This window comes from Enhygromyxa salina (assembly GCF_002994635.1).
GTDB lineage: Bacteria > Myxococcota_A > Polyangia > Nannocystales > Nannocystaceae > Plesiocystis > Plesiocystis salina_B.
Window position 1 is genome coordinate 57,672 of the sequence record NZ_PVNL01000064.1, and the last position, 55,865, is coordinate 113,536.

Annotated in this window: 40 protein-coding genes (1 of these 40 only partly in view); 21 read left to right on the forward strand and 19 right to left on the reverse strand. The window is 68.2% G+C overall.

The features are described 5' to 3' along the window. Nucleotides 1-5,892: the 5' end (the start) of a type I polyketide synthase gene (locus ENSA7_RS17280; protein ID WP_106090400.1), read on the reverse strand. Its footprint begins 10,584 nt before the window's first position; the window shows 5,892 of its 16,476 coding nt (coding positions 1-5,892); the start codon lies at nucleotides 5,890-5,892; its stop codon lies beyond the left edge, outside the window. Between the two features lie 315 nt (nucleotides 5,893-6,207). On the opposite strand from ENSA7_RS17280, the gene ENSA7_RS17285 reads away from it, so the two are divergent. The 3 genes from ENSA7_RS17285 (at nucleotide 6,208) to ENSA7_RS45775 (ending at nucleotide 13,442) form a co-directional block, all read left to right on the forward strand. Next, entirely contained in the window at nucleotides 6,208-12,123 is a 5,916-nt protein-coding gene (locus ENSA7_RS17285) for an AAA family ATPase (protein WP_106090401.1), read from the forward strand. A 45-nt stretch (nucleotides 12,124-12,168) separates the two neighbouring features. Further along, nucleotides 12,169-12,633 (forward strand): hypothetical protein, encoded by a 465-nt coding sequence (locus ENSA7_RS17290; RefSeq protein WP_244923830.1) that lies wholly within the window; start codon nucleotides 12,169-12,171, stop codon nucleotides 12,631-12,633. A gap of 98 nt (nucleotides 12,634-12,731) precedes the next feature. Beyond that, nucleotides 12,732-13,442, forward strand: coding sequence for a hypothetical protein (locus tag ENSA7_RS45775; protein ID WP_181233830.1), 711 nt, complete (start codon nucleotides 12,732-12,734; stop codon nucleotides 13,440-13,442). A 61-nt stretch (nucleotides 13,443-13,503) separates the two neighbouring features. On the opposite strand, the gene ENSA7_RS17300 is transcribed toward ENSA7_RS45775, so the two are convergent. After that, the gene (locus tag ENSA7_RS17300; protein WP_244923831.1) at nucleotides 13,504-14,502 is read right to left on the reverse strand and encodes an ATP-dependent 6-phosphofructokinase; all 999 of its coding nucleotides are present in this window, start codon (nucleotides 14,500-14,502) and stop codon (nucleotides 13,504-13,506) included. 56 nt (nucleotides 14,503-14,558) lie between these two features. Between ENSA7_RS17300 and ENSA7_RS17305 the strand changes: the two genes are divergently transcribed. The 4 genes from ENSA7_RS17305 (at nucleotide 14,559) to ENSA7_RS17320 (ending at nucleotide 18,540) form a co-directional block, all read left to right on the forward strand. Beyond that, nucleotides 14,559-15,260: a CBS domain-containing protein gene (locus ENSA7_RS17305; RefSeq protein WP_106090403.1), complete on the forward strand. Its 702-nt coding sequence runs from the start codon at nucleotides 14,559-14,561 to the stop codon at nucleotides 15,258-15,260. A gap of 15 nt (nucleotides 15,261-15,275) precedes the next feature. Beyond that, on the forward strand, nucleotides 15,276-16,964 hold the full coding sequence (locus ENSA7_RS17310; protein ID WP_106090404.1) for a bifunctional aminoglycoside phosphotransferase/ATP-binding protein: 1,689 nt from the start codon (nucleotides 15,276-15,278) through the stop codon (nucleotides 16,962-16,964). A gap of 38 nt (nucleotides 16,965-17,002) precedes the next feature. Further along, nucleotides 17,003-17,470 (forward strand): AgmX/PglI C-terminal domain-containing protein, encoded by a 468-nt coding sequence (locus tag ENSA7_RS17315; protein ID WP_106090405.1) that lies wholly within the window; start codon nucleotides 17,003-17,005, stop codon nucleotides 17,468-17,470. Between the two features lie 329 nt (nucleotides 17,471-17,799). Next, nucleotides 17,800-18,540, forward strand: a complete 741-nt coding sequence (locus ENSA7_RS17320; RefSeq protein WP_146157801.1) for a hypothetical protein — start codon at nucleotides 17,800-17,802, stop codon at nucleotides 18,538-18,540. A 62-nt stretch (nucleotides 18,541-18,602) separates the two neighbouring features. Here the strand turns inward: ENSA7_RS17320 and ENSA7_RS17325 are convergent, their stop codons facing one another. Continuing rightward, nucleotides 18,603-19,412, reverse strand: a complete 810-nt coding sequence (locus tag ENSA7_RS17325; RefSeq protein ID WP_106090407.1) for an SDR family NAD(P)-dependent oxidoreductase — start codon at nucleotides 19,410-19,412, stop codon at nucleotides 18,603-18,605. 42 nt (nucleotides 19,413-19,454) lie between these two features. Here ENSA7_RS17325 and ENSA7_RS17330 point away from each other — a divergent pair, with 42 nt between their 5' ends. From ENSA7_RS17330 to ENSA7_RS17340, 3 genes are all read left to right on the forward strand, one after another. After that, on the forward strand, nucleotides 19,455-19,730 hold the full coding sequence (locus tag ENSA7_RS17330; protein WP_106090408.1) for a GIY-YIG nuclease family protein: 276 nt from the start codon (nucleotides 19,455-19,457) through the stop codon (nucleotides 19,728-19,730). Between the two features lie 113 nt (nucleotides 19,731-19,843). Further along, complete coding sequence (locus ENSA7_RS17335) at nucleotides 19,844-21,688, forward strand: ABC transporter ATP-binding protein (RefSeq protein WP_106090409.1); 1,845 nt, start codon at nucleotides 19,844-19,846, stop codon at nucleotides 21,686-21,688. A 138-nt stretch (nucleotides 21,689-21,826) separates the two neighbouring features. Then, nucleotides 21,827-23,422 carry a YfdX family protein gene (locus tag ENSA7_RS17340; protein WP_106090410.1) on the forward strand — a complete coding sequence of 532 codons (1,596 nt, stop codon included), beginning with the start codon at nucleotides 21,827-21,829 and terminating at the stop codon, nucleotides 23,420-23,422. Here the strand turns inward: ENSA7_RS17340 and ENSA7_RS17345 are convergent, their stop codons facing one another. Together ENSA7_RS17345 and ENSA7_RS17350 are read right to left on the reverse strand one after the other, a co-directional pair. Then, nucleotides 23,423-23,833, reverse strand: a complete 411-nt coding sequence (locus tag ENSA7_RS17345) for a hypothetical protein (protein ID WP_106090411.1) — start codon at nucleotides 23,831-23,833, stop codon at nucleotides 23,423-23,425. It abuts the gene before it with no gap. Between the two features lie 2 nt (nucleotides 23,834-23,835). Next, nucleotides 23,836-24,708 (reverse strand): hypothetical protein, encoded by an 873-nt coding sequence (locus ENSA7_RS17350; protein WP_106090412.1) that lies wholly within the window; start codon nucleotides 24,706-24,708, stop codon nucleotides 23,836-23,838. Nucleotides 24,709-24,839: 131 nt separating this feature from the next. Between ENSA7_RS17350 and ENSA7_RS43760 the strand changes: the two genes are divergently transcribed. Next, nucleotides 24,840-26,012, forward strand: a complete 1,173-nt coding sequence (locus ENSA7_RS43760; protein WP_181233831.1) for a hypothetical protein — start codon at nucleotides 24,840-24,842, stop codon at nucleotides 26,010-26,012. A 15-nt stretch (nucleotides 26,013-26,027) separates the two neighbouring features. Here ENSA7_RS43760 and ENSA7_RS17365 read toward each other — a convergent pair whose 3' ends face one another. The 6 genes from ENSA7_RS17365 to map form a co-directional block, all read right to left on the reverse strand. After that, nucleotides 26,028-28,511: an ATP-binding cassette domain-containing protein gene (locus tag ENSA7_RS17365; RefSeq protein WP_106090414.1), complete on the reverse strand. Its 2,484-nt coding sequence runs from the start codon at nucleotides 28,509-28,511 to the stop codon at nucleotides 26,028-26,030. Continuing rightward, nucleotides 28,508-28,948 carry an SRPBCC family protein gene (locus ENSA7_RS17370; protein WP_106090415.1) on the reverse strand — a complete coding sequence of 147 codons (441 nt, stop codon included), beginning with the start codon at nucleotides 28,946-28,948 and terminating at the stop codon, nucleotides 28,508-28,510. Before ENSA7_RS17370 ends, ENSA7_RS17365 begins: the two co-directional genes overlap by 4 nt. Next, complete coding sequence (locus tag ENSA7_RS17375; RefSeq protein ID WP_106090416.1) at nucleotides 28,945-29,274, reverse strand: ArsR/SmtB family transcription factor; 330 nt, start codon at nucleotides 29,272-29,274, stop codon at nucleotides 28,945-28,947. Before ENSA7_RS17375 ends, ENSA7_RS17370 begins: the two co-directional genes overlap by 4 nt. 128 nt (nucleotides 29,275-29,402) lie before the next feature. Further along, a complete protein-coding gene (locus ENSA7_RS17380) occupies nucleotides 29,403-30,020 on the reverse strand; it encodes a hypothetical protein (protein ID WP_106090417.1) in 618 nt (205 codons plus the stop codon). Nucleotides 30,021-30,110: 90 nt separating this feature from the next. After that, the gene (locus tag ENSA7_RS17385; protein ID WP_146157802.1) at nucleotides 30,111-31,094 is read right to left on the reverse strand and encodes a hypothetical protein; all 984 of its coding nucleotides are present in this window, start codon (nucleotides 31,092-31,094) and stop codon (nucleotides 30,111-30,113) included. A gap of 95 nt (nucleotides 31,095-31,189) precedes the next feature. Beyond that, entirely contained in the window at nucleotides 31,190-31,963 is a 774-nt protein-coding gene (map, locus tag ENSA7_RS17390; RefSeq protein WP_106090419.1) for a type I methionyl aminopeptidase, read from the reverse strand. Nucleotides 31,964-32,066: 103 nt separating this feature from the next. On the opposite strand from map, the gene ENSA7_RS17395 reads away from it, so the two are divergent. After that, nucleotides 32,067-33,035 carry an ArsA family ATPase gene (locus tag ENSA7_RS17395; protein WP_181233832.1) on the forward strand — a complete coding sequence of 323 codons (969 nt, stop codon included), beginning with the start codon at nucleotides 32,067-32,069 and terminating at the stop codon, nucleotides 33,033-33,035. A gap of 4 nt (nucleotides 33,036-33,039) precedes the next feature. Here the strand turns inward: ENSA7_RS17395 and ENSA7_RS45780 are convergent, their stop codons facing one another. After that, nucleotides 33,040-33,561: a biotin/lipoyl-containing protein gene (locus ENSA7_RS45780; RefSeq protein ID WP_280524015.1), complete on the reverse strand. Its 522-nt coding sequence runs from the start codon at nucleotides 33,559-33,561 to the stop codon at nucleotides 33,040-33,042. A 64-nt stretch (nucleotides 33,562-33,625) separates the two neighbouring features. Between ENSA7_RS45780 and ENSA7_RS17405 the strand changes: the two genes are divergently transcribed. The 3 genes from ENSA7_RS17405 to ENSA7_RS17415 are packed head-to-tail and all read left to right on the forward strand — an operon-like array spanning nucleotide 33,626 to nucleotide 37,376. Then, on the forward strand, nucleotides 33,626-34,711 hold the full coding sequence (locus ENSA7_RS17405) for an ArsA family ATPase (protein WP_106090422.1): 1,086 nt from the start codon (nucleotides 33,626-33,628) through the stop codon (nucleotides 34,709-34,711). 59 nt (nucleotides 34,712-34,770) lie between these two features. Further along, entirely contained in the window at nucleotides 34,771-36,114 is a 1,344-nt protein-coding gene (locus ENSA7_RS43765) for a hypothetical protein (RefSeq protein ID WP_106090423.1), read from the forward strand. After that, nucleotides 36,114-37,376 (forward strand): metallophosphoesterase family protein, encoded by a 1,263-nt coding sequence (locus ENSA7_RS17415; protein ID WP_181233833.1) that lies wholly within the window; start codon nucleotides 36,114-36,116, stop codon nucleotides 37,374-37,376. Before ENSA7_RS43765 ends, ENSA7_RS17415 begins: the two co-directional genes overlap by 1 nt. 371 nt (nucleotides 37,377-37,747) lie before the next feature. On the opposite strand, the gene ENSA7_RS17420 is transcribed toward ENSA7_RS17415, so the two are convergent. The 4 genes from ENSA7_RS17420 to ENSA7_RS17435 all read right to left on the reverse strand — a co-directional run bounded on the left by ENSA7_RS17420 (nucleotide 37,748) and on the right by ENSA7_RS17435 (nucleotide 42,296). Further along, nucleotides 37,748-37,990: a hypothetical protein gene (locus ENSA7_RS17420; RefSeq protein WP_106090425.1), complete on the reverse strand. Its 243-nt coding sequence runs from the start codon at nucleotides 37,988-37,990 to the stop codon at nucleotides 37,748-37,750. Between the two features lie 513 nt (nucleotides 37,991-38,503). Further along, a complete protein-coding gene (locus ENSA7_RS17425; RefSeq protein WP_106090426.1) occupies nucleotides 38,504-39,721 on the reverse strand; it encodes a patatin-like phospholipase family protein in 1,218 nt (405 codons plus the stop codon). A gap of 163 nt (nucleotides 39,722-39,884) precedes the next feature. Continuing rightward, complete coding sequence (locus ENSA7_RS17430; protein ID WP_106090427.1) at nucleotides 39,885-41,696, reverse strand: acyl-CoA dehydrogenase; 1,812 nt, start codon at nucleotides 41,694-41,696, stop codon at nucleotides 39,885-39,887. Between the two features lie 24 nt (nucleotides 41,697-41,720). Continuing rightward, nucleotides 41,721-42,296, reverse strand: a complete 576-nt coding sequence (locus ENSA7_RS17435) for a CAP domain-containing protein (protein WP_146157804.1) — start codon at nucleotides 42,294-42,296, stop codon at nucleotides 41,721-41,723. Between the two features lie 48 nt (nucleotides 42,297-42,344). Here ENSA7_RS17435 and ENSA7_RS17440 point away from each other — a divergent pair, with 48 nt between their 5' ends. Together ENSA7_RS17440 and ENSA7_RS17445 are read left to right on the forward strand one after the other, a co-directional pair. Next, the gene (locus ENSA7_RS17440) at nucleotides 42,345-44,777 is read left to right on the forward strand and encodes a spermidine synthase family protein (RefSeq protein ID WP_106090429.1); all 2,433 of its coding nucleotides are present in this window, start codon (nucleotides 42,345-42,347) and stop codon (nucleotides 44,775-44,777) included. Continuing rightward, a complete protein-coding gene (locus ENSA7_RS17445; protein ID WP_146157805.1) occupies nucleotides 44,774-46,018 on the forward strand; it encodes an ATP-grasp domain-containing protein in 1,245 nt (414 codons plus the stop codon). Before ENSA7_RS17440 ends, ENSA7_RS17445 begins: the two co-directional genes overlap by 4 nt. A gap of 140 nt (nucleotides 46,019-46,158) precedes the next feature. Here ENSA7_RS17445 and ENSA7_RS17450 read toward each other — a convergent pair whose 3' ends face one another. Continuing rightward, the gene (locus tag ENSA7_RS17450; RefSeq protein WP_146157806.1) at nucleotides 46,159-46,992 is read right to left on the reverse strand and encodes an AAA family ATPase; all 834 of its coding nucleotides are present in this window, start codon (nucleotides 46,990-46,992) and stop codon (nucleotides 46,159-46,161) included. 379 nt (nucleotides 46,993-47,371) lie between these two features. Next, on the reverse strand, nucleotides 47,372-50,581 hold the full coding sequence (locus tag ENSA7_RS17455) for a WD40 repeat domain-containing serine/threonine protein kinase (protein ID WP_181233835.1): 3,210 nt from the start codon (nucleotides 50,579-50,581) through the stop codon (nucleotides 47,372-47,374). Nucleotides 50,582-50,725: 144 nt separating this feature from the next. On the opposite strand from ENSA7_RS17455, the gene ENSA7_RS17460 reads away from it, so the two are divergent. Further along, nucleotides 50,726-51,352, forward strand: coding sequence for an RNA polymerase sigma factor (locus tag ENSA7_RS17460; protein ID WP_106090433.1), 627 nt, complete (start codon nucleotides 50,726-50,728; stop codon nucleotides 51,350-51,352). Between the two features lie 22 nt (nucleotides 51,353-51,374). On the opposite strand, the gene ENSA7_RS17465 is transcribed toward ENSA7_RS17460, so the two are convergent. Beyond that, nucleotides 51,375-53,297: a CRTAC1 family protein gene (locus ENSA7_RS17465; RefSeq protein ID WP_106090434.1), complete on the reverse strand. Its 1,923-nt coding sequence runs from the start codon at nucleotides 53,295-53,297 to the stop codon at nucleotides 51,375-51,377. Nucleotides 53,298-53,370: 73 nt separating this feature from the next. Between ENSA7_RS17465 and ENSA7_RS17470 the strand changes: the two genes are divergently transcribed. The 3 genes from ENSA7_RS17470 to ENSA7_RS43770 all read left to right on the forward strand — a co-directional run bounded on the left by ENSA7_RS17470 (nucleotide 53,371) and on the right by ENSA7_RS43770 (nucleotide 55,635). Continuing rightward, complete coding sequence (locus ENSA7_RS17470) at nucleotides 53,371-54,081, forward strand: metallophosphoesterase family protein (protein WP_106090435.1); 711 nt, start codon at nucleotides 53,371-53,373, stop codon at nucleotides 54,079-54,081. A gap of 339 nt (nucleotides 54,082-54,420) precedes the next feature. Then, nucleotides 54,421-55,098, forward strand: coding sequence for a hypothetical protein (locus ENSA7_RS17475; protein ID WP_146157807.1), 678 nt, complete (start codon nucleotides 54,421-54,423; stop codon nucleotides 55,096-55,098). Between the two features lie 57 nt (nucleotides 55,099-55,155). After that, nucleotides 55,156-55,635 carry a hypothetical protein gene (locus tag ENSA7_RS43770; protein ID WP_181233836.1) on the forward strand — a complete coding sequence of 160 codons (480 nt, stop codon included), beginning with the start codon at nucleotides 55,156-55,158 and terminating at the stop codon, nucleotides 55,633-55,635. Nucleotides 55,636-55,865 lie beyond the last annotated feature (230 nt).

The window sequence follows — 55,865 nt, forward strand, 5'->3', positions numbered from 1 at the left end:
GGCTGGCAGACCAGCGGCGTGGCGCTGCTCGGCCAGGGCGTCCAAGAACGCGTTGGCGGCCGCGTACGCGCCCTGTCCCGGGTTGCCCAGGACCGAGGCCATCGACGACAGCAGCACGAAGCGCTCGATCGTGTGGTCGCGACAAAGCTCGTGCAGCAACATCGCGCCCGTGACCTTGGGCGCCATGACCTCGGCGATCTGATCGCTCGTGAGCGTAGCAAGCGGGGCGTCTTTCAGGGCCATCGCGCCGTGGATGACCCCGGTCAGCGACGGCAGCGTCGCCAGCAGCCGCTCGAGCGACGCGCGATCGGTGACGTCGCAGCGAGCGAAGCGGATCGCCTCGCCGAGATCCTCGACCTGCTCGCGGGCGGCCAATGAAGGATCGCTGCGACTGGCCAGGATCACCTGCTCGGCCCCCGCCGTCTCGATCAGCCAGCGCGCGAGCTGGCGCCCCACGAACCCGGCTCCGCCCGTGATCAGCACCCGTCCGCCGGTCCAGCTGGCCTCGGCGGCGGGCGGCGCCGGGACCAGGCGACGGACGAGCCGGCGCCCGTCGACGATCGCAACTTGCTCCTCGTGATCGTCGACGAACAGCGCGTCGGACAGCAGCGCGATCGCGTGCTCGTCTGCGAGGTCGATCAGGCGGTGGCTGATCTCGGGGTGCTCGCGCTGGAGCACCCGCCCGAGCCCCCACAGCGCCGCCAATGCGGGCGACCCCTGGCCCCTCGCTCGCGCCTGGCCGGGGATCACCTGGGCGCCGCAGGTGACCCAGGTCGAGGTCGCGCCCGCGTCGACGACCGCGCGCAGGACCTCGACGGCGGCCCGCGTGAGCGCCACCGCGGCCTCGTCGGCCGGGCCCTCGGGGGTCGTCCACAGCGCGATCACGTGCGCGCGCTGGCCCGCGCGAAGCGTCTGCTGCAGGTCCTCGCGCAGGACCAGCTCGACCTCGGAGCCCGCGTCGTGCAGCAGGTAGCTCAGCTCCTCGCCGAGCGGCGTGATCTCGTCGACCACGATCACGCAGCGGTCCGAGGGCGTGACCATGGCGATCGGCTCCGACCTCCAGCTCAGGCGCAGCGCGCCGACCGGCTCGTCTGTGGCGAGGTCAGCCCGATCGACCGGCAACAGCGAGACGTCGCCGAGGTGACCGAGCAGGCCGCCGTCGCTGCGATCCCACAGCGTCACGTCACCGCTCAGCGGCCCCCGCGGGCGCGAGGCCACGGCCCGGACCCGCTTGGCCTGGCTCCGAACCAGCCGCAGGTCCGCCGTGAACAACGCGTTGGCCTGACCCTCGATCGGCGCGTCGACCAACAACAGCTGCAGACCCGCGTCGAGCAAGGCCGGGTGGATGCCGCGCTCCGTGCCGTGGGTATCGACGCCCTCGGGCAGCGCGAGGTCAGCGATGATCGTGTCGCCATCGCGGACCAGTCGCTCGATCCCGCGAAACGCCGGGCCATAGTCGTTGCCGGCCTCGGCCCACCTGGCGTAGGGCGCAGGCTCGGCTGCAGCCTCGTCGAGCGCGGGCATCTCGCCGACGGGAAACTCGACGCTGCGCTGCAGGCGAGCCTTGGCGTGGCGCACCCAGGTGGCTTCCGCGTGCTTGGTCGCAAACACCTCGACCGCGTAGCCCTCGCCCTCGCGCTGGGCCGAGACCTGAACGGAGCGGGCGTGACCGTCGAGGATCAGCGGAACCTCGAGCACCGAGTTCTTGACCTCCCAGCTGCCGGGCACGCTGGCGATCACCTCGCGCATCCACATGATCATCGCGATCCCGGGGACCGCGATCTCGCCGTGCACGCGGTGGTCGCCGAGCCACAGCTGGCGGTGCTGATCGAGCTCGAGCTCGAGCACCCAGCCACCCGCGGCGCTCGGCCGGGGCCCGGTCGAGCGCGCCGCCGACGGCGGGGGCGGCCAGAACCGCTCGCGGGTGAACACCGAGGTTGGCAGCGGCGCGATCTTTCCTCGCGCCAGCAGCGGCTGGGGATCGAACGCCACCCCGGCGACGAACAACCCGGCCAGCGAGTCGAGCAGCGCCTCGACCTCGTCGTGCCCGCGCCGCAGGCTACCGACCACCGCGCCCCGACCACCGAGCTGGCTGTCGACCTGGCCGTCGCCCGGTCCCACGTCGAGCTCGGCGAGCGCCCGCTCGATCACCCCGGTCAGCAGCGGGTGAGCCGAGACCTCGATGAAGATCTCGGCCCCCAAGTTGATCGCCCGACGCAGCGCCCGATCGAAGCGGACCGGACGGCGCAGGTTCTCGATCCAGTACGAGCCATCGAGATCCTCGCCCGTGAACTCGCGGTCGAACACCGTGGAGATCATCGGCACGCCCGCGGCGGCCGGCGCGAGCTGGTCGAGCTCGGCGTACAGCGCGTCGCGGAGCGCGTCGATCTGGGCGCTGTGCGAGGCGATGTCGACGTCGACCCGCCGGGCAAAAATGTTTCGCTCGCGCAGCTGCTCGACCCACGCGTCCACGGCCTCGGGATCCCCCGCGACCACGCTGCTCTCCCCATCATTGACGACCGCGAGGCTGAGCTCGTCGGGCAGCAGCTCGATCAGCGCCTCGAGCCCGAGCCCGACCGCCGCCATCGCGCCGCGACCCGCGATCCCCAGCAACAGACGGCTGCGGCGCGCGACCACCCGCGCGCCGTCGGCCAGGGACAGGCCCCCCGCGACGCAGGCCGCGGCGATCTCCCCTTGCGAGTGACCAATCACCATGTCCGGCTCGATCCCCCACGACCGCCACAGGGCGGCCAGCGAGACCATCACGGCCCACAGCGTCGGCTGAACCACGTCGATGCGCTCGAGCGGGGGTGCGCTCGGATCCGCGAGCAGGACCTCGCGCACCGACCAGCCGGTCTCGGGCCGAAGCGCCGCGTCGCAGCGATCGAGCGCCTCGGCAAACACTGGGGCGCTGGTGAGCAAGCGCTGCCCCATGCCGACCCACTGCGCGCCCTGTCCCGGGAACACGAACGCGACCCGGCCCCCCTCGCGCGCGCTGCCCCGGTGAACCACCGGCGTCGCCTCGACAGGCGCGCCTCCGGTTCCGTCGAGCTGGGCGAGGCCTCGAATCAAGCTCTCGCGGTCCCCGGCGACCAGCGCGGCCCGGTAGCGGTGGTGCGGACGATGGCGCAGCCCCGTCCACGCGAGGTCCTCGAGCGCGACCTCGGGATTGCGGACCAGGTACGCCCGCAGGTCGAACGCCGCGCGCTCGAGCCCCTTGGGCGTGGTCGCCGTCACGGGGACGATCGTCGACCGGCGCGGCTCGACCGGGTGAACGAGGCTGCGATCGTGGAGGGTCTCGAGCAGCGCGTGGAAGTCGACGTACTCGTCTTGCTCGCGGTACGTGCAGGCCAGGGCGTCGCCAGAGCCATCGCCAGGACCGTCACGGGTCGAGATCGTCGTCACCGTCTCGCGGATCGCCGAGCCCAGCACCGGGTGCGGACCGATCTCGACAAACACCGGAGCGCGCGCCCGACTCAGCTGTCGCAGCCCGTTGAGCAAGTCGAACGGCTGGCGGAGGTTCTTGGCCCAGTAGCTCGCGGTCGCTGATCCGGGCGCGGCCCAGCCGTCGAGCGTGGTCGACCACCACGGGATCACTCCGGCACCCGGAGCAATGTCCGCGAGCGCGGCCTCGAGCTCGGCGAGGATCGGCTCGACGAGCGGAGAGTGGGACGCGTAGCCGACACGGCCCCGCCCGCAGCGAACCCCCTGGGCTTCCCAGGTGCTCGCCGCCGCGTCGAGTGAGCTCGGGCTGCCGGTCACCAGCGTGCGGCCCGGAGCGATCTTGCCAGCGAGCGACAACCCAGGAGGGAGCTGCTCGAGCTGCTCGGCGGGGAGCCGAACGACCATGACTTCGCCGGTGCCAGCGAGGTGCGCCGCCGCGAGTCGGGCCCGGGCAGCGATCACCGCCGCGGCGTCCTCGAGCGAGAGATGACCCGCCACATGAGCAGCCGCGACCTCGCCGATGCTCTGGCCGATCACCTTGTCAGGGCGGACGCCGTGGGCCGCCAGGGTGCGAGCCAACCCGACTTGGATCGCAAACAGCAGCGGCTGGATGACGTCGGGCGACTCGCCAGGCTCGCGGCTGCACAGCCGCTGCAGCGTCGACCAGCCGATCAGCGGGCGCAACGCGGCGTCGCAGGCCTCGACCGCGGCCCGGAACTCGGGCTCCCGATGGAGCAGGGCTTGGCCCATCCCCAACCACTGACCGCCGTGGCCGGAGAACACGAACACCAGCTCGGGCGGCTGCGCGGGTGAGTGTGCTTGGGCTTGCTGAATCTCCACCCGCACCGACGCAGCGGCTCGCAGAGCGCCGGGCGCTGAGGCCAGCGCGACGTGGGCATTGGTCCCGCCAAACCCGAACGAGCTGACGCCGGCCAGCCGCGTTCGGTCGCGCTCGGGCCAGTCGAGCACGTGCGTGGGCACCCGCAGGCGCAGCCGATCAAAGTCGATGTGGGGGTTGGGCGTCTCGAAGTGCAGGTTGGGCGGAATGGCCCCGTGGTGGAGCGCGAGGGTCGTCTTGATCAGCCCGGCCATGCCCGCCGCGGCCTCGAGGTGGCCCAGGTTGGTCTTGACCGAGCCGATCACCAGCGGGTCCTCGCGTCCGGGACCAAACACCGCGCCGATCGCCTCGGCTTCGATCGGATCACCGAGGTAGGTCCCGGGCCCGTGGGTCTCGACGAAATCGACCTCTGCGGGGGGCAGCCCGGCGACCGCCCACGCGCGCGAGAGCACGGCCTCTTGCGCCTCGCCCGAGGGCGCCGTGAGTCCGTTCGAGTAGCCGTCGTTGTTGATCGCGCTGCCGCGGATCACCGCGTAGATCGGAGCGCCGCGCTCGAGCGCGAGCGAGAGCGGCTCGAGCAGCACCACGCCGACACCCTCGCCGCGGACATAGCCGTTGGCGCGGGCGTCAAACGCCTTGCACCGGCCGTCGGGCGCCATCGCGCCGAATTTGCTCATCGCCACCGTGCTCAGCGGCGACAGCAACAGGTTCACGGCGCCCGCCAGCGCGCGGGAACACTCGCCCCGCTGCAAACTCTGCACGGCAAGGTGAACCGCAACCAGCGATGATGAGCAGGCTGTGTTCACCGTCAAGCTCGGCCCACGAACCCCCAGGAGGTAAGACAAGCGCCCAGCGATAATTCCTGGATCGTGCCCAGTCGCGCTGTGCTGCTGGATCCGGGCCGGGTCGTCACCAACCACCCGATCCCAGTCATTCCACATCGCGCCCGCGAACACGGCCGTCGAGCTGTGGACCAGCGAGCGTGGGACCACGCCACCGCTCTCGAGCGCCTCCCAGGCGACCTCGAGGAACAGCCGCTGCTGTGGATCCATCTCGCGAGTCTCACGCGGAGAGATATTGAAGAACGCCGGATCGAAGCGATCGACATGGTCGAGAAACCCACCCCATCGCGTCGCCGCCTTGCCCGCGGCCGCCGGATCGCTGTCGTACCAACGATCCGCGTCCCAGCGGTCGAGCGGAACCTCGGTGATCGTGTCGACCCCGTCTCGCAGCAGCCGCCAGAACGCCTCGGGCGACGCCGCGCCCGGAAACCGACAGCCCAGACCCACGATCGCAACGGGCTCGTTGACCGCGGCGGTCAGCTCGGCCTGCGAGGTAGCTTGGGGACTGGCGCCCTCGAGGTAGGTCACCAGCGCGTCGATGGTCGGGTAGCGCCACGGGGTCGTCGTCGCGAGCGAGCGACCGATGTGAGCCTCGAGCTTGGTCAACAGCGCCAGCGCGAGCACGGAGTCCAGCCCCTGATCTCGCAGCCGCCGGTCGAGCAGCACCCGCCCGGGGTCGACCTCCAGCAGGCCTGCGACTTGCTCGACAATCCACTCTCGAAGTGGGCCTCGAAGTGGGCTGGGGCGGTTGACAGACGAGTCGGCCATGGAACGTTACGCGGATGTCTCACTTGCCGAGCGACGGTGGTCCTGGCAGCCTCGCCACGAGCCCAGAAGATCGTCACCCCCGAAGACCCTGCCTCACATTCAAAGCGCGGCAAACGGTGACTTGGCTCCCAGCCGCGTTTGATTGTATCCCAGCGCTATCGACGCTCAGCCGCTGTTCTCGATGTCCAATTATGTCCCAGCCGCGCGCTCGCTTTCGCAGGGGAACGGCGGTTCTCTGAGCGATCTCGCCCCTTTAGAAGGTCGCACTTCATACCCCTGGCAAATGAGGATACATTGCTGCCCACGAGCGAAGTGATGACGCATTCTGAGGCACGAAAAGGGGCCTCGCTCGGCTTCCTCGATGGGTATGACCTCCAGCGGCTGCTCCGAAAGACCCGGAGCACGGCCGTGTATCACGCGTCGCGCAATCGCGACGGCCTCGCCGTCATCGCCAAGTTTTACCTGGCCGACAAAGACGCGACCGACGGCCACTTCGAGCACGAGTATCGGCTGCTGAGCTCGCTCGGGGTCGGCGGTGCGGTCGAGGCCGTGGATCTGGTGCGCGCAGGTCAGCAGCGGGTCCTGATCCTCAAGCGCTTCCCCGGTGTCGACCTCGACAACTTCCTGGGCGGTCGGCCGCTCGACATCGAGACCTTCCTGGTGCTCGCGGTCAAGACGACAGCGATCCTCACCAAGGTCCACGCACGCCGCGTCATCCACCGTGACATCAAGCCCAGCAGCCTGCTCGTCGACCCTGAGACCCTCGAGATCTGCCTCGCCGACTTCGGCATCTCCGTGGCGCTCGAGCGCGACCACCGTGAAATCTACGACCTGGGTGTGCTCGCCGGCACACTCCCGTATCTGGCGCCCGAGCAGACCGGTCGCACGACCCGCGCGGTCGACCACCGCAGCGACCTGTACTCGCTCGGCGCAACCTTCTACCAGATGCTGGCCGGGCGTCCGCCGTTCACCGACACCGAGCCGCTGCGGCTGGTCCACGCGCACCTCGCCCGGGTGCCCCCGTCGCTCCAGCAGCTGCGCCCCGAGATCCCCAAGGTCCTCGCGGCAATTGTCGCGCGGTTGCTCGCCAAAGATCCGATCGATCGCTACCAGTCGGCGCTCGGGTTGCTGCACGATCTCGAGCGCTGCCAGCGAGACCGAAAGGGGTTCGAGATACCCACCTTCGAGCTTGGCCTGGGCGACGCCTCCGCGCGCCTCGAGCTGCCGGATCGCCTGTACGGGCGGGCGGCAGAGGTCGAGCGCCTGTCCGAGGCGTTTGAGCGAGCGTGTGCTGGCCGCGCAGAGTTCCTGTTGCTGCACGGCCCGTCGGGGATCGGCAAGACCGCGCTGATCCAGTCGTTGCAGCCGCAGCTCGCCGACCGCGAGGGCTACTTCGCCGCCGGAAAATTCGAGCAGTTCCGCAGCAACGTGCCGCTGCTGGGCGTGACCCAGGCGCTCTCGCGCCTCGTGGATCGCTTGCTGATCGAGAACGAAGACCGGCTCGACGAGTGGAAGCGACGGCTGAGCGAAGAGCTCGACTCGACCGCCTCGGTGCTCGTGCCGCTGGTCCCCGGGCTCGAGCACCTCTTGGGGGCCCAGCCCGACGCGCTCGAGCTCGGGGCCCTCGAGTCCCGCAACCGCTTGCTCGTCGCGCTGGGTCGGCTCGTGGCCACGATCGCTGCGCCCGAACACCCCGTGGTGTTGTTCCTCGACGACCTGCAGTGGAGCGATCCCATCAGCTTGCGAGTGATCGAGCAGCTGGTGACGGCCAGCGGCGCCAAGGGCCTGTTGGTGATTGGCGCCTATCGCGACGAGGAGGTCGACGACGACCACCCGCTGCGAGCGCTCGCGCATCGCGTCGAAGACACCGTCGAGATCGAGCTCGGGCCGCTGTCCGCGGCGGCCGTGACGGAGCTGATCGTCGACGCGCTCAAGGTCGACCGCGAGCGCGCGACCGAGCTCGCGGGTTCCCTGGCTGGGCGGACCGACAACAATCCGCTCCTGATTCGCCAGCTCCTGGTCTTGCTCGAGCAGGACGGCGCGCTCACCCGCGGCCCGGGGGGCTGGACCTGGAGCGCCGACGCCGTCCGCAAGTCGGGGATCCCCAGCGACGCGCTGGGCATGATCAAGGCCAAACTCGAGCGGCTCTCGCCGGCGTTGCGCGAGGTGCTCGCGGCGGCGGCCTGCGCGGGCAGCCGGTTTGACCTGTCTGGGCTGGCGGCCGCGCTCGAGCGACGGCCGGCCGACCTGCTCCCCGACGTGGTCTCGCTGGCCGACGAGGGCCTGCTGACCCTGTCGGACTCGGTCGTCTGCTTCACCCACGATCGCATCGAGGAAGGCGCCCGGCACTGGCTCGACCGCGATCGAGAGCGCCGCTACCACCAGCGGATCGGCCGGTTCCTGCGGGACACCGTGCCTGAGGCCCAGCTCCACGAGCGGGTCTACGACATCGTCGATCACCTCAACCGCACGATCGAGACCGAGACCGACCCCGAGCGCCTGTGGGAATTGGCCGAGCTCGACCTCCTCGCCGGCCAGGCTGGACTCCGGGCGTCGGCCTCGACCATGGCCGCGCGGCACCTCGAGGCCGGGCTCCGGGCGCTCGAGCGCGCCGACGCCTCGTGGAGCGGAAAGTCAGTGGCCAAGGTGATCGGGCGAAGCGACGCGCTCGCGCTCTCGCTGGGTGTCCAACATGCTCGCTGTGTCTCGCTGATGGGGGACTATGAGCGGGCGTCCGCGCTGTTCGACGAGCTCATGAACGACGCGCTCAGTCCGCTCGACTACGCCAACGTCGCGCTCATTCGTCTCGACGCGTGCACCATCGCTGGCCGCCAAAAAGATGCGATCCGCTGGGCCCTCGCGGGGCTCGACAAGCTGGGTGTCCGGCTGTCCCCGTCGCCGGGGCCCCACGTGGTCATCACTGCGCTGATCCGGATGAAGTGGGCGTTTCGGGCCAAGGTCCGACCGTCGCTCGATCAGCTGAGCTCGTGCGAAGATCCATCGGCGCGCGTGCGCATGGAGCTGCTGGCGAAGCTGGTGGGCCCCGCGTATGTGGTCGGCGGCACGCTGGTCCCCGTCATCATCAGCTTGGCGGCGCTCGAGAGCCTGCGGATCGGGCGAACCTCCAGCTTTTCCTATTACTTGGCGTTGGTGTGCATGTTGATGGCCGGCGCGCTCGGGGACCACCAAGGCGCAGCCGAGCTCGCTCACCATGCACTCGAGCTGATCCACGAGCCGGGAGCGACGCGCCGCGGCATCACGGTCTTGCTCGCGCACAGCATCGTCCTGCACTGGACGCGCCCGTACCCCGAGTGCTTTACGGGGGTCCAGTCCAGCTTCGAGCTCGCGCTCGAAGAGGGCGATCTCGAGTACGCGACCTACGCGACCCTGCACCGGGTCGGCTACCAGTCTTCCATGGGCCGCCCGCTCGACGTCGTGCGTGTCAACGCCCAGGAGGCCGCTCGGTTCGCGAACAACACGGGCATGGTCGAGTTCGCCGACGCGATCCGCGTCCGGGTCCGCATGTCCGAGGCCCTCGAGGGCACCGAGGTGCTCGACGACTTCGACCCCGACAGCTTCACGCTGCTGTACCCGCGCTGCGTGGCCGTGAACTGGGCCATGCAGCCGCTGGTGTTTCTCGGCCAACCACAGCGCGCCCTGGCCCTGTCCGAGTCCGTCGTCGACAAGGTCGGCGAGGGTCTGTTTGGGTTCTACCTTCACCCCGAGTTCGTGTTCTACCGGGGTATGGCCGCGGCCATGTCGCTCGACGACGCCCGCGAGGATCAACGCCGCGGCCGTCGTCGGATTGTTCGCGCGAGCCACCGAAAGCTGCGCAAGTGGGCCGCGGTCTACAGCGGCAACCTCGGTCCCCACGCGCTGCTGCTCGAGGCCGAGACCGCGCGCACGGACGGTCAGACCGAGCGGGCCCAAGATCTCTACGAGCAGGTCGCACACGCGGCCCACGAGCAGTTTCCCCAGATCGAAGCGCTGGCGTGGGAGCGCCTGGGACACCTCATGAACGCACGCGGCTGGGAGGGCCTGGCCCACACGCCCATGATGCGCGCGCACAGCCTGTACGAGGCCTGGGGCGCGACCGGCAAGGTCGCCCAGATCGAGCGGGACTTCCCCGATCTTCGGTTCTTGTCCACGACCACGGCGATCCCCTACAACATCAACGAGACCGTCTCCACGACGACCACGGCGATGAGCGCCTCGCTCGACGTCGCCAGCGTGCTCAAGAGCACGCTGGGGATCACGCGCGGCCAGAGTCACGACGAGGTCGTCTCGCGGGTGCTCGCGGCAGCCATCGAGAACGCTGGGGCCCAGCGCGGCGTGCTGGTCCAACAGATCGACACGGTGCTCTACGTCGTCGTCGAGAACGACAACGAAGGCTCGACCGGACGGGTCCGTGAGCCCATCGCCCTCGCCGAGGCCGACGCCATGTTGCCGACCTCGTTGGTTCGTCTGGTCGCGCGCACCCGCGAGCCACGGATCATTCACGACGCGCGCGCAGATCTCGACGTCCGCACCAACCTCGCCGAGCCGCCCAGCAAGGTGTTGTCGATCGTCTGCATGCCGATCCTGACCCAGAACCAGCTGGTCGGCGTTCTCTACCTCGAGAACCGCCTCGTCACTGGCGTGTTCACGCCGGACCGCCTCGAGATCCTCGAGCACCTCGCCGCGCAGGCGGCGATCTCCTTGCAGAGCGCGCGGTTGTTCGACGAGCTGCGTGGCCGCGAGGCCCAGTGGGCCTCGCTGGTCGAGCACGCACCCGACAACATCGCGATCGTCGATCGCCACGCGAGCATCATGTTCATCAATCGCGGCGTCGTCGATCGCGGACGCGGCCTCGTCAACGAGGGGCGCGGTCTCATCGGCACCAGCATGACCTCGCTGTTCGCCCCCGAGTACCAGGAGCGAGTCGCGGCCGCGATCACCAAGGTGTTCGACTCGGGTGAGCATGACAGCTTCGAGGCCGAGGTCCTCGGCCAGGGCGAGGACCGCCGCTGGTGGACGACCCGTCTGAGCCCGATCCTGCGCGGCGGCGAGGTCATGCGCGTCACCTTGATCAGCAGCGACGACACCGAGCACAGGCAGCTCGAGGGCCAGCTCAGGCAGTCGCAAAAAATGGAGGCCGTCGGCGCGCTCGCGGGTGGCGTCGCCCATGACTTCAACAACCTCCTGAGCGTGATCATGGGCAGCGCCGAGCTCGCCCGCGAAGGCCTTTACCCGGCCGCGGACGCGCTCGAAGAGGTCATGGACGCGGCCGAGCGAGCCACCGCGCTGACCCGTCAGCTGCTCGCGTTCAGCCGCAAGCAGTTCCTGCAGCCGCGGGTCCTCGACCTCAACGAGAGCGTCAGCGCCATGAGCAAGATGCTGCGGCGACTGATCAGCGAGGACATCGAGCTGATCCTCGAGCTGCGCGAGGGCATCGGCTGGATCCGCGTCGACCCGGGCCAGCTCGAGCAGGTCGCGCTCAACCTGGTCGTGAACGCCCGCGATGCCATGCCCGAAGGCGGCGAGATCCGGGTCCGCACCTCGCAGAGCGAGCTGAGCCCGGCCAAGATGTGGCGCCACGAGAACCGCGAGCCTGGCGTGTACGTGATGCTCGAGGTCTACGACACGGGCGCGGGCATGGACGCGGCCACCCGCGAGCGGATCTTCGAGCCCTTCTTCACGACCAAGGCGGCGGGCAAAGGCACCGGGCTGGGGCTCTCCACCGTCCACGGCATCGTCAAGCAGAGCGGCGGCTTCATCGAAGTGCAGAGCGAGCTCGGCGTGGGCACGATCTTCTCGGTCTACCTGCCGGTGGTCGATGCCTCGCTGGACCCGACGAGCGCCAACCTGTCCGATGAGCTCCCCGGCGGGCGCGAGACCATCTTGTTGGTCGAGGACGACGCCAGCGTTCGCAAGCTGATGACCACGATCCTCACCCAGCAGGGCTACATGGTGCTCGAGGCCGCCAGCGGCGAGGACGCCCTGAAGATCGCCGCCGAGAGCGACTGGATCGACATGCTGCTGACCGACGTCGTGCTGCCGGGGATCAGCGGCAGCGAGGTCATCGACGAGGTCTTGAAGAAGTTCCGCGACATGGCGGTGCTGTATGTCTCCGGCTACACCGAAGACGCGATCAAGGGGCTCGACGAGCACAAGGACCCGCGGGCGTTCCTGACCAAGCCCTTCACCCGCGACTCGCTCGCCCGCAAAGTCCGCGAAGCCCTGGACGAGTGAGATGAGTTAGCCCCGTGGGCAGCGGGCTTGGGTATGCTTGTCGGGATGTCGAAGCTGCGCGCGCTGTTGGTGGTTCTGATTGTTGCGCTGTTTAGCGTTGGGTGTCGGGGGGACGTGGGCGCGAGCGCGAGCTCGGCCGCCGCCCGCGATGGCGCCATGACCAATGAGCAGGTCCGCGACTGGTACAACGCACAGGTCGCGACGATCCCCGAGCAAAATCAGGCGTGGCTGGCCGAGGGTCTCAGCGCCGAGCTGCGGGCGCAGCGGGCCTACGCGATTCGCCACGACGCGCGGATCGAGGCGCGCAACAAGATGTCCAGCGAGGCCGAGGTCGAGCAGCTGCGGGCCCGCGATCAGGCCAAATATGGCGACCCCGACGGACCGACCTTCGAGTATCTCGTCGACAAGAACCGCGGCAAAGGGCTCGAGGGTGACGCGATCTATGAGGCGATCATCGAGAGCTCTGCGCGAACCGATGAGCAGACCAACGCGCGATTCCGGGGAAAATAGGGTCTGACCCGGGGCGGGCCCCCAATTGCGTGAATGTCGCAGGGTCTGAGTGCCAGATTTGTGCTGCGCGACGCTCGATTTCGCGAGACAGTCCCGCCATGCGAATTTCATGGCTCGTCAGTACGACTACGATTCTCTTGGCGCTGAGCGTGGGCTGCGGTGACAGCGGCGGGACTGGTTCCGACGGCACCGGTACCGATGGCACCGCTGGCACTGCCGACACTGGCGAGTCCAGTGCTAGCAACTCGGGCGACGGCGACGGTGATCCCTCGACTGGCGATGGCGACGGCGACCCGGCCGGCGACGGCGACGGTGACCCTGGCTGTGTGGTCGGCTCCGACGGCTGCCCGTGCACGCCCGGAGGTGGGTGTGACCCGGGCTTGATGTGTGACGGCGGCGTGTGTGGTCCCGCGACGGGCGACGGCGACGGCGATCCCACGGGCGACGGCGATGGCGACGGTGACGGCGATGGTGACGGCGATCCCACGGGCGACGGCGACGGCGATGGCGGCGAGCCTTACGGTCCGTGCCCGAGCGGTGACGATGCCGACTGCGCCCCGGGTGAAGTCTGTGCAACCGGCTCCAGCCAGGGCCAGCCGTGGAGTCTGTGCTCGACGCCGTGCCAGGGCCAGATGCAGTGCGACGTCAACAATCAAGACGGCTGCGCCGACCTGCCTGGCGACGGCCAGAACTCGGGCTGGTGCTCGCCCGTGATCAACTGCAGCTTCGGCAACCCTTGTCCAATGGACATGGAGTGCTTCCCGGGCTTCCAGGGCAACACGCCCGTGTGCATGTGGCCTGATCCCTAGGCCCAGGTCCATTTGAGGATCTCCGATGGGGTGCGGCCGCACCCCGTCGACTCGAATCCTGCTACTGGGCCAGCGTCTGCGCGAGCTCGACGAGCTCGAGGGCCAGCGGCTTTTGCTTTCCGATCACGTCAGCGAGCGGCGTGGTCACCAGCTCATTGCCGCGCAGGCCGACCAGCACCCCGTTGTCTCCCCGCTCGAGGCACTCGATCGCGTGGGCCCCAAACCGGGCGCCCAGCAGGCGATCGAACACCGTCGGCGTCCCGCCGCGCTGGATGTGGCCGAGCACGGTCACGCGCATGTCGAAGCGCACCCGCTCGCGATGGTCACGCTCGAGGATCGTCGCGAGCGCGGCCGCGTCATAGCGCGCCCCCTCAGCGACGATCACGATCGCGTGGTGCTTGCCGCGGTCGTACGCGCTCGCGATCCGCTGCGCGACCTCGTCGGGACCGAGGTCGGTCTCGGGCAACACGATCGCCTCGGCCCCGGTCGCGAGCCCAACGGTCAAGGCGAGGTAGCCACACGAGCGCCCCATGACCTCGACGATCGACGCGCGGCGATGCGAGCTCGAGGTCACGCGGAGCTTGTCGACCGCGTCGACGGCGACGTTGGCTGCGGTGTCGGCCCCGAGCGTGATGTCGGTGCCCTCGAGGTCGTTGTCGATCGTCGAGGCCAGCCCGATCACCGACAGGCCCTGCTCGTGGAGCGCGTGGGCGCCAGCTTGCGACCCGTTGCCACCGATGACGACCAGCGCGTCGACACCGAGCGCGGCGAGGTTGGCGATCCCCCGCGCGCGCACGCTGGCGTCATGGAAATCTTTGCAGCGAGCGCTGCCCAACACCGTGCCGCCGAGGCCCAGGATCCCGCCGACGTCGCGCGCGGTCAGGCGGCGGATCTTGCCGTCCTCGGGCGGCGCGATCAGTCCAGCGTAGCCCTCGCTGACCCCGTAGACGGCCCATCCCAGGGCGAGGGCGCTGCGCGTCACGGCGCGTATCGCCATGTTCATGCCGGAAGCGTCACCTCCGCTGGTGAGCACTGCGATCGCCTTGCGTTGGTCTTGCACCGCGCAGGCTTACACGGCTCGCGCCCGAGAGAAAAGAGCTACCCTCGCGCTCGAGCATGAGCGACAGCGTCGATTCAATCATGAACCACGAGGTCTACACCGTGCGCGCCCACGAGCCGTCCGGTGAGGTGCTGGCCATGATCCTGACCCTGGGCATCACGGCCGCGCCGGTCGTCGACGAGCGCCGCGTCCCGCTTGGGCTGGTGTCGCTGCGCAACCTCGCCCGCGCCAAGCGTGACGAGCCCGTGTCCAAGCACATGACCACCCCGGCGGCCACGGTCGCGCTCAGCACCACGATCGAGCAAGCCGGGATCGAGATGGGGCAGCTCCGCTACCACCACCTCGTGGTCGTCGACGATCAGGGCCGCGTGTGCGGGTTCCTGTCCTCGCTCGACGTGATCCGCGGCCTGGTCGGGCTGCCGCCCTCGCACCCGCCCGCGTTCCCCCACCAGGAGCCCGAGAGCGGCCTGAGCTGGTCGCCGACCCTGCCGCTGACCGCACCCAACATTGACAGTGTCGCGCCCGCAGGGCCCGGCATGCTGGTCCTGACCAACGCGCAGGCGAGCGACGACGTGCTGTGGGCCGAGGCATCCAGCGACGTCGCGGCGCGGCTGCGGGCGTTCGTCTCCGGCGCCCACAACCTGCCCGAGCCGGTCAGTGAGCGGCTCACCGCCGGCCAGCTCGGGTTTCGCTGCGCGTCGTTTGCCGGCGCCGAGACCGACGGACCCAGCGTGATCGACGTCCTGTTGGATCGCTAGAAGACGGCCAAGCTCGTGCAACTCGAAGCGCTCATCAAGGCCCTGAGCCAGCCCCAAGCCTACCCATGGCACGACTCAGACGTGGCCGTGGAGGTGATTCAGACCCACATCTCGGTCGTGTTTCTGGTCGGCCGCGAGGTCTTCAAGATCCACAAGCCGGTCGACTTTGGGTTCCTCGACTTCACGACCCTCGAAGACCGCCGCCGCGACTGCGAGGCCGAGGTCGAGGTCAACCAGGAGCTCGCGCCCGGGGTCTATCGCGGGCTGGTCGCCGTCGTGCGCCGCGACGGCGTGGTCCAGATCGATCGCGCGCCCGAGCAAGCCCAGACCGAGGTGCTGGAGTGGGCCGTGTGGATGCGGCGGCTGCCCGAGTCGGCGACCTTCGCCAGCTTGCTCGCGCGCGGCGAGCTCGGCCGCCCGCAGCTGTGGGGCCTCGCGGCCGTGCTGGTCGGGTTCTTTCGCGACGGGGCCGCCCGCGCAGCCGCCAACCCCGATCTGGCCAAGCTCGGCGATCTCGAAACCGTGCTCGAGAACATGCACGAAAATTTCGCGCAGCTCGACTCGATGCTGGACGTCGCCCACGAGTTTGGCCAGCCCGAGCCGATCGATCGCGACCTGCTCGCGCGCCTGCGGGCCGCGACCGAGGCCCAGCTCGCCCGGGTGAGCCCGCTGATCCGCGCCCGCTACGAGGCCGGTGCGACCCGCGACACCCACGGGGATCTGCGGCTCGACCACGTCTACAGCCTCGCCCACGCCAGCCGCGAGGACGCCGACCTGATCGACGACGCCCTGCTCGACGCGGTCCGCGGCCGCGAGCTGCTGATCATCGATCGGATCGAGTTCAACGAGCGGTTCCGCTGGTCCGACCCGATCGCGGACGTCGCGTTCTTGATCATGGACCTGCAGGCCCGCGGCGCCTGGCAGCTCGCTCGCTGCTTCGCCGACGACTTCATCTCGGCCAGCGGCGACGGGGACGACGTCGATCGCCTGCTGCCGTTCTACGCGGGCTATCGGGCCACCGTCCGGGCCAAGGTCGCCGCGATGGCGGCCTCGGAGCCGGAGCTCGGCGACGAGGCCCGCGACCAGGCCCGCGCCAAGGCCGAGGCCCGCGCGCGCCTGGCCCTGGTCGAGCTGTCCAAGCCCAGCGCGCGCCCGTGCATGGTGCTCGTGGCCGGGCTGCCTGGCACCGGTAAGTCCATGCTCGCACGCGCGCTGCGGGAGACCGCTGGGTTCGTGTGGATCCGCGCCGACGAGGTCCGCAAGCGACTCGCCGGGCTCAACCCATTCTCGAGCCAGCGCGGTGAGGTCAACCAGGGCATCTACACCCGCGAGTGGAGCGACCGCACCTACGCCGCGTGTCTCGAGCGCGCCGCCGAGGTCTGCCTCGCTGGCGGCCGGGCCCTCGTCGACGCGACCTTCGTCGCCGCCGAGCGACGCGAGATGTTCGTGCAGGCTGCGATCGGCTGGGGCGTCCCCGTGCACATGTTGATCATGAGCGCCCCCGCGGAGCTGATCCGCGAGCGGCTCGAGGCTCGCAGCGGCGATCCGTCGGACGCCGACTGGGACGTCTACCAGGCCCTGCGCGAGAAGTGGGCCCCGGTGAACCCGCTGCTGTGTCGGTTCAACACGATCGACGCCTCGGGCCCGCCGCGGACCATGCTGTCCGAGTCCATGCGAGCCCTCTCCAAAGTCGGCCTCGTCTAGACGGTTGACTCAACGTGAGTGTGATACATCTGCGCGTCATGACCACGCGCACTTTGATCACCGCCGCTGCTCTCGTCATGCTGTGCACCACCGGCTGCAAGAAGGAAGAGACGACCACCCCGGACGACGCGACCGCTGCGGACGACGTCGACGACGCGGCCGACGACGCGCCGGAGCCGGCCACCAGCGACGACGAGGACGAGGCCCCGGAGCTGCTCAGCAAGGCGAGCTTCGACGAGACCATCACTGACCACTTCAGCGACGTCAGCGACTGCTATGTCGCCGCGCTCGAGACCCAGCCCGACCTCAAAGGGAAGCTCAACGCCGAGTTCACGATCGGCGCCGACGGTGTGCCGACCTCGGTGACCGCCGTCGACGGCAGCTCGATCACCGACGAGGCGCTGGTGCAATGTATCAACGACGCGGCCAGCAATTGGGGCTTCGACCAGCCCGCCGAGGCCGGGATGCGGTTGCGCTACGAGTTCAACCTGGCGCCAGCCGGCTGAGCTGACCGATCTCGTCCGGCCTCGCTGGACACACAACAATAGCAAGAACACGCCGCGCGGAGCGGCGTTTGCTTTGGAGCTGCGCATGGTCGGCGCCCCGAGGGGGGCGATCATTTTTCCGGTGTCGCGGCTGGTGCACCAGTCGCGTATATCCGGGGAGTTGCATTAGGCCGGGTCTCGACACGCATGATCGGAATGTCGCGTGGCGTGCCGCCCTCGGCTGACGCGCCTATATGAACGTTCGCGACAATGATGTTCGACTTCGAGCGGCGCTGGATTCTCAGCCATGCCCGGAATCGGCGCGTGGAGTTGCGAGAAAGACCAAGACAATGCCAACGATCACTCTGGAAACCCTCACCTGTATCCGCGATGGGGACCTCTGGGGCCGCGCCGAGCCCTATATGTGGAACTTCTACTTCGGCCTCGGCTCCCCTCCGATCGAAGACCCAGCGGTCGCCCCTGGCGACAATCTGAAGGTCGCCACCTCGGATCCGCTGCTGTACACGCCGGCGTCTGGACGCCACGGGAACCTCGGTGTCACCAAGGTCGGCCGCGGCCAGACCATCAACATTCCGCCGCCGATCGGGAAGATGACGATCCCGCTCAAGGACCCCAAGATCGGCAGCACGGGCGGCGGACCGACCTCCAACTGGGCGTCGATCGGCGTGATCTCGATGCTGCTCGAGCAAGACTGGTGCTCGAACAGCGGGGTCATGGCTGGCTACGTGGCCATGCGAATGTTGATCGAGAGCCAGCTCAAGCACATGATCAACAACAAGATGGATCAGCCGGTTGGGCGCCCGGCGTTCCAGCCGCTCGACGTCCAAAATGCACTGAGTCCGCTGATGCGCTCGGGCAAGTTCCCCGGCCAGGTCATGGCCTCGGTCATGGGCGCGCAGAGCCTGCTCCAGAACATCGCCTCGTTCCTGCGACCCGACGACGTGATCGGGATGCAGGTCTTCATGTGGGACATGCGTCAATTGACGCCCCCGCCCGCCGAGATCGAGTTCTTCGGGAGCTACAGCCAGCGAGGTCACTGGGAGGTTCGCGGCCGCGTCTCGAACCCCTGAGATCACACACCTGACTGTGAGTGGTGCACCTGGGCGTGATCCCATGTGCACCATTTACGTTTTTAGTCCGGCGCCGCGTCCAGGGCGTTCGCTCGCTGCTCGAGCGTGCGCACGATGTTGGTCATGCGCAGCATCGGCCCCTCGATCCCGGGGAACAGCTCGACCAACGCCAGCAGCGGTCGCACCGGACCCGCGGTGACCAGGACCTGCTTGGCCCCGCGCAGCACCTTCATGACCCCGGCCGCCACCCGCTCGGGCCCGACCTCGCGCAGGGCCAGCGGCGCGCGGATGCCCGTGCGCCCCCACATCCCCGCGGATACGAAGCCCGGGCAGACCACCCCGACGTGGACGCCGGTCCCGTGCAGCTCCAGGCGCAGCGAGGTCGTGAACCCGTTGAGGCCGTGCTTGGTCGCCGCGTAGACCGAGTTGAACGGGGTCGCGCCCTTGCCCGACATCGACGAGATGTTGACGATCGTCCCGGTTCCACGCGCGAGCATGGAAGGCAGCACCCGGCGGGTGAGGTCGATCGGGACCGCGAGGTTGAGGGCGATCTGAGCGTGGACCTGCGCGTCGGTCTGATCGAGCAGCCGCCGGGTGTACTCGACGCCCGCGTTGTTGATCAAGATGTCGATCTCACCCGCGCGATCGATCAAGCTCGCGCGATCGTCTGGGTTGGCGAGATCGGCCGCGATCACGCTGACCTTGGCGCCGGCTCGCTCGCACGCCTGCGCGATCTCGGCGAGCTTGGTGGCGTCGCGGGCTGTCAGCAGCAGCTGGGCCCCAGCGCCAGCGAGCGCGCGAGCAATGTGGACGCCGAGCCCCCGGGAAGCTCCCGTCAGCAGCACCTTGCGTTGATGAAGATCGATCGGCATCGACGCGAAGACTAAACTCGTTGAACCGACTAAGCTCGCGCAGTGAGTGACGAGCCGCGCTGGTGGCTGTACTTGCTGCGATCACCCCGCGGCCGGACCTACGTGGGCATCACCACCGAGCTCGAGCGCCGGGTCGCCCAACACAACGGCGAGCAGGACGGCGGCGCCAAGTCGACCCGCGCTGGACGACCGTGGACGCTGGACCGCAGCTGGGGGCCGTACTCTCGCAGCGAGGCCTCGGCCCACGAGTATCAGCTCAAGCGTCGCCGCGGCGCGCGACGCGGGGCCTGGGAGCCCGAGCCCGACCCGTCCGAGTGAGCACCGTCGTTCTGGCCAGTGGTGATGCTACTCGCACCGCGACGCTAGAAAACCTGCCCACAGTGGGGGGCGAGGCCGTCGACTCGCGCGGCCTGGGATGTAGGCTGGCCCGCATGGCGGCCCAGGAAAGCGCGCAATCCCCGAGTTCGAGTGACAGCCGGGATCGCAGGGGAGAGATCGAGGAGAACGCCGCGATCGACAAGCAAAAGCCGTGGCGTCGGCTGTTGCGACTGTTCCGCTACACCCTCCCGTACCGCGGTCGCCTGGCGATTGCGATCGGCTCGCTCGTCGTCGGCGCGGCGTTGGGGCTGGTCTACCCCTGGTACTTCGGCGAGCTGCTCGGTGACGCGTTCGCCGAGCAGGACGCGGCCTCGCTCAACCGCAACACGCTGGTGTTGGTCAGCGTGTTCGCGATTGGCTCGGTGTTCACCTTCATCCGCCACTACCTGATGAGCTGGGTCGGCGAGCGGGTGGTCGCGGATCTGCGCCGCGAGGTCCACCGTCACCTGCTGACGATGACCCAGCGCTACTTCCACTCGAACCGGACCGGCGAGCTGCTCTCGCGCCAGTCTGACGACGCGACCCGGCTCCAGAGCGTGATCGGCCAGGATCTCAGCCTCGCGCTGCGCAACATCTTTACCTTGTTCGGCGGCATCGTGATGCTGTTGTTCGTCAGCCCCAAGCTGACCGGCGCGATGTTGCTGGTGGTCCCACCGCTGATCATCGCGGCCAACTTGTGGGGTCGGGTGATCCGCAAGCTCGCCCGGCAGGCCCAAGATCAGCTCGCGCAGGCGGCTGGGCAGCTGCAAGAGGGCCTGTCGGCCGTCGACACCGTGCAGTCGTTCACCCGCGAGGACCACGAGGCCGCGCGCTACGGCGACGGGATCGAGCGCGCGTTCAAGCTGTTCGTCAAGCAGATCCGCGCGCGCAGCTGGTTCATGTCGGTGTCGAGCTTCCTCGCGTTCGGAGCGATCGCCGGGATCTTCTGGCTGGGCGGACACATGGTGATCGAGCGGACCATCGAGCCGGCCGAGCTCGGCAAGTTCTTCATGTACACGCTCGCGGTCGCGGGCGCGGTCGGAAGCCTCGCGGGGGTGGTCGGCAGCTACAACCAGGCGCTCGGGGCCACCGCTCGCCTGTTCGAGATCCTCGACAGCCCGCCGGAGATCGAGGACGCCCCCAACGCGATCGAGCTCGCCAGGCCACGGGGCGAGATCCGGTTCGAGGGCGTGAGCTTCGCGTACGGCGATCGCGACCTCGAGGTCATCCGCGAGCTCGAGCTCAGCATCGCCCCGGGTCAGGTCTGCGCGCTGGTCGGCTCGAGCGGCTCGGGCAAGACCACCATCGGTCGGCTGCTGCTGCGGTTCTGGGACCCGCAGAGCGGGCGGATCACGTTTGACGGTCACGACATTCGCGAGCTCAAGCTCGGCTCGCTGCGCGGGGCGATGGCCGAGGTCTCGCAAGATCCGGTGCTGTTCTCGGGCACGATCCGCGAGAACGTCCGCTACGGCCGGCTCGACGCGACCGACGAGGAGCTGATCGCCGCGACCAAGGCCGCCAACGCCGACGGCTTCGTGCGCGAGTTCCCCGACGGCTACGACACGATCATCGGCGAGCGCGGGGTCAAGCTCAGCGGCGGCCAGCGCCAGCGCCTGGCGATCGCGCGGGCGATCCTCCGCGACCCCAAGGTCCTGTTGCTCGACGAGGCCACGTCCGCGCTCGACAGCGAGAGCGAGCACCTGGTCCAGGCCGCCCTCGAAGGCCTGCAAAAGGGCCGCACGACCCTGGTCATCGCGCATCGACTGAGCACGATCCGCGACGCGGATCGGATCGTCGTCCTCGATCACGGGCAGGTCGTCGAGTCCGGCACCCACACCGAGCTGATGGGCAAGAACGGCAACTACGCGCGCCTCGTCGCCCGCCAGGCCGCGCTCGAGCCCGACCGCGCCGCGAGCTGACGCGACCGGACGGGCTAGTTCGCGCGAGCGCAATTACGGCGTCGTGCGTCCTCGTGCAGGTCGCCACAATGCGCGAGCTGGCGCTCGTCAACTGCCCAAGTGGCGCTAGCCTCGGGACGAAACGAAGGGGCAGACGCCATGAAAACCTCGAATTCGATCCTCTCGACCAGCGTGCTCACCGTGGCACTGGTGGCGCTCGCGGGCTGTGAGAAGTCCGCCGACACTGACATGACCAAGCCGACGGGGCCGGAGATCGGCAAGAAGGCCGACGAGCCGCCAGGCGGCGAAGATCAGCCGATCGCGGTCGATCCCACGACCGCCGAGCCAGGCGCTGACGAGACCGACGCCGCCAAGGTCGACGCTCAGATCGCCCCCACCGTCGACGACGAGTCGGCCAAGGCCTTGGTCGAGACCGGGCGCGAAGTGGCCGCGGCGATCGGTGCGGCCATCGACGCGATCGACGCCAACCAACCCGACGAGGCCAGGGCGTCGCTGACCAAGGCCCAAGAGGGGCTCGACGAGATCAAGGCCACGCGACCCAACATCGAGATCGTGGTCGCAACCTGGCGCGGCAATCGGGGGCTCACGATCGCCAGCACCCAGCCAGCCGTCGACACCGTCCCGCTGCTGGCGATGCTGACCCAGGTCGACACCCATGACGCGGAGGCGATCAAGGCCCGGCATGAGCTGCGCAAGGGGCAAAACAGCAAGTCGGTCAGCAACGCCGACAAGGTCGATGATCTCGGGTTGGTCGACGCCAATCTCATCTATCAAGAACTCGACATGCCGATCGCGGCGACCGAGATTCATGTGGCCGAGGCGCAAGAGTTGCTCGATCAGGCCAAGCCCGCGCAAGCCAAAGAGCTGCTGGTCCGTGCGGTCTCATCGTTCGACGTGATCCAGCGCGTGGTCGGGGCGCCCGAGTACAAGGCCTACCGGCTGGTGAGGGACGCACAAGCTGCGTTCGCACGGGGGGACGCGAGCAAGGCCCAGGAGCAGCTCGACATGGCGGCCCAGCTGCTCGAGCCGCTTGGCCAGGACCAGCGCGATCCGCAGAGCCAGAAGCTGGTGACCATGCTGCTCGAGGACCTCGCGCCGCTGCGTGGGAAGCAACAGACGGGTGACACGCCTGACCAAAAACCGGAGGGCACCAAGCCGGAGGCCACCAACCAGCTCGACGCGTTTCGCCGGGTCGAGCGCCACGCGATGAGCTTGGTGCGGCGCGCGGCCATGCGGTCAGTCATGGAGTCCCGCCAGGAGCAAGAATTCCTGGCGTTGGCCGACGCGCTGATGTGGCTCGAGATCGCGGAGTCCGAGGGCGTGCTCGACCAGGCGCGCAACGAACGGGCGGGAACTCACCTGATGGAGGCGAAGGCCGTCCTCGCCAGCGCGCGTGACAACGCCACGCCCGCGGCCAAGCCGAAGTTCGATGATCTGCACGCGAGGGTCGAGAAGTTGACCAAGCTGGAGTCCGCGACGCCGCGCCAACCTGACGCGATCGAGTCCGAGCTTCGCCGGATCGGCTTCGACCTGCGCATGATGATGCTCGACCTCGGGATGGCGCCTGCGGACCAAGATCGGGACAAGACCAAGCGTGAGGACAAGCCCAAGGCCAAGACGCCACCCAAAGCCGAGCCGAAGGACGCGAACCAGCCGGCCGCGAACAAGCCGGCCGCGAACAATCCGGCCGCGAACAAGCCGGCCGCGAACAAGCCGGACGGGAGTCAGGGCTGATCAGCGCTCCGCGTGGACGACGAGGGCGACCGCGTCGGCCTTGCGCGAGACCACGAGCACCCCAAACGTGATGACCTGGTCGGCGTCGCGGATCTCGATCTCGTGCCGCCCAGGCTTGACGCCCCGCTGCGCGTGCTGCCCCTCGGTGGCCAAGTAGCGGCCATCCACGAACACGCTCCCGCGCCCGCCCTCGACCACCACGTTGAGCGTCACGTCCTTGCGCTTGCGGTTGGCCTTCTCTTCTTTTTTTCGCTTGCCGCGGCTCAGGCGTTCGCCGGACTTCCACGTCCCGGCCCCGCCGCCAGTGCCGTACACGCAGACCTGCTCGCCGCAGTCGTCGTCGGTGTCGGGAGTGGGCGCGAGCAAGAAGGACAGCGCGAGGGCGGTTGCGATCGTGAGTTGCCCGAGCATGACTAGAAGCTCCCCCGCAGCGCCAAGCCGCCGCCGTCGTTGTCAAACCACCCGCTCATGTGCACGCTCGCCTGCTCCTGCGGCCCGGCGGCCTTGCGCTTCTTGACGCCGACCACGATCAGCGCCACGCCAACCGCCACCCCGACGCCGGCCACGACCCCGCCGACATACGCGAGGGTGTTGGCGGTCGCGCCCTTGCGGTCGAGCTCCTCGAGCCGCGCGAGCTCGTCGGGCAGGTTCAGGCTCTCTGCCTCGCGCTGGTTGGCCTGACCCATGGCGATCCCGGCCCCGAGCAGGCCGATGCCACCTGCGCCCAACACCAGCGCGGCCGACCCTCCAGCGATCAGGCCGGTCCCCGGTTTGAGCTCGCGCTTTGGCTTGTCTTCCGTGAGCGCCTCGAGCCGCGCGCGCTCGGCTGCAGCTGCAGCCGCCGCCCGCTCGGCCTCGATCTCCTCGGCCAGGGTGTGAGCCTGCGTCGCCAAGCTCCCAGCCTCGCCCGCCAGCTCGCTGGCGCGGTCACGGGTGACTGGCCGCCAGTCGGTCGCGCTGTAGTTGGTGTCGTCGGCCAGGTACGAGCCGATGTCCTGGGCGACCAGCGCCAGCGACTCGGCCTCGAGCGCGAGCGCGGCGTCGCGGCTCGACTGGGCCTCATCGCGCGCGCGCTCGGCCGCGAGCAAGAACAGCTCTGGATCCCCCAGCTCTTCACCCGCGCTGCGCAGAGACGCCACGGCGGCCCGGGGATCCTGCGCCAGTCCAGCCTCGATCTGGTCCCGCTGAGCCGCCGCGTCTTCGGGCGACTGTCCGCCCTTCGCGAGCGCAAAACGGGGCACCGTGACCAAGGCCAGCACGATCGCTAGCTGTCGCGTGGTTCGCACGCCGGGATGATACGATTCTGGCGAAGTTCACCCAAGCTCGCCCGCGCAACTTGATTTCCTACGCCGCCACGGCTTGTCGTAGCATCAGTCGCCCGGCCCGACGCCGGCCTTGAACTCAGGAGTCTTCAGACATGCGTATCCCCAACTGTAATTCAATGGTCTCTCGGTACCTGATCGTCACCCTCGCCACCAGCGCGACCTCGATGCTCGCGTGCACGGACGACGGCACTGGCGACGAGGCGTCCACCGACGGCAGCGAGACCGCGACCAGCAGCGGCGACGGCGACGGCGACGGCGACGGCATGGAGGGCTCCGAAGCCGAGGGCGACGGCGACGGCGACTCCGGTGATGGTGACGGCGACACCGACCCGGGCGACGGTGATGGCGATCCCGACACGGGCGATGGCGACGGCGACTCCGGTGATGGTGACGGCGACACCGGGGATGGCGATGGCGATGGCGACGGCGACACCGGGGACGGTGACGGCGATGGCGACGGCGACGGCGACACCGGCGACGGCGACGGCGACGGCGATCCGATCTTGGACACCGACATGGACGGGGTCCCGGATCCCGACGACCCGTTCCCGAACGATCCAGACCTGCCTGGCGTCGCGCAGCCCAACTTGGTCTACGCCCACACCAGCTCGCGGCTGTACACGATGGATCCCTTCAACTACCAGATCGCCGAGGTCGGCCAGTTCAGCTTCAACCAGAGCCAGGGCCAGGTCACCGACATCGCTATCGATCGCTGGGGTGTCCTCTACGCGGTCACGTTCAACGACATCTTTGTCTGCGACCCGGGGACCGCGGCGTGCATCTATCTGGGCGATCTGCCGACGAGCTTCAACGGGCTGACCATGGTTCCGCCCGGCACGATCGACCCCGACGATGACACCCTGATCGGTATCGCCAACACTGGCAACTGGTACGCGGTCACGATCGTCAACCAGCAGGCCCAGCTCAACCAGATCGGCCAGTACGGCGGCGGCATGACCTCGTCGGGTGACGCGTTCTCGATTCAGGGCACCGGAACCTTCGGCGCCGTCGACAAGCCTGGCGTCAACAATGGTGACGTGATCGTCGAGTCTGATCCGACCAACGGCATGGTGATCGGCGAGATCGCGACCACGGTCGGCTACTCCTCGCTGTACGGCGTCGCCGGCTGGGAGAACAAGATCTTCGGCTTCAACGCTGGCGGTCAGGTGCTCGAGATCGATCCGAACGGCGGTCAGGTGCAGGTCGTCGCCAACACCAACCACGCCTGGTGGGGCGCGGGGGTGTTCTCGGTCCTGCCGCAGTAGGCCACAGTCGGTCGCTCAGCGAGGACGGGCAGCCTTCTCACGGCTGCCCGTTTTTTTGCTGGTCTTCTTGGTGCTGGTCTTCTTGGTGCTGGTCTTCTTGGTGCTGGTCTTCTTGCGGCTGGTCTTGTTCTTGCCGCCCGGCGGCACGCTGCCCACGAACGCCGCGAGGTGCTCGCCAGTCACCGTCGACCTCGCCGCCACCAGCTCGGCCGGGGTGCCCTCGAACACGACCCGCCCACCGTCGTGGCCCGCGCCTGGGCCGAGGTCGATGATCCAGTCGGCGTGGGTCATCACCGCCTGGTGATGCTCGATCACGATGACCGACTTGCCAGAGTCGACCAGCTGGTCCAGCAGTTTGAGCAGCTGCTCGAGGTCGGCGAGGTGCAGGCCGGTGGTTGGCTCGTCGAGCACATAGACGCCGCCGTCGGCACCCATGTGCGTGGCGAGCTTGACCCGCTGGCGCTCACCGCCCGAGAGGGTCGTGAGCGGCTGGCCGAGCCGCAGGTAGCCGAGCCCCACGTCGGCCAGGCGCTGCAGGATCTTGCGCGCGGCTGGGGTCCGCGCCTCGCCAGTCGCGAAGAAGGCCAGCGCCTCTTCGACGGGCAGATCGAGCACCTCCGCGATGTTGCGCCCGCCGAGCTGGTAGTCCAGGACCGACGCCTGGAACCGTCGCCCCTCGCAGTCTTCGCAGATCGTGCTGACCCCGGCCATCATCGCCAGATCGGTGTAGATCACCCCGGCGCCGTTGCAGGTTGGACAGGCGCCCTCGGAGTTGGCGCTGAACAGGGCCGGCTTCACCCTGTTGGCCTTGGCGAACGCCTTGCGGATCGGATCGAGCAATCCGGTGTAGGTGGCTGGGTTGCTGCGCCGCGAGCCACGGATCGACGTCTGGTCGACCGACACCACGCCCTCCCTGTTGCCCACCGAGCCGTGGATCAGCGAGCTCTTGCCCGACCCAGCGACGCCGGTCACCACCACCAGCACCCCCATCGGAATGTCGACGTCGACCTGCTGCAGGTTGTGCGTGCTCGCGCCCCGCACCTCCATCACGCCTGACGGCGTCCGCACCGACGGCTTGAGGGCCGGCCGGTCGCTCAGGTGACGCCCGGTGAGCGTGCCGCTGTTGCGCAGCCCCTCGAAGCTGCCCTCGAACACGACCTCCCCGCCCGCCGTGCCCGCGCCGGGGCCGAGGTCGACGATGTGATCGGCGATCGCAATGACCTCGGGCTTGTGCTCGACCACGAGGACCGTGTTGCCCTTGTCGCGCAGCCGCAGCAGCAGATCGTTCATCCGCTGGATGTCATGCGGGTGCAGCCCGATCGTCGGCTCGTCGAACACGTAGGTCACGTCGGCGAGCGACGACCCGAGGTGGCGGATCAGCTTGGTGCGCTGGGCCTCCCCGCCCGACAGCGTGCCCGACGGCCGCTCGAGGCTGAGATAGCCCAGCCCGATCTCCACGAACGCGTCGAGCATGTGCTGAAGCGTTGCGACCAGCGGCGCGACAGTTGGATCGTTCAGACCGCGCGCCCACTCGGCGAGGTCGCTGATCTGCATCGCGCAGGCCTCGGCGATGTTGATGCCCTTGATCTTGGACGACCGCGCGGCCTCGTTGAGCCGGGAGCCGCCGCACTCGGGACACTTACTGAAGGTCACCGCCCGCTCCACGAACGCCCGGATGTTCGGCTGCATCGCCTCCTTGTCCTTGTTCAGGAACGACTGCTGGACCCGCGGGACCAGCCCCATGTAGGTCTGCTTCGTGCCCCCGACCTTCACCTTGATCGGCTCTTTGTAGAGGAAGTCGTTCAGCTCCTTCTTCGTGTACTTGCGGATCGGCTTGTCCGCGTCGACGAAGCCCGACTCGGCGATGATGCGCACGCCCCAGCCGTCGGCGGTGTAGCCGGGGATCGTGAGCGCGCCCTGACTGAGCGACTTGGTGTCGTCGTACAGCTGCGAGAGATCGATGTCGGTCGCCGAGCCCATGCCCTCACACCGCGGGCACATGCCGCCCGTGATCGTGAACGTGCGCGTCTCGGTCTTCGCGCCGCCCTTGTCCATGGTGATCGACCCGACCGCGCGGACTGACGGAATGTTGAACGAGAAGGCCTTGGGCGAGCCGATGTACGGCTTGCCGAGCCGGCTGAACAGGACCCGCAACATCGCGCTGGCGTCGGTCACCGTGCCGACCGTCGACCGCGAGCTGGGCCCCATTCGCTCCTGGTCGACGAGGATCGCGGTGGTCAGCCCTTCGAGCACGTCGACCTCGGGCCGGCCCAGCGTCGGCATGAAGCCCTGCAAGAACGCGCTGTAGGTCTCGTTGATCAGCCGCTGCGACTCCGCCGCGATCGTGCCGAACACCAGCGACGACTTGCCTGATCCCGACACGCCCGTGAACACGGTCAGCCGCCGCTTGGGGAGCTCGACGCTGACGTCCTTGAGGTTGTGTTGGCGGGCGCCCTGAACTCGGATGAGGTCGTGGCTGTCGGCGGGGTGTCGGGTCATGCGGTCCTCTCGAGCAAGTCGACGAGCTTGCCGCCCATCAAGCGCCAGCCGTAGCGTGCGCCGCCGAAGTTCTGCTTCTGGTCCGGCTTGAAGCCCGAGTGCAGCAGGGACAGGCGCGTGCCCGTGGGTGTAGGCGCGAGCGTGAAGGTGACGACCGTGTCTATGTCCCCCACCACCCACGTGTAGCTGAGCTTTGTCTGGGGCTCGATCGCCAGGTACTTGCAATTCACGAGGCCGTCCCAGCCGGGCTGCGGCTGGGTCTTGAACGTGAACGCCGCCCCCAGCTCGAGCTTGGCGTTGACCACAGGCAGGAGCCACTGCGCGAGTAGCTCGGGGTCGGTGAGCGCCCGCCACACCTTCTCGGGCGGGTGCTGCAGGTCGAACTCGAACGAGAGGTGCTCCGTCTGGGATGTTGCTGTCTTGTCGGTGAGGGTCATGTGTCCAGTTTCTCCAGCAGTTGATCGAGGCGCTCGAGGTGCTCCGTCCAGAAGCCTCGGTAGTGCGCGATCCAGTCGATGAGTGGTTCCATCCCGCGAGGCTCGACGCTGTAGAAGACGCGACGGCCCTCGCGACGGCCATTGACCAGGCCGGCGTCTCTCAATGTGGCGAGGTGCTGCGAGACCGCCGGCTGGGAGATTTTGAAGCGCGCCGTGATGTCCTTCACCGCCGCCTCGCCGCGGGTGAGCGACTCGAAGATCGCCCGGCGGCTGGGGTCCGACAGGGCGTGGAAGATCCGGTCTTCGACTGCCGCGGTGGCTTGCATGGACGTTAAATAAGCGAGTACTTATTGATTGTCAAACGGCCCAGATGGGCCTGCCAAGTAGCCCTAGCCCCCATCCCAGCCCTACCCACTCCTGACCCTGCCCGAAGGTCATGTACCTGCTTGTTTGATCAGTCGTCGGTGAGCGTGAACGCGAGCGTCATCGAGTAGCGGTCCCACTTCGCAACCTCACCCTTCGGCAGCCGCTTCGTCGCCGCGTACGCGGCCGCCTCGCAGTTGGCCAGCGACACCAGCCGGTAGATGCGATCCCGGCAGTAGCGAAAATCGCTGTAGTGCACGAGCACCCGCCCAGCAGCATCCGTCTCCGTATGCAGCACCGCGGGCCCCCGACGAACCCGCCGCCAGAACGCCGGGATATTCCGCAGCACGAAGCGCCCGGTCGTGATGGTCAGGATCATCCCAAAGAAGCGATTAATCCCAACCGTCGCCACCCCCCGCATCAGCGCCATGAACCGCTCGTCGTCATCCTGCGCGAGGTGTTGATACAGCGCGTGCACCACCCGACGCATCTCCGTCTCGGGGTACCAGTCCCCCGTGTCCACGTCCTCGAACATGCCGCTCGTTCGCGGCGGCAGCAACTTCATCAGGGCGTCCCACTCGGCTTGGCCGAAGGTCTCGATCACGTGGGTCTGCACGCTCGCCAACGCGAGCCCCTTGATCTGATGAACATCGTCGACGATCGATCCATCGCTGAATGATCCAGAGCTGCTCGCGGGCGTGTCGGCCATGGCAGACTCTACCGGTTTTCACGGGTGCAAGCCGCGCACGCGACTCGTCCCACGCACGCCCCCTCCCCGTGACCTCCAGGTCGCCAGTCGTCAAGGGACAATATTGAAGTTCGGGCTCGAGATCGTGATGCCCGAGGGCATCGAGCTCTCGACCCGCGTGCCGAACCCAAGCCGAACACCCCCCAAATAAAACGGCGACTCGGTCTGCATCTCGATATCCCACGCGACCGCGTCCATCGAGCTCTCGAAGTAGATCATCCCGCCCTGTTCACGAATCTGCCAATACCGAGGCCGAGGCACATAGATCGAGGTGTCCAAGAATATCGTCGAATCCCCCTCGACGATCTCCGCATAAAACACGTCGTCCCCACGAAACCCATACTCGATCCTGTCACCGACCACGTTGGTGACCACCATGAAAAAGCGAAGCGGAGCATGAAACGATGTGATCGCCGGAACATCGAGCAGCACCCCTTGCCCGACGATTGAGTAGAGGTCATTGGTCCGCAGCACACAGGTGCACGATTGCGCCCCACTCATGCCAAACCGCATCGCCCCGCCCGTCTCGTCGATCGAGCAATCGGCGCCGCACGATGGATTCGACCATCGCGGATCAATGTCCCCGTCCTCGAAGTCGTCAAAGAACGAGCCAGCCGGTGGCGCCTCGGGCCCATCCCCCCCATTGCAGCCCTGGTCGATCCCATCGCCGGGGATCTCGGCGATCGGCTCCCCGGGCACACACGGCGTCTCCACGCCCCGCACGCACGCCGAAGGTGTATTGCTACTCTGACAATGCCCGACTCCGCAGCCATCATTGCTGACGTAGTCATCATCAGCGATCCCATCGCAGTCGTCATCGATCCCGTCGCAGGTCTGATCATCGGTCGCCGACCCGCAACCCGAGCCCGAGCCGTCCGTACCATCCGTACTGTCCGAGCCACCCGTGCTCACCTCGGCGCTGCCCGTCTCCGACACATCATCGCGCTCCACGCCAAACAGGGGGTTGATCTCAAAACACGCCGCGAGCGCACAAACGGCCACTCCGGAGACCAGCAGCGATCTTCCTCCAGCCATGACCGGCAAGATACCGCACTTGGCACCGAGGCGCGAATGCGCCTGATCCGCCACAAGCCCGCCCTCGCCCGCAAAAACTGCAGGATGCGATCGACTCAGTCAGGCCGCCAGGCGCTGTCGCGCATGGTCAGCACCTCAAACCCGTCATCGGTCACCAAGATCGTGTGCTCGGTCTGCGCGCTGAGCTGGCGATCACGCGTCACCGCCGTCCACCCATCGCTCAGAATATCGCAGTGCGAGCTACCCTGGCTGAGCATCGGCTCGATCGTGAAGGTCATGCCCGGGCGCAGCTTCATGCCATGCCCACGGATCCCAACATGGTGAACCTGCGGCGCCATGTGCATCTCGCGGCCGATCCCGTGACCACAGAAGCGATCGACGATCGCGTAGCCATGCCGCTCGTGGGCGAAATCGAAGATCGCGGCCCCGATGTCGCCGAGCGCCTTGCCGGGCCCGACCTCCAGGATCCCCTGCCACATCGCCCGGCGGGTGACGTCGATCAGCTTGCGGGCGTCGTCGCTGATCTCCCCCACGGTGAACATCTCGGAGGTGTCGCCACACCACCCGTCGACGATCGTGGTGACGTCGATGTTGATGATGTCACCGTCGCCGAGCTTGCGCGGACCGGGGACGCCGTGACACACGACCTCGTTGACCGAGGTGCAGACCGAGTTGGGGAAGCCCTTGTAGTTGAGCGGAGCCGGGTACGCGCCGTGCTCCACGATATAGTCGTGGCACAGCCGGTCGAGCTCACCGGTGCTCACACCAGCGCGCACGTGGGGTCGAATGTAGTCGAGCACGGAGGCGGCAAACCGGCAGGTCGCTCGCATCTTCTCGATCTCGTCGGGTGTCTTGACGTCGACGGACATGGCGAGGCGCGCCGAGCATGGTAGCCCACGACCCAGGAGCCCGTGGTGCAATGCCTGGCCGGGACTCGCCAAGCCACGGGAGCTGTGCCACGCTCCCGGCCCGGTGCCGGAGCTTCGACGCAGTGACCCCGAGCAGCTGCTCTCGGGGCTCGAGAGCCGCCGGCTGCTGATCGTCAGCGGGAAGGGCGGCGTGGGTCGGACCACCGTCGCGGCGCTGCTGGGGGCGGCGCTGGCGAGCCGCGGCCATAAGGTCCTGATCGCCACCACCGGGCACGATGACCGGCTCGCGTGGATGCTGGGGGGTGAGCGGCTCACCGACACCCCGCTCGAGGTCGCGCCCAACCTCGACATCCAGCGCCTGGTCCCCGAGACCTGCGTCGAGGAGTACGGCGCGCTGGTGACCCGCAGTCAGCGCCTGTCGCACATGGTGTTCGGCAACAAGGCGGTGCGTCGGCTCCTGCGAGCGATCCCCGGCCTCGACGACTTCGCGATTCTCGGCAAGGTCTGGCACGAGGCCGTCCGCGCCCGCAGCTACGACACGATCGTGTTCGACGGCCCGGCCTCGGGGCACCTGCGCCTGGTCCTGGGCGTGCCGCAGGCGATCTTGGCGACGGTCGCCGACGGCCCGCTGACCCGCGAGGCCACCGCCATGCGCGACTCGCTGCAAGACCCCTCGGTCTGCGCGGCGGTGCTGGTCGGGCTGCCCGAGCCGTGGCCGCTGACCGAGCTCGGCGAGCTCGCGACCGCGCTGCGCCGCGAGATCGGCATGGGCGCGGGCACCCTCGTCGTCAACAAGCTATGGCCGCTGCTGCCCGACCTCGACCACGACACGCGCCCCGCACCCGACACCAGCGAAGCCGTCGAGGCCGCGCTGCGGGTCGTCAACGAGATCGGTGAGCGTGGCCGCGAGCAGCGTGAGGTCGTGGCTGCGTGGCTCGACGGCCGCGCAAACCTCGACGAGCAGCTGGTCACGGTCCCGTGGTGGCCATGGGGGCTCGACGAGCTGGCCGACATTCGAGCGTTGCTCGCCACGATCCAGGCCGGAGGGGACGCCGCCGATGCCGAGCTCTAACCCCTCAGCCCTCGGCCTCGTCCGAGTCATCGGGCGCGAGCTCGATCAGCAGCTGGCCCGCGTCGACAGTGTCACCCTCGGCGACGGCGACGCTGCGCACCACCCCGGCGCTGGGCGCATGCAGCTCGTTCTCCATCTTCATGGCCTCGACGATGATCGCGGGCGCGCCAAGCTCGACCCGCTCGCCCACCGCAATCAGGATCTTGACCACGCGACCCGGCATCGGGGCCGTCAGCGAGCCGCTGCCCGTGGCCCCCGCGCTGGTGCCCAGCGCCGCCGCGAGCCGGGCCTCTTGCTCGGTCTGAACGCTCAACCGCACCCGCTGGCCAGCCACCCACGCCTCGCTCGGGCGCGGCTCTCCAGCGAGCGTGACAGGCAGCTGGCTGGCGTCCTCGGGCCCGTGCGGGCTGACCCGCAGGGCGTGCGCCCCGGCCTCGGCGACCTCGAACGCGTGACCATCGACGAAGATCTTCTGTTCACCCGCCGCGTCGGTCTCGACCTCGACCTCGTGCTCGCGCTCGCCCACGCGGATGCGATACCCCTGACGTTGGCTCCTCGAGCTCCTCATCATCGAAGTGGGAGCCTATGTCATGGCTGACAGCACGTCCACGGTGTTTCAGGATCGCCGGTTGGTGCTCTGCGTCGGTCCTGGCGGCGTCGGCAAGACCACCTGCGCAGCTGCGCTCGGGCTCCACGCGGCCGCGCGCGGGCGCAAGGTCGTGGTCGTCACGATCGACCCTGCGCGACGGCTCGCGCAGGCGCTGGGGCTCGAGGACAGCACGCCCGGCGAGGTCGTGTCGGTCGTGCGCGAGCCTGACGTGCACCTCGACGCGCTGATCCTCGACGGCGCCAAGGTGTTCGAGAGCATCGTCCGCGACAACGCCAGCACCCCGCAGACCGCCGAGAAGATCCTGAGCAGCCGCATGTATCAGGCCACCGCCCAGCGGCTGTCGGGCGCGCTCGAGTTCGCGGCCATGGCCCGGGTCCAGATGCTCGTCGACGCGGGCCAGCATGATCTGATCGTGCTCGACACCCCGCCCACCGCCAACGCGATCGACTTTCTCGACGCGCCCAAGCGCGTGCGCGAGCTGATCGACAACCCCGGCGCGCGGCTGTTGGCCGGCACCGGTCGGCTCGGCGCGCGGATCTTGGGGCTCGGCAGCTCGGTGCTCAGCAAGACGCTCGAGACGATCGGCGGCGGCCAGTTCATTGGTGATCTCGGCGCGTTCTTGCGCGAGTTCGCCGACGTGCTCGAAGAATTCCACCGCCGCGGCGGCAACTTCGAGCAGCTCCTGCGCAGCCGCGCGACCGGGGTGCTGCTGGTGACCAGCGCGTCGACCTTCTCGGTCCGCGAGGCCGAGGCGTTCCTGACTCAGCTGGCCGACTACGGCCTGCGGGTCGACGCGGTCGTGCTCAACCGGATCGACAAGACCGTCCCAGAGCCGCCGCCGCGCGAGCAGCTCGAGGCCTCGCTCGGGCCCGAGCACCGCGATCAGCTCGATCGAATCTGGACGGCCTACGCGGGCGCGCGGGCGCTGGGCGAGCGAACCCGTCGCTCGATCGAGGCGATCAGCTCCTCGCGGGCGAACCTGCAGGTGTGGACAGCCTCGCGCCAGGCCGACCCGCCCGACACGCTGCCCGAGCTGCGCGAGCTCGGAGCCGAGATCTTCGGCTGACATTCAGCTGAATTTCGCCCGACCTGGGCGCGATCGAGTGTGTTAGCAATGATCTGTCCATGCTCGTGTTCGGTGCGCTGTTGTTGCTATTGAGCCCGCCCGCGCCGCTGCATGACGCGCCCGAGCCCGCCCCGGTCGAGCAACGCAGCGCAGACCAGCTCGACCCCGCAAGCGCCGAGGTCCTCCCACTGCCAGCCGCCCCGCCCAGCGACCCAACGCCGGCCTGGGTCGAGCCGCCGCCGCCCGAGCTCATCCAGAGCGAGCCGCCCGACCCGTTCGTCGAGCCGCCAGTCCGCCCCCGTCGGACCCAGCGCTGCCTGCCCGAGGTCGACCCCTGCGTCCACACAATGAGCGCGCGCCTGTTGCTCGCGGGGCTCGGGGCGATCTCGACGGCCGCCGCGGTCGTGCTGGTGTTCCAGGCCGGCGACCGCGGCCAGATCGGCGACCCGGCGATGGCGATCGCGGGCGCCGGCGTGATCGCAATGGGCGGCGCGAGCATCGGTGGCATCGTCGGTGTGCTCGGCCGCGACGGCCCGACCCTGCCCGACCGCATCACGCCGGCCACCGTCGCGCTCTCACTCGCGCTCGGCGGCTCGGACCACACCGATGAGTCCGTCCCCTATGGACTGTCTGGCTCGATCGCGCCGACCTGGTCGTTCCCGCGTGACCGCGGGCGCCTGCGCCTGATCGGCAGCGTTGGCGGCAACTTGGGCAATCAGCTCGAGCGCGACCCTCGACCGCAGACCCAAGACCCCGACGGCAGCTTTGCGACCGCGCTCGAGCGCCACGGCTGGCGCTTCGACCTCGGCCTGGACTTGGCCGTCCGCCTGCCCTACCCGCTCGCCCAGCGTCGGCCCGGGTGGCTCGGGCAGCTCGAGCTTCGCTACAAGCCCCTCGTGTTGTTCGCCCACGACTCGCTCACGCTCGGCGAGGAGCCGAGGATCAGCCAGCGCCTGGCCCTGATCCCGCTCAACTTCGGCGTACGCTGGCACATCTCGCCGCGCCAGCGCTTTACGTTCTACATGAGTCCACGCTGGGATCTAAACGGGTACGGCGAGCCCGGCAATGTACCGCTTGGCCGGTTCACGCCCGCGCCGATCTACGCCGAGTCATGGTTCGATCTCGACATTCCGCTGCGCAAGCTCGCCAGCGCTGGGCGGCCCGCGGTGATCGGGCAATACACAGTTGGCTATGTGCACTCGCGCTTTTACGGCGAGGGCATGAACTTCGGCTCGGTCGTTGGATTCTTGGGCCAAGTCGCCACGCAATTCGCGGTTCGTGTGCGCCCGCTCGGGTCGCCGGTCGCCTATCAATTCGAGCTCGGCGCGCGCGTGGGTGGGGGCCTCAACCCCTACGCTCGCGTGGGTCTCGTGCTCCCCAATTTCGGAGGTCCCAGGCAATGATGCGCGCAGGCTCCCCAGGCACCCTACTCCACGCCGGGCTCGCGCTCGGCCTCGCCAGCAGCCTCATGGGATGCACCGAGACCGAGTGCGCGACCCCCGACTACACCCGCGCAGAGTGCCGCGTGCTGGCCGAGAACGGCTTCGCGCGGCTGTTGAGCTCGAGCGGCGTCGAGCTGCGCTTTCAAGCCCCGGGCGCGACCGATCCAAGCGCCTCGTACTCGGCCGAGGGCATCGTCGTCGAGCGCGGCGCGGCGATCCACGCTCGCGTCGCCCACATGGGAGAGTTTGCGCTGTCGCTGCGCAACCCCGCCAACCAGGCGCGAACGCTCGAGCTCGAGCTGTCCAACGTTCACCCGCTCGCAACCCTCGAGGACAACCCGCAGATCATTCAGCAGCCGCTCGTGGGTACCAGCACCACGCGTCAATTGCTGGTGACCGTACCCGCGCGGGGCGAGACGTGGGTGCGCGGCGGCCTGAGCCACGCCAGCGCCTGCCCGCCCGTGTTTCGCCTGGCGGTGCTCGCTGACATCCAGACCAACCCGACCCAGTTCGCCCGCATCATCGAGCGGATTCACAAAGAGGCCGGCCTCGCCCAGGCCGCGGGCGAGCTGCTCGCGGGCGTGGTCGTGGCTGGGGATCTGACCGAGTCGTCGACCGAAGACGAGTTTGGTGTGTTTCAGGGCTTGCTCGAGTCATCCGCCGTCCCGTTCGCGCTCACCCCCGGCAACCACGACGTCTACGACTCGCACATGCCGTTTTACAATCAGAACTTCGGGCCCGGGAACTACGCCTTTGACGTGTGTGGGGCCCATATCGCCATGCTGGACACTGGCTCGGGCGCGATCGCGGAGTCGGTCGTCGGGCGGCTGCCCGAGCTGTTTGATCCTGGCGATAGCAAGTACTCGCTCACGGTCATGCACCACCCCCCTCACCCTGGGCTGACCGGCGGTGGCTGGTCCCGCGAGGATCTGGCGATGATCACCCTTGGTGAGTTTGTGCATCAGGGCGGAGATCTGGTGATCGCGGGGCACGCTCACATGCTGCGGGAGTTTACTGATCTCTCGGTTGCGGGCGGGACGGTTCGCGAGATTATCGCTGGCACCGCGGGCGCGTGGCAGGGCGCTGGGCAGCCGATCTATGGGTATGTGCGGCTGACCTTCGCGGCTGGTGAGATCGACGCATGCTTTGTGGAGGTGCCACCACCCGGGGGGGTGCCGCATGTGGAGACGCCTACGAGCATCCCGGTGTGCGACGAGGCTTGAGAGCAGCCTAATCGCTCGTCCGAGCTCGGCGACGGCGGAGGAGGGCATCCCCGAGCAGGACCGCGCCCGCCCAGGCACCACACACCAGCCCGGCCCAGAGCGGGTGTCCAGAGAAGACGCCTGTTAGAAGCAGCGCCACTCCGCCGACGCCAATGGTCGCGGCGCGCAGCTCATCCCGATAAAGCTCAGCCCAGCCCCGCAATGTGGCTAGCCTTCCCGATGAGTTACTCGCAGTATTCGTTGAGCTTGTCATCGCCATACGTCCAAGCCGCCGCCATCCCGCCGGCACATGGAATGCACGCAGGCCCACCACCCACGCAGCAAGCGGCCATGCCTGCGCCGACGACTCCCGCCCAAATGTAGCGACCTGCTCACAGGACTTTTCGGCCCCACGCGCTGGACTTGAAGGTTTGGGAGTCCGGCGCAAACGCATCGAGCAGCTCCACCCCGGGCTCTGCGGCGAGCCCCGCGAGGGCAGCCGCCGCAAGCTCGCTAGCGCCCGGAGCCGTGGACATCCACGAACTCGAGCCGCTCGCGTCCCACGCCGCGTGCAGAAGAGCGTCGCCGTCGACAGACAAATACCCGTCTCCGTGATCCGCGTCGCTGGCGATCATGACTACTCCGCCGTCTGCCCGTCAGGCAGCGTATATGACACTGAGGCCCAGCGGACGCGCTGACCTTCCTGTGTAGTGTACTCGCCGGAGTCGGCCGCGGGCGGGGGCTGGTAGCTCGGGCCAGGAGCGAGGGCGAGAGTGAGTATCGTGTGCGCGAGCACGCGGAAAATTTATCTATCCCGCACTCGCCGGCAACCGCAAACGTGGCACCGAGCCCTCGCCGGGTGACGCTGACTCTTCGCGCGTCGACGCTCACGCGGCGGAGCGAACGCGGTCGGCGCCGAGGCTTCCGCGGAAGCCTGCTTCTGCTGCTCACTGGGCTACGACGACTGCCCCAACGCCGCATCGGCCACGAACCGTTGGCGGCTCAACGAAATCTCACGACCTGGCCGTTCCCAAGCCCACCGCTGGCTGGCGAGGGAAACATTGCTCTCGTTCGGTGGCTCCACGCCAACCTGCCCTTGCTGCCAGAAGCACTCAATTAGCCGTGGATACTCGACTATCGCATCGCAATCACCCCCCAAAGAACTCCAGGATCTCCTCACTCGCCGCATACGCATCCCTGCGCCCTAGCTCGATCAACCGCTCAGCAAGCCGACCATCCAGAAACAAGATCGAAGCCAGGAGCGCCTGATGACCAGCCTCCTCGCAACCAGCATTTCGCAGCAGCACCCGCCACAGCAAACTCAGCCTACCGCTGGCAAGCTCCTCGCGCATGAACTCCGAGGTCAGCAGAGCAATATTCTCACTCGGCCGAAACACCAGGGTAGGGATCGGCCGGTGAGGCAGGATCTGATGCTCCTCGAACTTCTCAATGACCTCGGCCATCGTGGGCGGGTCAATGGTCTCCGCCACGGCCTCGAACGCACGATTGGTCTGCAACAATGTGTTGAGGCTAGACAAATCGGGATCAAGCAGCAACGCCGCGCAGATCTGCCCTAGCAGATAAATAAAGCTGGGATACTCCAGCTTTCCCTCCCGCCCGGGCCTGTGCTGCTCGTGGAGCGAGATCACGACAACCCGGTCAGCGTCGACCCGCAGGGCCGGGAGCACGGGTGTCGCCAAGCTGAGCCCGCTGTCCATGTAATAGCGACCGCCGATCCCCTGAGCAGGGAACATGAACGGCAGGGCGGTCGAAGCCAGCACGCGCTCGAGGGTGACCGGCTCGAGCTCCGTGCGCGCGGGCTCGGGGTACGCGCGCAGCTTCACCCCCTCCGCGAGCTCGGCAAACAAGGTGGCGCGTCCTTCCTGAATGTCGTGGGCGCCAATCACGACCGCGTCGACGATCGCGTTGCGGACGTTCGCGTGCAGCCGGTCCCAGTCGATCTCTTGCTCGAGCAGGGCTTCGACCGGGCGCGGGTCGAACAGCGAGCGACCCACATAGCCGGATATGGGGAATTTCTCGCGTCCACGACAGCCGGGCAGCCGCAGGCGTGGGTAACCCCAGAGCAACGAGGACGGCGAGAACCGCAGGCTCTGGCTGACATCCAGGTTCTTCCATAGCCGCACGAGCCCATCGATCGCGTGGTCGGCCCGATCCGCGTTGGCGGCCAGATACGCGGTGTTGATCGCACCGATCGAGCTCCCGGAGAACGAGTTGAACAGCGGCGGTCCAGCGGCGCCGCGGCGGCCGAGCAGATCGACCATCGCATCGATCACGCCCACCTGGTACGCGCCGCGCACCCCGCCTGCGGATAGGACAATGGCGCATCGATCCGTTCTCGTGGACATGGCGGTCCAAAAGCATGCGCCGTGACAAAGACGCACGCCTGCGCGCTAGCCAGATCACCTCCGGCGGGGCCACGAGCGACCACCTATGCGTTTGTTGCTCACGCCGGTCGAACCGGCGCCCTTCCAGACGCCGCTGGCGCCTGGAGTAGCGTGGGCAGCGAGCTCACCAGCCGGCGTCGGCGACCTTGAGGTACGAGTCTTCGCCGCTCTCGCACAGCACCGCGAGCCGAGCGTTGTCGGCCAAGTCGGTGCGGATCCAGTAGCGGGCCGCCTCGACCTTGGCGCGGTAGTAGTCGGTCGACTGGGTGTCGACGTTGCCCGCGAGCGCACGGCAAGCGGCGGCGGCCATGCGCAGCCACTGCCACGAGATGATCAAGTTTGCGAACAGGTTCAGGTAGTCGACGCTGTGCGCGAGCATGCCGATCGTGTCGCCACCGAGGCCGCGCCCGCCGAGCACCTGGGTCAGCCCGGTCGCCCGCGCGAGCTCGATCTTGACGGTGTCGCACAGCTCTTCGTCGACGCCGCAGCGGCGCGCGTCCTCGATGTCCGCGCGCAGCTCGGCGCTGAGGGCCATGAGCGCCTGCCCACCCTTGGCCACGACCTTGCGCCCGAGCAGGTCCAGGCTCTGGATCGCGGTGGTGCCCTCGTGGATGCTGTTGAGCCGCTGCTCGCGTAGCCACAGCTCGGGCAGGTACTCGCTCGAATACCCGTAGCCGCCGTGAATCTGCAGGGCCAGGCTGCACGACTCGAACCCACGCTCGGCGGCGAAGGTCTTGGTCACGGGCGTGAGAATGTCGAGGATCAACTTGGCCCGCTCGCGCTCGGCTTGCTCGGCGGCGTGGGTGGCCAGGTCGGCGTAGCTGGCGGTCATGATCAACAGCGACATGCAGCCCTCCACGATCGCCTTTTGGCGCAGCAGCATGCGGCGGACGTCGGGGTGCTCGATGATCGGCACCGGACCCGGGGCGCTGGCGCTGCCGTTCAGGCGACGACCCTGGGTCCGCTCGCGCGCGTAGGCCAGCGACTCGTGGTAGGCGGCCGAGGCCGAGCCGGTCGCGTTGGCGCCGACCAGCAGCCGAGCCTCGTTCATCATCTGGAACATGTAGCTGAGGCCCTTGCACGGCTCGCCGACGATCCAACCCTGACAGTCGTCGCTCTCGCCGTAGCTCAGGCCCAGGCTGGGCAGGCCCTTCCAGCCGATCTTGTGGATCATCTGGCTGGTGTGCACGTCGTTGAACTCGAGCCCGTCGGCGCCGGGTCGCATGCGGGGGACCGCGAACAGCGAGATCCCGCGGGTCCCGCCCGGGTCGCCCACGCGCCGGGCCAAGGTCAGGTGCACGATGTTGTCGAGGAACTGGTTGTCCCCGCCCGAGATGAAGATCTTGCTGCCCTTGATGTTGTAGACGCCCTCGCGCCCGGGGATCGGAGTGGCGCTGGAGGTCAGATCACCGAGGCTGCTGCCGGCTTGCGGCTCGGTCAGCGACATCGTGCCGCTCCACTCGCCCGCGTACATCCGATCCATGAAGGTGCGCTTGAGCTCCTCGCTGCCAAAGCTCTCGATCAGGTGGGCGGAGCCGGCGGTCAGCAGCGGATAGCCAGACGCGCCCGCGTTGGCGGCCATCAGATAGAGGTACGCGATCGTGGTGATGCAGCTGGGCAGCTGCGCGCCACCGACCGACTCCGGCCGACCGGCGGTCAGGATCCCCAGCTCGACCATGCTGGCGTAGGCCTGTCCGGTCTTGGGGTGATCGTGGATCCGCCCGTCGATCAGCTGGGGCGGCTGCTCGTCCATCTCGCGCACCAGCGGGTACAGCTGCTCGCGCGAGAGCTTGGCCGCGCTGGCCAAGAACAGGTCGAAGGTCTCCCGATCGTGGTCCGCGAACGCTGGCATTTTGCACAGTCGCAGCACGTCGTGGACCTCGTAGAGCAGGAATTCGACGTCACGATCACGAACGAGCGGGTTGGGCGCGGACATCCGGGATCAGTGTCGCACGGCCGCTCAACGCTCGCCAAACACTTGCGCCCAATAGCGGACGTACTTGGCGTCGGTGTCGGGGGCGTGGCCAATCCCGATCTCGTTGGCGGCCGGATCCATGAGCTGGGCGCACAGCCCGTTGCTGCCCATGATCGCGGTCACCACCTGCTCGGCCGTCGTCTGGCGGGCGCCGATGTTCTGACTGAGCGCGGCGCCGTCGTACTCGGCCAGGTCGGCCCGGTCGGCGAAGGTCAGGCCGTCCGGGTCGAGGTTGCTGAAGTAGTCCTGCGCGCCCATGTCGACCGCGTGCCTGCGAGCAGCGCAGCGCAGCGCGGGGTCCATCGTCAGGGGCTGGGCCGGCTCGAAGCTGTCTGGGCCGCACATGGCACCCGCCGCGCGGCGCTCGTTGACGGCGACCAAGACCTGGTCCTCGAGCTGGGCGAGGGCCGGGTCCCAGGCGCTGACCGACGCGCAGTACTCGACGTCGGCGGGCACCTCTGGCTGCTCGGGGTCGGCCTGGGTCCCCGTGCATGCCCCGGTGCCCGCGCAGATCACCGAGCACAGTCCCACCGCGAGCAGCCGTGATCGTGAATGCGCCACGGCAATGATCTAACCACAAACGCCGGGCTTTGGTAGCCTCCGCGCATCTTGAACGGTGCAACGTCACGCCCGCTCACTTACCTGGGCATCTTCGCGGTCGCGCTGTCGACCCTGATGCTCGAGGTGCTGCTGACCCGGATCACCAGCGTGATCGCCTGGTACCACCTGGCCTTCTTCGTGATCTCGCTGGGCATGCTGGGCATGACCGCGGGCGCGGTGCTGGTGTTCTTGCTGCCCCAGGTGTTCAGCGACGACCGGATCCCCGAGCGCCTGGCCCAGTCGGCGCTGGCGTTCGCGGCCACGACCCCGGTTGCGATCGGCATGGCCATGGCGATCCCGCTGCTGCCGATCGACGACCTCATGGACTTCTTCGCGCTGCTGGTCTACGGCGGCGCGGTCGCGGTCCCGTTTGCGCTGGGCGGCGTGACCTTGACCCTGGCGCTGACCCGCGCCGGGCTGCCCGCGTCGATCGCCTACGGGGTCGATCTGTGCGGCGCGGCGATCGGCTGCGCGCTGGTGATCCCGCTGCTCGATGCATTCGATGCCGCGAGCGCGGCGTTGCTCAGCGCGGCGGTCGCTGGCGTGAGCGCGGCGTGCTTTGGGCTCGCGCGCGGGCCAGCGGGGCGCAAGCAGATGATCGGCGGGGCTGGTCTGGCGCTCGCGCTGATCGGCCTGGGTGTCAGCAACGCGAGCAGTGAGCCCGCGCCGCTGCGGCCCGCGTGGGTCAAGGCCACGCCCGAGGATCCCGAGCAGTTCGAGTGGATCGGCTGGAACACCTACTCGCGCGTGACCGTGGACCAGACCATCGAGGTCCCGCCGCACATGTGGGCGGGCAGCCGCCTGATGCCGCTTCCGCTGCGCGAGCCAGTGCCACAGCGGGCGATCAAGATCGACGGGGCGGCCGCAACCATGATGTTCGAGCACGGCGACGAGCTCGACAACCACGCGCACATCGACTGGGACATCACCTCGTTCGCGCACCAGCTGCGCCCCAACGGCCCGGCCGCGGTGATCGGCGTGGGTGGGGGTCGCGACATCATCGTCGCCGCCCGAGCTGGTCACTCGCCGGTCGTCGGGGTCGAGCTCAATGATCTGATCGTCGAGCTGCACACCACGGTCATGGAGGACTACTCGCGGCTCACGCGGATCCCCGGCGTCGAGCTGGTGTCCGACGAGGCCCGCAGCCACATGTCTCGCGAGCAGCGGCGGTTCTCGGTCATCACGATGTCGCTGATCGACACCTGGGCCTCGACCGGGGCCGGCAGCTACAGCCTGTCCGAGAACGGCCTGTACACCGTCGAGGCCTGGCAGGTGTTCATGGATCGGCTCGAGGACGACGGGATCTACACCGTCTCGCGCTGGTACCACCCCAAGTCGCCCGGCGAGACCGCGCGCATGCTCGCGCTGGGGCTCGAGGTCCTGTGGCGACGCGGCGTCGAAGATCCCCACCAGCACCTGATCTTGCTGCAGAACCTCAACGTCGCGACCTTGCTGATCTCGCCGACGCCGTTCGCCAAGCGCGACATCGACGACATGCAGACCGCCGCGGTCGAGCAGGGGCTGACCATGATCGCAACCCCGCGCCGGGGGCCGCTCCACGAGGGCGTGCTCGCGCAGCTGTGGGCGCTGGACAGCCAAGACGCCCTGTGGGCTTGGGCCCGCCAGCAAGAGCTGGATCTGACCCCACCGACCGACGACCGGCCGTTCTTCTTCAACACGCTCAAGCCCAGCACCTGGCTGCAAGACCCCGAGTCGGTCGACCGGCTCGACGTGTCGTTCTTGGGCAACTTGCAGGCCACGCAGACGCTGGTCTACGCGACCTTGGTCAGCCTGCTGCTCACGCTGGTCACGGTGATCGGCCCGCTCCTGGCCCGACGCCGGGAGCTGCGTGAAGTCGGGGGCCGGGATCTGGCCGCGGCCACCGCCTACTTCGCGCTGATCGGGCTGGGCTTCATGTTCGTCGAGATCGGGCTTTTGTCGCGACTCAACGTGTTCCTGGGCCACCCCACCGTCGCGCTCGCCGTATTGCTTGGCGGCATCATCTTGTTCACGGGGATCGGCAGCCTCGCGTCGAGCAAGCTGCAGATCGAGCCGGGGACCAAGCTGGCCAAGCTGTTCCCGCTCGCGCCCTTCGTGCTGGTGGTCATCGCCGCGCTGGCCTCGGGCCCGCTGACCCACGCGTTCGTCGGCAGCGGCATGGGCGTGCGGGTGCTCGTGGGGGTCGTCACCGTCGCCGTGCCCGCGCTCGGCATGGGCCTGGGCTTTCCGCTGGGGCTGCGCCTGGTCCAGCGCCGCCGCGAGTCCGACGGCGGGCCGGAGCTCGGTCCGTGGCTGTGGGGCATCAACGGCGCCGCGGGGGTCTGCGCGAGCGGCCTGGCCCTGGGGTGTTCCATGGTCTGGGGCGTGCCGGTCACGCTCGCGGTCGGTGCGGCGTGTTATCTAGTGTTGCTGGTCTGTACGTTTCGTCTGGGCCGGGCATGACTGAAGAGGGATCGCGTGAAGCCATGAAGGTGCTGTTCCTTTCTCCCCACTACCCCGAAGAGATGCCCGAGTTCACCCGCGGCCTGGCCGAGGTCGGGGCTCAGGTCTACGGCGTTGGCGAGCTGCCGGCCCGCGCCCTGCCGCCCAAGGTCAAGCGACACCTGCACGACTACCTGCAGCTGCCCGGCTTGATGGACGAGAGCCGATCGCTCGGTCGCCTGGTCGACGTGGCCCGGCAGATCGGCGCGGACCGGGTCGAGACCCTGTGGGAGCCGCTGGTCATGCTCGCCGCCAGCGTGCGCGAAGCTCTGGGCATGCCGGGCATGCACCGCGACACCGCGCTTGGGTTTCGCGACAAGCCGATCATGAAGGCGCGGCTGGTCCCGGCTGGTGTTCGCATGCCTCGCAACGCCAGGTCGGCCACGGTCGAGGGCGCGCTGCAGGCCGCGCGAGAGATCGGCTACCCGGTCGTGCTCAAGCCGGTCGCCGGGGCGGGCACCGCTGACACCTGGCGAGTCGACGACGAGGACCAGGCCAAGGCCAAGCTCGCGACCATGGGCCACGTCGTGGAGGTCAGCATCGAGGAGTTCATTGCGGGCGAGGAATTCACCTACGACGTGGTCACCGTCGAAGGTAAGCCGGTGTTCGAGAGCGTGACCCAGTACCACCCGCCGCCGCTGCAAGGGCGCACGCTCGAGTGGATCAGCCCGGCGCAGATCACCTTGCGCGATCCATACATTCCCGCGACCGAGGTCGGCATCGAGCTCGGCCGGCAGGTGCTCACCGCCCTCAACATGGGCACCGGGTTTGCGCACCTCGAGTGGTTCAAGACCAGCAAGGGCGAGGCCGTGTTCAGTGAGATCGCCTGCCGCAGCGGGGGCGGCAAGCTCATGGATGCGATCAACGCCGCCAACGAGATCGATATCTATCGGGAGTGGGCGCGGGCGGTCTGCTGGCACTCGTTCGAGGCTGTGCCAAAGCGCAGGTATCACGTGGCCACGGTGTTCAAGCGGGCGTTTGGCCAGGGGCGGATCACGCGGATCGAGGGGCTGGACAAGGTCTATCGGCGCTGTCATGGCGGGCTGGTGATCGCGGACTTGCTGCCGGTTGGGCACCCACGGCGCAACTGGAAGGCGACGCTGCTTGGCGATGGGTACGTGATGATGCGCAGCGTGGACTACCGGGATCTGTGCGAGATGCGAGACGAGGCCGTGAACTCGCTGCGCATGTTTGCGGGGTGAGAACGCGCGGATGCTGCACCCCAACGCGTTCTAGCGATCAATGTCCTCGCCGGCCCGGAGCCAAGCGTGCAAGCACAGCCGCGCTAACACGTCGACCAAGCCACGGTCGGACTTGCCCTCGGCGATGAGCGCCGCTCGCATCAGCCCTCCTCCGTGGTGGCGGCATCGAGCGCGGTGGCATCCAAGTAGTTGAATAGGGGCAACATGACCCCCCGCTCGCCTTCACGACAACGCCAGGTCTCGCGGATCGGGTGAAGCCGGAGCACCCGGGCGCTGTGCTGCTCCGGGCCCGAGATCAGCGCTGTCGTGGCCATCAGCAGGTCCCCCTGGGACCGCTCAAAAATCTCGCGGACGAGCTCGGAAGAGTGCGTATTGACGATGACCTGGCGCAGTGGGAACTCCTCGAGCTTGCCAAGTTCCTCGAGATCCGACGTGATATCTTCGCTCAGATCAGTCGCCAACCCGAGCAGTAGCTCAGCGAGATCGGCAAAACGAAGCGGGTGAATCCCGTTCTCGGGCTCTTCGACATACCACATTGTCCCGCGTCCAAGACCGAGCAGGACCAGCGCGAGGTAGCGAAGCGTGCCATCAGAGAGCCCGCGCGCCGAGACCTCTTCGCCATTTTGGAGGGTCGCGCGAAGGGTCAAGAGCCCTCGCTCAGCGTCCTCATCGACCCAGATCTTTCGAAGTGACGCAATCGGCGAGAGCTTGGTGACAACCTCGGCCGAGAGCGCGTCGGGATCCTCGCCCAATTCAGACAAGTTCGATTGCGGATAGCCAGGATTCGTCAGTTCCATGAGCCGGAGCGGGAGCGGGAATTCCCCTGCCCTTCGCCCCGAATCGCGTTTGTCAGACTCGAGCTCATATGGCTTGCGAAGCTCGTCGGGTTCGAGGCCGATCCGACGCCAACTGCGGATGGTGTCGCCGGCCACCAGCAGCGCCGGGAGTTCCATCGTTCGATAGTGGTTGAGCATGGGCCAGCAGCCAGCGCAGACGCCGCTCAGCGCGCCGCTCGAGATCACCAGCGGCCACTCAGCGTGGTCCCACCTTGGTCTTAGCGGTTACTCGCGTCGTCGAGATCCCAGCCGACCCCGCAGCGAACGGTGGGCTGGTGGCGATAGACGGTAGTCGAGGTGGCGAGAAACACGCATCTGTGCGAAGCGGGCCGAGCGTCGGCGAAGTGTCGGACTCGACGCGCGGGTGAGCGACCCGCGGGGCGATGGCCGTGCCCGATTTCACGTCGAGCCTGGTCTCGTTCCCAGTTCGAGACACCCGACGCCATCGCTACCTGCACGGCGTCGATGTAGATCGTTGGCGACGACTCGACCCGACGTTCGACCCGAAGCAGATCAATCATTCTGGCTGCGTCGCCAACCATTCGCGCAGCGCCGGCCAATCGTGTGGAAGATCATCACCCCAGATCCGGACGGTCGCGTCGGAGTAGCTCGAAGCGAACCGACCACCACCGGGCGCCACCGCGATACCCATCGCCTGCACGTGGACGTGCATGTCGCTGTCCTCGTCGACTCGCAGGGCCCGAAACCGTCCGGTCTCGAGCTCCCAGACGCGGGCGGAGCCGTCGAGGCTGGCCGAGTAGACAACCCCGCCGAGCGGATCGGCGGCGACACCGAACACTTGGGCGTGATGCGATCCAAGCCGCGAGCGCTGGCCGGTGCCGGGGTCGAGCAAGACCACGTCGCCAAGGAAGGTCGCGTAAACCAGGCGTCCGTCGGCGAGCACGGCGAGATCGATCAGGCCGTCGCGACTGAGGTGGCCGCGATAGACCTCGGCGCCAGTGCGCTCGTCGAAGGCCACGACCAACCCGATGTGGCCGGTGGACCACCCGGCGACCCATAGCCAGCCGCGCGCGGCGTCACGCTCGACTGACTTGCAGGTGGTCAGCTCTGGGACCGGCCACAGCTCGCTCGCGCCCGCACCGAGCTCGCCGACGTGAACCCCAACGCCATCTTCGATCCAGGCCAGACGATCGTCGGCGAGGAACGTTGCCGCGCTGCCACGACCGTGCTCGGCGCTCGACGTGGCGATCAGGTCGCCTTCGTGGGTCCACGACCGCACGCTGCCGTCGGTGTGGATGCTGGCGAGCTGCGAGCCGTCGGCCGACCACGCGACGCCACTCGCGGCGCCATGCTCGAGGGACTCCCAGATCGGATCGGAGCCCGGCTCGGAGCCGTCGAGCCCAGTGACCGCGAGACCGCTGAAGGTGCCGAGCGCGAGCAGATCGCGGCTCGACCACGCCACGACCTGGGCCGGGCCGGGCACGCGGCGGACCAAGTGGCGCGGCTGCGTGCTCCAGACCCGCAGCGTGCCTTGCCAGTCGATCGTTCGCAGGTGATCGTGCGAATCAAAGTAGCCCCATCCCATCGCCTCATGGCCGGGGTAGCGCTCGCTGTGGCCGTCGGGCAACCAGGTGACGAACGCGTCGCCCTCGCTCGCAAACGCCAGCTTTGATCCGTCGCGTGAGAACGCGAACCACCGGAACGGGCTCTCGCGCTTGCGCAGCTCGGTGCGGGCGTCGCCGTCGACGTCGAACACCACCCCGCCACGCGTGGTGTAGCTGGCGGCCAGCTGCTGACCGAGCGGGTCCCAGGCGCTGTACCAGATCTGGTCGTCGCCGGACGCGGACAGCTCGCGTGGCTCACCGCCGTCGAGCGGCACCACGCGCAGCCCGGTGCCCGAGCGAACCGCCACGCGATCGCCTGCAGGCGACGGCCTGATCGGCGCCGCGACGTCTCGTGCGATCACGCGGGCCTCGGCGCCGGGCGAGACCAACACCAGCCGAGCTTCCTCGTCGACGCCCACCAGCGCGTCGCGCTCGGGCACGAACACCACCCCCGCCAAATTGCGCGGGCCCAGGTCCTGGATCATGCCGCTGCGATCCATGATCCAGGTCCGCCCGTCGCTCGTTTGGCCGGCCACGCGCGCGCCATCGGGCGCGAGCCAGACGACCACGGGCTCCCGATCCTCGGGGATCTGCAAGCGCTGCGTGAGTCCGAGCTGCACATCGTGCAGCGCGAGGACCGTGTGGCCGTTGACGCGCTCGCCGACGCCGATGAACCGACCGTCGCTCGAGATCGCGTACGCGTCATGCGTCAACTTCAACCCGGTGCTCCAGGTCTTGCCGAGCTCGACGTCGAGCATCCAGATCTCGCGGGTGCCATGTTCGATCAGCATCGAGCGACGCCCGTCATCCGACATGGGGCCGACCGTCAGCGACTCGGGCAGCTGCATGGACGACAGCGGAACGCCGAGTTGCCGGGCGTCGCTGGCCAGCGTCCGCGCGGCCCCGGGCCAGGGCATGTCGTCGCTCAATTGTCGCAGGCGCTCGAGCGCGAGGCCTGGATCGTCCGGTAGCGCGAGCCCAGCCTCGGCCAGGATCACCGCGTCCTGTCGCCGCAACAAGTCGAGTTCGGCCTGATCCGCGCGCTGGCCCTCGCTCTGGGCTTCGCTCGCCAGCGCCTCGGACACGGCGGCGTGCTCGTGCTCGCGCTCGGTCCACGCGAGCGCAGCCACGAGCGTGGCGGCCCCGAGCACGGCCAAGCCGACTCGACGTCGACGTCGGGTCTCGCGGTCGCGCGCCAGCTCGCGCAGCAGCGCGTCCATGTCTGGGAACCGCTGACCCGGCTCGCGCGAGAGCCCCCGCGTGAGCAGCTCTCGCAGCCACCGCGGCGCCTTGTCGCTGGTGGGCGTGACGATACTCCCCGCGACGACGTTGGCGACCAGCTTCGCGTAGGTGTTGCCGACGAACGGCCGCGCCCGATACAGCGACTCGTAGAGGGAGACGCAAAAGCCGAACTGATCGGTGCGCCCGTCGAGCTCGCCTCCAGTGTGCTGCTCGGGCGCCATGTAGGCCGGCGTGCCGACCACCCGACCGGTACGGGTCAGCGTATCGGTCGGATGGAACGGCTCGGCGTCGGGCTCGTCCTCGAGCGGTGACTCGGTTGTGGGCGGCCCCTCGGCGGTCCGGCGCGCGACCCCGAAGTCGACAACCCGGACCCGACCATCGTCACCCACGATCACGTTGTCTGGCTTGAAGTCGCGGTGCACGATCCCGGCCGCGTGCGCGGCTGCGAGCCCCCTGCCCGCCTGCAGATACACATCGATGATCTGCGCGACGCTGCGCTGGCTCGCGCGGACCCACTCGCGGAGACTCTGACCCTCGACGTACTCCATCGCCACGAACACCTGCGACTGGCTGACGCCGACCTCGAGGACCTGGACCACGTTGGGGTGCGACAGCCGGGCGAGCACCTGAGCTTCGCGCACGAGTCGAGCGGGGTTGGTGTTGGTTTGTTCGTGCAGGAGCTTGATTGCGATCTTGCGATCGAGCTCCTTGTCGTAGGCCGAGAACACCGCGCCCATCGCCCCGCTGCCGATCCGCTCGAGCACCAGAAACCGGCCGATCGTCACCACGTCTGGGGCCTCGCCGAACACCCGCTCGTGGACCAGGTTCCGTAATCGTCGTTGCTCGACGCCGTCGACCTGCTCGGCGCTGTCGAGCGTAGACTCCATGATGCCCTCGGTCGGGGTCTCGGCAAGCGCCACTGTTGGAGTGTGGCCGGTTGGGGTCCCGGCACGCAATGAACGTTGAAGGCTGTCGCTGTGCATGATGCTCTCAGATCCGATGTGTCGGGACTCGTCGTCCTGATCACGCTCCCCTGAAAAAACCGTCTCGTGTACGCTAGCGGCATGAATTCGCCCTCGGACGAGCAGCTCTACGCGGCCTGGGTCGCCGGCGACCGCAGGGCTGGCGGCGCGCTCATCGATCGTCACCTGACTTCGATCCATCGCTTCTTCGCCGGCAAGCTGTCAGATCCCGCGGCCGTCGATGACCTCGTCGCCAAGACCTTCGAGGTCTGCGCCACGAAGCTCGGTGAGTATCGCGGGCAAGGCAGCGTCCGCGCGTATCTATTTGGTGTCGCCCATAACCATCTCCGCAATCACCTGCGCTCGCTTCGGCGCCAGCGCGAGCGCTTCGATCCGCTGGAGACCTCCGTCGCCGATATCGACCCCACGCCCTCGTGTCTGCTCGTCGCGCACGAGGGTGAGCGCCTGTTGCTGCGAGCGCTGCGATCGATCCCGCTCGAGCTGCAGATCGCAATCGAGCTGTCGTACTTCGAGGGGCTGTCACGCGCCGAGATCGCGGCCGTGCTCGAGATCCCGGCCGGGACCGTCGCCGGGCGACTGCGACGGGCACGAACCCTGCTCGAGCAACGCGTGCACGCGCTCGCGACCGAGCCGCAGCTGCGCACGTCGACGCTCGATTCGATCCAGGCGTGGGCCCGCGAGGTCAGGGCCGTTTCCGATGATCACTAGTTGCGCGCTGAGTCTACGACGCTCACGGCTCGCCTTCGACGACCATCAACACCTGCCCGCCGCCAACCTCCTCAAACCCCTGCACGATCCCGCTCGCCGGCCACTCGACCTCGACCCGGTGCACGGTGTCCACCCCCAGCTCAAACCCATCGCCCAACCCAAAGTGCTGAATGAGCTCCCCCTCACCCAGGAAGTGGCTCGCGACCCCAACCTCGCGCACCTGCCAGGGCCCATTCGGCTCGACCTGCACCCGCACCTTCGCCCCTCGCCCGTCGCGGTTGGAGCTGGTGCCCTCCACGGCGACCCGCAGCCACGCACGCAGGTTGCCGCCGTCATTACGAAACAACCGTGGGCTGCCAGCATGGTTGGTGAGCAGCAGATCCAGGTCGCCGTCGCGATCGTAGTCAAACGCGACAATGCTGCGCCCTTGGCCGGTATCGTACACGCCGCGAAGCTCCCCCTGTTCGCTCATGAACCCCTCGCCAGTCTCGATCCCCTCATTGATCCACAGCCGCGTGGGCGTGTCGGCGTGGTACAGCCCGCCGTGTAGATCCCGACCTGGCCAGCCGTTGCCGAGGGCGAGATCCTGATCACCGTCGTTGTCGGCGTCGAACATCACGGCACCCCACGCCCAGGCCCCATCGCGCACGCCGGCCTCGTCGGTCAGCAGCGAATAGATGCGGTCGCCCTCGTAGCTGTACAGGCGATTGCCCGTGCCCGACCAGCACGGCGGGGTCTCGTCCTCCTCGCACTCGTCGGCCTCCGCGATCGAGGTGACGTACCAGTCGAGATCGCCGTCGCCGTCGATGTCGCCAAAAGTCGAGCCCATGCCGTTGGACTCGCGGTTGACCCCCGCGGGGCCGCTGCCGTCTTCGTAGCCGAGCCCGGCGAGGTTCCAGAACAGCCGCGAGCGGCGAAAGTCGACGGTGATCGCCAGCTCCTGCCAGCCGTCGCCGTCGAGATCCGCGAAGGTCGACGAGAACGCAAAGATTCCGTCGGGGTCGAGCGCGGACAGCTCGACGCCGTTCGCGGCCGTGACGTCCTCGAAGGTCCCGTCGCCGAGGTTGTGGAGCAGCCGCCCGCCGTGGCGGTGCAGCGCGGGATGCTCGGCCCCGGGCATGTGCTCGACCTTGATCCACTCGTTGACGTGGGCGTCGAGCCAGCCGTCGCGGTCGTAGTCGCCCAGCGTGACGCTTTGACCCGAGTGCATGGTGATCGAGCTCAGCGCGAACCCCCGCGGCTCGGCCTGATTCTCGAAGCCCAACTCGCCGGTCTCGCTGAGCGTGTTGATGAACAGCTGGTGCGAGGTGTCGCCGACGCTGGTGACGAGCAGATCCAGATCCCCGTCCTCGTCGATGTCGCCGAACACCGAGCCGTTGGTCCAGCTGCACTCGCCCAGCCCGACCTCCGCGGCGACGTCGACGAAGGTCCCGTCGCCCTGGTTGAGGAACAGGTGGTCCGGCGCCGCGAGCCGGGTCATGAACACGTCGGGCCAGCCGTCTTGGTCGACGTCGCCGATGCTGACCCCGCCCGTGAACCACTGCGGCTCGCAGTCCTGCCGGGGGCTGAGGCCACCCGAGGTCGCCCATGGGAACATGCAGTCCAGCTTGGCCGGATGGGTGGGTACGAACTGCACGGTCCCCAGCCCCGCCGCCTCGGCGACCTCGGTGAACACTGGACAAATTACCTGGCCCGCGCAGGGTTGCTCGGGTGGGGGCGTGCCCGCGGGGCTCGCTGGCGGGGGGTTCCACGACCCGCACACCTCGGGCTCAAACGGCTGCAGGCCGTCCGGATCGCCGGTCTCGGTCGTGGACTCGCTGTCGTCCTCGGTCGCCTGATCCGCGTGGGTCGTGACGTTGGCGCTGCTCTCGTCGAGGTCGGGCCCGCGGCAGGCCGCGAGCAGCAGGACACTCGCGCAGGTAAGCCAGGGCCAATCGCAGGTCACAGCGGTAGCTTAGCAGCGCCGCCAACTCGATGGACCATGGATGCGAGGGTGATGAAAGGCTAGCCTTGCGGGCATGAGGCGGGTCGCGTTCATCTCGGATCTGCACGCCAACCTGGTCGCGGTTGACGCCGTGCTCGCCGACATCGACCGCCTCGACGTCGACGAGATCATCTGCCTCGGCGACATCGTCGACCTCGGGCCGCAGCCGTGCGAGCTGCTCGACCGCCTGCACGAGCGCGAGGTCCGTTGCATCCGCGGCAACCACGACACCCTGGACGAGCACCCGCCGCACCACCTCTTGCTCGAGATCGAAGCGTGGACCGAGGCCCAGCTCGGCGAGGCGCGACTGGCCGAGCTGGCCGGGTTGCCCGAGCAGCTCACCGTCGAGATCGGCGGCGCGCAGGTCCTGTGTGTGCACGGCTCCCCGCGCGACGACACCGATCAGATCTTGGCCTGCACCCCCCGCGAGACCCTGGTCAGCTGGGTCGCCGACCACGAGTTCGACGTCATGGTTGGCGGTCACACCCACGTGCAGCTGCTGCGCAGGCTCGACGCCCGATTGATCGTCAACGTCGGCAGCGTGGGTATGCCGTTCGAGCGCGCGTTTGATGGCGACGCGCCGAAGATCCTGCCGTGGTGCGAGTATGGGGTGATCAGCGGTGAGAATGGGGTGCTCTCGGTGGATCTGCGGCGGGTGCCGCTGGATCTCGAGCGCTTCGCCGCGAGCGTGCGCGGGTCCTCGCTGCCGGGCGCGGACCGCTGGCTGGAGCAGTGGCTCACTTAGTTTGAGCAGCGGTCGCCTACGAAACACAACGCCAGACGTCACTTTTCGTTGGTGAGGACTACCCGGCGGGTCGGGCGGGGCGCAGACGCGATCCGAACACTTCGCAATTCGCGGCGACTGCCACGCCGAGGCGAAAAACGGCGCGCCACGCCGGTCCCGGCGCTGCCGCGACGCCCGATGATCGAGTCACGCGCGCGGGCGCTCGGCTCTCCCGAAGACATGCATGGTCGACACGACATCAGAGCCCTCCGCCTCGCCAGGATCCTGATCTTGACGCTGTTGCTCGGCAGCCTTGGCGCCGTCGCGCGAGCGAGCGGCCCGGCTGCCGGGCCGACCAACGTGGAGCTGCTGATCGACACTTCGGAGCTCGAGCCCACGCTCGGCGAGCGGCTCTCCGCGGCGCTCGAGCTGCTGCTGCCGGATGCGCTGCGCGAGCATGGGCTCGAGGTCGTGCGCGGCGGGGCGGCGGTGACCGTGGAGGTGCGCCTGACGATGCCCGATGTCGGCCTCCACGAGTACGTGATCAGCATTGATGTGCTCACTGACGGCGCCCGCGAGGTCGTGGTGGACGCGAAGCGATGCTTGGCGTGCTCCGAGCAGAAGGTGGTCGACCGCGTGATCGAGCAGTTGCCGACGGTTGCAGACTGGCGACCGAAATCAGAGCCGCGTACGCCGTGCGTGAAAGCTGACTCGCGCGCGACGGTGGTGCCCGTGACGCGCCGACCGCTGAGGCTCGGCGGCTTGGGGCTCACGGGGGCCGTGTCGCTGTCTGCTGGTGCGGCGACGATCGGGGGCGGAGTGCTGATGATGAGCATGCCCAACCTCGGCTGGAACGTGGATCCGCGGCCGGTGGGGATGGGGCTCGTGGTCGGCGGCTCGGCCGTGGCGGCTGTCGCGGTGGCGATGGTGGCTGTCGACGTGGTGCTGCTCGCTGGGCGGAAGCGGAAGCCTTCAATGAGTGTCTTACCAAGCCTGTCTCCGACGAACGGAGGGGTGTTGGTGGTAGGGAGATTCTGACGAATGAACACGAAACGTTGGGTGCGAATTCTGAGTGCGGGACTGGTTTGCCTGGGGGTGACGTCTTGTAGCGGCAATTTTTGGTTGCACGACGACGGCGTCGGCAATGGCGACATGGTTGGTGATGGTGATGGTGATGGCGACGGCGACGGCGGTGGCGAGCCAGTCGGCGACGGTGACGGTGATGGCGACGGTGATGGCGACGGTGATGGCGATGGCGACGGCGACGGTGATGGTGATGGTGATGATGGCGATGGCGATGGCGATGGCGATGGCGATGGTGATGGTGATGGTGATGGTGATGGTGATGGTGATGGTGATGGTGATGGTGATGGTGATGGTGATGGTGATGGTGATGGTGATGGTGATGGTGATGGTGATGGTGATGGCGATGGTGATGGTGATGGCGATGGTGATGGTGATGGTGACGGCGATGGCGACCCGGAAACCGACACCGACACCGACACCGACACCGACACCGACACCGACACCGACACCGACACCGACACCGACACCGACACCGACACCGACACATAGCGAGTGTAGCGATTGCACGTATCTCCCCAAACCAACATCAACCGCCACCACATTCGAGCCCCTCATGCACACCAACCATCACTATCGAGTGATCCTCCCGGTCACAGCCCTCATCACCCTCACTACCCCGCAAGCCCACGCCGCACCCCCTGACACCGCCCCCGCTCCGATCGAGCCGGTCGACTGGCACGACCCCCCCACCAACCACGATCTCAATCCACCTCTCGAAC

Bases quoted from the DNA above. Each gene is read 5' to 3' on its own strand.
- ENSA7_RS17285 (WP_106090401.1), top strand. From the start codon at position 6,208: ATGACGCATTCTGAGGCACGAAAAGGGGCCTCGCTCGGCTTCCTCGAT.
- ENSA7_RS17290 (WP_244923830.1), top strand. From the start codon at position 12,169: ATGTCGAAGCTGCGCGCGCTGTTGGTGGTTCTGATTGTTGCGCTGTTT.
- ENSA7_RS45775 (WP_181233830.1), top strand. From the start codon at position 12,732: ATGCGAATTTCATGGCTCGTCAGTACGACTACGATTCTCTTGGCGCTG.
- ENSA7_RS17305 (WP_106090403.1), top strand. From the start codon at position 14,559: ATGAGCGACAGCGTCGATTCAATCATGAACCACGAGGTCTACACCGTG.
- ENSA7_RS17315 (WP_106090405.1), top strand. From the start codon at position 17,003: ATGACCACGCGCACTTTGATCACCGCCGCTGCTCTCGTCATGCTGTGC.
- ENSA7_RS17320 (WP_146157801.1), top strand. From the start codon at position 17,800: ATGCCAACGATCACTCTGGAAACCCTCACCTGTATCCGCGATGGGGAC.
- ENSA7_RS17325 (WP_106090407.1), bottom strand. From the start codon at position 19,412: ATGCCGATCGATCTTCATCAACGCAAGGTGCTGCTGACGGGAGCTTCC.
- ENSA7_RS17335 (WP_106090409.1), top strand. From the start codon at position 19,844: ATGGCGGCCCAGGAAAGCGCGCAATCCCCGAGTTCGAGTGACAGCCGG.
- ENSA7_RS17340 (WP_106090410.1), top strand. From the start codon at position 21,827: ATGAAAACCTCGAATTCGATCCTCTCGACCAGCGTGCTCACCGTGGCA.
- ENSA7_RS17345 (WP_106090411.1), bottom strand. From the start codon at position 23,833: ATGCTCGGGCAACTCACGATCGCAACCGCCCTCGCGCTGTCCTTCTTG.
- ENSA7_RS43760 (WP_181233831.1), top strand. From the start codon at position 24,840: ATGCGTATCCCCAACTGTAATTCAATGGTCTCTCGGTACCTGATCGTC.
- ENSA7_RS17365 (WP_106090414.1), bottom strand. From the start codon at position 28,511: ATGACCCGACACCCCGCCGACAGCCACGACCTCATCCGAGTTCAGGGC.
- ENSA7_RS17370 (WP_106090415.1), bottom strand. From the start codon at position 28,948: ATGACCCTCACCGACAAGACAGCAACATCCCAGACGGAGCACCTCTCG.
- ENSA7_RS17375 (WP_106090416.1), bottom strand. From the start codon at position 29,274: ATGCAAGCCACCGCGGCAGTCGAAGACCGGATCTTCCACGCCCTGTCG.
- ENSA7_RS17380 (WP_106090417.1), bottom strand. From the start codon at position 30,020: ATGGCCGACACGCCCGCGAGCAGCTCTGGATCATTCAGCGATGGATCG.
- ENSA7_RS17385 (WP_146157802.1), bottom strand. From the start codon at position 31,094: ATGGCTGGAGGAAGATCGCTGCTGGTCTCCGGAGTGGCCGTTTGTGCG.
- map (WP_106090419.1), bottom strand. From the start codon at position 31,963: ATGTCCGTCGACGTCAAGACACCCGACGAGATCGAGAAGATGCGAGCG.
- ENSA7_RS17405 (WP_106090422.1), top strand. From the start codon at position 33,626: ATGGCTGACAGCACGTCCACGGTGTTTCAGGATCGCCGGTTGGTGCTC.
- ENSA7_RS43765 (WP_106090423.1), top strand. From the start codon at position 34,771: ATGCTCGTGTTCGGTGCGCTGTTGTTGCTATTGAGCCCGCCCGCGCCG.
- ENSA7_RS17415 (WP_181233833.1), top strand. From the start codon at position 36,114: ATGCGCGCAGGCTCCCCAGGCACCCTACTCCACGCCGGGCTCGCGCTC.
- ENSA7_RS17420 (WP_106090425.1), bottom strand. From the start codon at position 37,990: ATGATCGCCAGCGACGCGGATCACGGAGACGGGTATTTGTCTGTCGAC.
- ENSA7_RS17425 (WP_106090426.1), bottom strand. From the start codon at position 39,721: ATGTCCACGAGAACGGATCGATGCGCCATTGTCCTATCCGCAGGCGGG.
- ENSA7_RS17430 (WP_106090427.1), bottom strand. From the start codon at position 41,696: ATGTCCGCGCCCAACCCGCTCGTTCGTGATCGTGACGTCGAATTCCTG.
- ENSA7_RS17445 (WP_146157805.1), top strand. From the start codon at position 44,774: ATGACTGAAGAGGGATCGCGTGAAGCCATGAAGGTGCTGTTCCTTTCT.
- ENSA7_RS17450 (WP_146157806.1), bottom strand. From the start codon at position 46,992: ATGCTCAACCACTATCGAACGATGGAACTCCCGGCGCTGCTGGTGGCC.
- ENSA7_RS17460 (WP_106090433.1), top strand. From the start codon at position 50,726: ATGAATTCGCCCTCGGACGAGCAGCTCTACGCGGCCTGGGTCGCCGGC.
- ENSA7_RS17470 (WP_106090435.1), top strand. From the start codon at position 53,371: ATGAGGCGGGTCGCGTTCATCTCGGATCTGCACGCCAACCTGGTCGCG.